Source organism: Dietzia sp. IBK-p2-15D (assembly GCF_057773105.1).
Genome location: NZ_JBYMTK010000001.1, coordinates 449,757 through 507,427, shown reverse-complemented (window position 1 = coordinate 507,427; position 57,671 = coordinate 449,757). Strand labels below are relative to the sequence as shown.

Here is a 57,671-nt window from a genome sequence, read left to right as displayed (position 1 = left end):
TACGGACCCGGTCCGTGCCCTCCTGCGCCAGGCGGAGCGAATCGAGCCGCAGCACCACGTCGGGAGCCGCGTAGCGGGCCCCGGCCACGCCGTCGAGGAGCTGGTCGGTGACGGTCCCCACGGTGACCGACCCGAAGGCGGACGGATGGCGCGTGACGACCGCGCACCCGTCGTCGGCGATCTCTGCGATGGGGTACCCGCCGGTGACCGGATCGGTGGTGCGGGTGACGTCGGTGGTGGAGTCGACGACCCCCGTCGCGCCGGGGCCACCGGAGAGCACGTGCCCGACCGCGACCGATCCGGCCAGGGCGTCCAGGGCGGACGGGGTCCAGCCGTGGTGGGCCGCCGCGGCGCCGACGACGAGCGCCTCGCGACTGACGCGCCCGGTGACGACGACGACGGCACCGGCAGCCAACGCTCGCGAGATGCCGAACGCGCCGTGACGCACCGTCGCGACGTCGACCTGACCGAGACCCAGATCGACCGCCCTGTCCGTCACGTCCCCGGAGTCGACGCTGGCCACCGCGAGCTCGACCCCCGACTCGCGGGCCAGCTCACGCAGTGCGGATGCGAGCCCCTCCGGGTCCAGAGCGCCGGCGTTGGTGACGATCCGCACTCCCCCGGCTCCGAGCCGCTCGAGGCACTCGCCGATCTGGACCAGCGCCGCCGCCTCGTAACCCGGGCCGCCCGTCGCGCGCTGCCCGGCGAGTTCGAGCATCGCCTCGTCCGAGAGCATGTCGAGCGCGAGGACGTCCAGGGTCGCGGCCGTGAGGAACTCGGCCGTCGCCGTGGCGCGATCGGCCCGCGACGCCGAGACGTTGCCGATGCGCAGGGGACTTCGGGTACTCGTCATCGATCCTCGGACTCCTTGTCGATCAGCGGTGGGCGCCTACCCCAGCATGCTCCCCGTGGCGGCGAGGCGGGCGTGGAACGAGAAGGCGTCCTCGAGGATATGCGGCGTGTTGCCCGCGTCGGGACGGGCCTCGGCCCGATCGAGGTACTCGTGCAGGAGGGGCCGGAAGGCCGGGTCGGCGCACCGGTCCACGACGAGGCGCGACCGCTTGCGCGGGCTCAGCGCCCGCAGGTCGGCGAGACCGTGCTCGGTGACGATCACCTGGACGTCATGCTCCGTGTGGTCGACGTGCGGGACCATCGGGACGATCGCCGACACGGCCCCGTTCTTGGCCGTGGACGGGCTCAGGAACATCGACACGTACCCGTTGCGGGTGAAGTCGCCGGACCCGCCGATTCCGTTCATGATCCGGGTCCCGCCCACATGGGTGGAGTTGACGTTGCCGTAGACGTCGGCCTCGAGCATGCCGTTCATCCCGACGATCCCCAGTCGCCGGACGATCTCCGGGTGATTGCTGATCTCCTGCGGACGCAGCGTGATGTGGTCGCGGTACAGCTCGAAGTTGTCCACCAACTCGGTCAGCCCGTCCTCGGACAGGGCCAACGCGGTCGCCGAGGCGTGGGCGACCGTGCCCTGCCGGATGAGCTGGAGCATCGAGTCCTGGATGACCTCCGAGTAGCAGGTCAGATCGGAGAACGACCCCGCCGCCAGCCCGGCGAGGACGGCGTTGGCCACGTTGCCGATCCCCGCCTGCAGCGGGAGGAGACTGCCCGCCGGCATCCGGCCGCCGGCGACCTCGTGGTGGAAGAACTCCAGGACGTGGCCCGCGATGGCGTCGCTCACCGCGTCCGGCTTGGTCAGGGCGCTCGCGGAGTCCCGCTGGTCGGTGGGCACCACGGCGACGACCTTGGCCGGGTCCACCTCGAGCAGGGGCTGGCCGATCCGGTCGTCGGCCCGCGACAGCATGATCGGCCTGCGCTGCGGCGGGAGCGCGGTGCCGTAGTAGATGTCGTGCATGCCCTCGACGCCGTCCGGGATCCACGAGTTCACCTCGAGGATCACCTTGTCCGCCACGTCGAGCCAAGTCTTGTTGTTGCCCACCGACATCGCGGGGACGAGCTTGCCGTCCTCGGTGATCGCGGCGACCTCCACCACCGCGACGTCCACGTCGCCGTAGTAGCCCTGCCACACCTGCTGCGCCACGTGCGAGAGGTGGACGTCCACGTAGTCCATCTCGCCGGAGTTGATCTTGCCGCGGGCCGTCGGTTCGCTCTGATACGGCATCCGCAGTGCGATTCCGTCGACCTCGGCGAGCAGCGCCTCGGCCTCGTTCGCCACGGACGCACCGGTGAGCAGGTTGACGCTGAAGTCGCCACCAGCCGCCCGCACCGAACGGATGCGCTCGGCGAGGGCCGGCGCGAAGGCCTTGGGCGTGCCCGCGCTGGCGAACCCACTGATCGCCACCGTGTCACCATCGGCGATCCGCTCCACAGCGGAGGCCGCGTCGGTGACCAGCCCACGGAAGTGGGGATGGCGGATGCGTGAGGGGTCGTACGCGGTGCCCCGCTGCTGGACGGAGGTGCTCATACGCGGAGCCTATCGCCGGTGTCGGAAATTCCATTTTCGACGAAGACGTGATCACCCCCACTCGGTGCCGCTCCGATCTCCGCAGGTCTCCGGTCGGACGGGGTCCGGGCGGATAGACTCGGCCGTTCAACCCCGCCGCGTCCGCCAGGAGTGAACCCTTGTCCCCCAGGACCGCACCGATCCCCGACCGCATCGACCAGGCGCGCGCCAACTGGGAGCGCGAGGGGTGGGCGGACGCTGCCCAGGGGATGACGGTCGTGACCTCGGTGATGCGGGCCCACCAGATCCTGTTGGCCCGGGTCGAGGAGACCCTGCGACCGTGGAACCTGTCGTTCCCCCGCTACGAGCTCCTCCGACTGCTCGCCTTCTCCCGTTCGGGAGCGCTGCCCATCACCAAGGCCTCCGAGCGCCTCCAGGTCCACGTCACCAGCGTCACCAGCGCGATGAAGCGTCTTCTCGACGCCGGGCTGGTGGAGCGACGACCGCACCCCACGGACGGGCGGACGACCCTGGTGGAGATCACGGACGCGGGCAGGCAGGTGGTGGCCGAGGCGACCGCGGCGCTCAACTCCGGCGTGTTCGCCGACCCGGGGATGGACGAGGGCGAGCAGGTGGCGCTCATCGAGGCCATCGCCGCGCTGCGCCGGTCCGCCGGCGACTTCTGACATACGACACCGCGCCCGGCCCCCTCTCGGGTGGGGCCGGGCGCGGCTGTTCGGGGGAGGGAATCTCCCGGGGCCGTGAGCTCCGGGGTTCCGTCAGGTGTGGATCAGGGCACCTCGGTGGCGAGGGTGCGGTCCTCGGTCATCTCGGCATCCGCGTTCATCACGTTCTTGCTCGACTCCGTCATGGCCACCACGCACAGCATGGACATGGCGGACAGCAACGACAGCATGATCCCGACACCGAGCGTGTTGCCCGCGGCGACCATCGCGGCGGCGGCCAGCGGCGGCAGTGCGCCACCGAGGATGCCGGCGAGGTTGTAGCCGAGGCCGGCGCCGGTGTAGCGGTACCGGGCCTGGAACAGCTCCGGCAGGAGTGCGCCGGCCGGGCCGTAGGCGATGCCGAAGATGATGAGCGTGACGAAGAGGACGATGGCGAACGCGATCGGCGACCCGGTGTCGAGGATCGGGAAGACGAACAGTGACCAGACCACGGCCAGCGCCACCGAGGTGCCGATGACCTTCTTGCGGCCGATCCGGTCGGAGTACATGGCCGAGATCGCGATCGCGGCGCCGAAGATCAGGGCGGCGATCATGCCCATACCCAGGACGAACGGGCGGGTGTGCTCGAGGTTCTTGGTGGCGTAGTTCGTGAGGAACGAGGTGCCCATGTAGAAGAGGGAGAACAGCGAGGTGAGCGCGCCACCGGCGATGAGGATCTCCTTCCACTGGTAGCGGAGCGCATCAGCGAACGGCAGGGTCTTGGGTGCCGCGTCCTCGGAGGCCAGGGCCCGGTCCTGCTTAAAGACCGGGGTCTCCTCGATGGAGATGCGGATCCACAGGCCGATGAGCACGAGCACGGCGGACAGCAGGAACGGGATACGCCAGCCGTACTGCATGAACGGGCTGTTGACGTCAGAACTGTCGCCGGCGACCAGCGAGAAGATGAGGAACGTGCCCGAGGAGAGGAAGAACGCGAAGGCGACGCCCAGCTGCGGCCACATCCCCATCATCCCGCGCTTACCCTGCGGCGCGTACTCGGCCGTGAGCAGGGTCGCCCCGGCCCACTCGCCGCCGACCGCGAAGCCCTGGAAGAAGCGGCAGACGACGAGGAGCGTCGGGGCCCAGATGCCGATGCCGCCTTCGAACATTCCGAAGGCCCCGGTGCCGTACCCGGGGAGTAGGCCGATGAACACGGTGGCGATGCCCATGATGAACAGGGTCCACACCAGGGTGCGCTTACGACCGATGCGGTCGCCGAAGTGGCCGAAGAGCGCGGCGCCGACCGGGCGCGCGAAGAACGCGACGGCGAAGGTCGCGAACGACGAGAGTGTCGCGGCCGCCGCATCCTGGCCGGGGAAGAACAGAGTGGGGAAGACCAGCGCCGCGGCGGTGCCGTAGATGAAGAAGTCGTACCACTCGATCGTCGTGCCGATCGAGGAGGCCGCCGCCACCTTCGCGAGCGAGGTCTTCCTGGGCTCCGCTGACGGGTTCGGCGACTGTGGCGCCGCACCCCCGGCGGGAAGGTTCGTGGTTGTCAAGACAACTCCAAGTCTCGTGGGGCGCCGGGCGGGGCCCTGGCGCGGGACGTGTTCCCCGACGAGTGAACGTCGATTGAGCAAAAGGTATGTGACTGGGGCCACACTGGATACACCCGAAAGTGGATGGTCGGTGATCCGGATCACGTCGCGGCCGGGCGAACCCGGCACCGCCGGACCGGAAGCGCACCGCCGCGGGCGTCCCTAGGGTGACGGGCGAGACGCCGACCACGAGCCCGAAGGAGCGCGCCCGATGCCTCGACCCACCTCACGAGTGATCAGCGACCAGTCCCTCGACTTCCTCCGGTCCGGATACCTCTTCGCCTCGCGGGTGCGGCAACGCGCGGGGGTCTCCCCCGATTCGCAGGCCCCTGTCCGACTGCGGCTCATGGGACGCAGCGCCGTTCTGTTGCGGGGCGTGGAGGGTGTGCGGAACTTCTACGACGCGGACAAGGTGGAGCGCAACGGCGCCATGCCCGGGTTCATCCGGTTTCCACTCTTCGGCCCGGGCGCCGTCCACGGACTCGACGGCCGCGCGCACGAGGTACGCAAGAACGCACTGGCCGACATGGCCTATGACGACGAGCGCGCCGCACGGTTCTCCGAACTGGTCGCCGATGAACTCGAGGGGATGCTCGGCGACTGGGCGCGCAGCGGTACCGGCACGGTCTACGGCGACACCACCACGGCGTTCGGTCGGGCGGCGTTCCGCTGGGCGGGCCTACCGCTCACCCCGGCGGAGGCCGATCGCCGGGCCCGCCAGATGAGCAGGCTGCTCGACTCGTTCGGCCGCATCGCGACCAATCCGGTCGCCGAGGTCGAACGCGTCCGGCTGGACCGCTGGGCCACCGGCCTGATCCGCGCGGTGCGGGCCGGCGGACTGCGCGCGGAGCCCGACTCGGTCCTGGCGGCCATGGCCGACCTTCGGGACCCCGACGGCGCTGCAGTCGACGACCGGACCGCCGCCGTGGAGCTGCAGAACCTCACCCGCCCGACGGTGGCGGTGGCGCGGTTCGCCGCGTTCGCGGCAGTCGCGCTCACGGAGAATCCCGGGTGGGCCGCACGGATCCGGGAGGCCTCGTCGGCCGCCGGCCGGCTCTCCGATATCCCGGAGGCCGTCGCGTTCGCCCAGGAGGTCCGGCGGGTCTACCCGTTCGTGCCGATGCTGCCGGCGATGGCGACCTCGGACTTCGAGGTGCACGGATGCCCGGTGCACCGAGGCGAACGGGTGCTGTTGGATCTCCTCGGCACCGATACGGACCCCGATCACTGGGACGACGCCTCGACGTTCGACCCCGGGAGGTTCATGGGGGTCGAAGACGCCGAGCAGCTCGAGGCGTTCGTCCCGCAGGGCGGTGCGGGTGTCCGCACAGGCCACCGGTGCCCCGGCGAGAAGCTCGCGGTGGCCGCCCTGTCCGCCGCGGTGGCCGCGCTGAGCCGTCCGGAGGTGCGCATCAGCCGGGATCCCGACGATCTCACCTTCCCGTGGACGCGGATGCTCACCCGTCCCGCGACAGGGGTCCGGGTGACGTGGCAGGACCGGGAGACTGCGGCGCCGTAGACCCGCCCTCGCCGGCGCGTCGCCGCGCGACGAGAAGAGCGTTCCGCACACTGCCCTCGGGCGATGTGTGCGGAACGCTCTTCGCGACGCGGGCCGGTCGGGTCGATTCAGGGCAGGACGCCGAGGAGCCGGGCGCGCGCCACGGACTCCATCCGCGACCGCGTGCCGAGCTTGGTGCCGATGTTGCGAAGGTACGCCTTGATGGTCTCCGGCGACAGCGACAACCGCGCCCCCACCTCGGCGTTCGAGCAGCCGAGCGCGACCTGGGCCAGCACGTCGATCTCGCGCGGCGAGAGCACCGACTTCGCGGGTACCGGGATGTCCCCGGCGTCGGGCGCCCGTCCCACGCCGGCGAGAGCGGACCCGGCGGCCAGGAGGCGATCGCGCAGGGCCGGGTCGCCCAGCTCCGCAGCGATCGCCCGCAGCTCTCCGTGGAGGACCCGCAGCTGCTCGCGGTCCGCGGCCTCGAAGCCGACGGAGTGTTCCGCGGCGGCGAGGTCCGCCATCCGCAGCCGGCGGTCGACCTCGTCCCTGACCTGGAACTCGGCGGCCAGGTCCGAGGCGACCGAGTTGAACGTCTTGACGACGTGGTCGCCGAGCTGCGTGGCCACCCGGGCCGACCCGTAGAGGATCGTCCGCGCGACGCCGGAGACCATCACCGGCACCGAGATGATGGCCCGCAGACCCTCCTTCTCCACCGCATCGGCGTAGTCGCGGGTGATGGCCGAGCACTCCTCGTAGTCGCGGACCGTGGCGGGACGCCCCGACGCCATGACGTGCCCACCGAGCCCGCGCCCCTTGGCCACGGCCAGACCCTGCATGGAGTTCGTGCGGGCGCCGATGAAGCGGGTGAGCTTCGCCGTCTCGCCGTCGGCCTGCCCCGCGAACACGATCGGCAGCGCGGACTCCTGCCGGGCGCGTCGCAGGGCTCCGACGACGGCGTCCGAATCACTGGGTCGAAGGGTGGTCATGGTCAGCTCCCGAGAGTGGAGGCGGTCAGCTCCGCGCGGAATCGCGGATGCTGGTGATGATGGCGCTGAAGTCCTTGCCACCGTTGTCCTGTGCGAACTCGTCGTACAGGGCCGCGGCCGCCGCACCGAGTGGCGCGACAGTACCGGTGCTCTCCAGCGCGGCCAGCGCCAGTCCCAGGTCCTTGTTCATCAGGGCCGTGGCGAAGCCGGGCGTGAAGTCGTTGTTCGCCGGGGAGGTGGGCACCGGGCCGGGCACGGGGCAGTTGGTGTGCAGCGCCCAGCTGTTGCCGGTGGCCCCGGTGACGACGTCGTACAGGGCCTGGTGTTCGAGCCCCAGCCGCTCCGCGAGCACGAACGCCTCGCCGATCGCGATCTGGTGGACGGCCAGGACCATGTTGTTGCAGACCTTGGCGGCCTGACCGGCCCCCGCGGCGCCGCAGTGGATGACCTTGCCCGCCATGGGCTCGAGGACCGGCTGCGCCGCGGCGAACGCCTCGTCCTCCCCGCCCACCATGAACGCCAGCGTCCCCGCGGTCGCGCCCTTGACACCGCCGGAGACGGGGGCGTCCACCTGGAGCATCCCCGCCTCGACGGCCTTGGCGTGCACCGCCCGGGCGTCGTCGACCGAGATGGTGGACGAGTCGATGAACAGCGTGCCGGCCTCCGCCTCCCCCAGGACGTCGTCGTAGGTGGAGGTGACCAGCGCGCCGTTGGGGAGCATCGTGATGACGACGCCGGCCCCGCGGACCGCCTCGGCCGGCGTCTCGCACACGGTGACGCCGGCCGAACTCGCGGCCTCCTGCGCGGCGGAGACCGGGTCGAAACCGCGGACCTCGTGGCCGGCACCGACAAGGTTGGCCGCCATGGGACCGCCCATGTTGCCCAGGCCGAGGAAAGCGACGGTCGGCAGTTCGTTGGTCATTCCTACCCTCCCAGTCCGCGCGCGGCGACGGCCCGGCCGACGACGACGCGCATGATCTCGTTCGTGCCCTCAAGGATGCGGTGCACCCGCAGATCCCGCACGATCTTCTCGATTCCGTATTCGGATAGATACCCGTAGCCGCCGAACAGCTGCAGCGACCGGTCGGCGATGTCGAAGCACCGGTCGGTGACGAACAGCTTCGCCATGGCACACAGCTCGACGTGGTCCGGCTCCTTGGCGTCCAGCGCGGCGGCGGCCCGCCACAGCAGGAGCCGACTGGCCTCCAGTTCGGTGGCCATCTCGGCGAGGGTGAACCGGATGGTCGGCTCGTCGATGAGCGCACCGCCGAACGCCTCGCGGTCCCGCACGTGTGCCACGGCCCGCGAGTACGCCTCCTGGGCCCCGCCCAGCGAGCAGGCGGCGATGTTGATGCGCCCGCCGTTGAGGCCGCGCATCGCGATGGTGAAGCCGAGCCCCTCCCCGCCGGTCTCCGCGCCGCCGATGAGGTTGGCGGCCGGAACCCGGACGCCCTCCATGATCACCTGCGCGGTCGGCTGGGCGTTCCAGCCCATCTTCCGCTCGTCGGGGCCGAAGCTCAGCCCGTCCGAGTCGGCCGGGACCAGGAACGCCGAGATGCCCTTGGGGCCGGCCTCCCCGGTCCGGGCCATCACCAGGTAGACGTCCGACTGGCCGCCCCCGGAGATGAACTGCTTGGTGCCGCTGAGCACGTAGTGGTCACCGTCGCGGACCGCCTTGGTGCGCAGCGCCGCCGCGTCCGACCCGGCGCCCGGCTCGGTGAGGCAGTAGCTGGCGAACTTCTCGAGCGAGGCCAGCTCGGGGATCCACTGCCGGCGCTGCTCGTCGGTGCCGAACTCGTCGACCATCCACACGCACATGTTGTGGATGGACAGGTACGCCGCCACCGACGGGCACCCGCGCGCGAGCTGCTCGAAGATCCGCACGCCGTCCAGTCGACGCATCCCGCTGCCGCCGACCTCCTCGGAGACATAGATCGCGCCCATGCCCATCCCGGCGGCCTCGCGGAGGACGTCCTTGGGGAAGTGGTGGGTCTCGTCCCACTCCTGCGCCTTGGGACCGATCCGCTTGTCCGAGAAGTCGCGTGCGGCGTCGACGATGACCTTGTCGTCGTCATCAAGGGTGAACATGGGTGTTCCTCTCCTGGGGCGAGCCGGTCAGTCCATCGTGGGGATGTTGAAGTCGGCCCCGTCCTTGATGCCCGACGGCCAGCGCTGCGTGACGGTCTTGACCTTGGAGTAGAACTTGATCGACTCCGGGCCGTGCTGGTTGAGGTCGCCGAATCCGGACTTCTTCCAGCCACCGAAGGTGTGGTACGCGATCGGGACCGGGATCGGCACGTTGACGCCGACCATGCCGACCTCGACCCGGGAGACGAACTCGCGGGCGGCGTCGCCGTCGCGGGTGAAGATCGCCACGCCGTTGCCGTACTCGTGGTCGTTGGGCAGGCTCAGCGCCTCCTCGAAGTCCTTGGCGTGGACCACCACGAGGACGGGGCCGAAGATCTCGTCGGTGTAGACGCTCATGTCCGGCGTCACCTTGTCCATGAGCGTCGGGCCCACGTAGTAGCCCTCGGAGATGTCCTCACCGTTGAACTCGCCGGTGTAGGCACCCACACCGCGACCGTCGACGAGGAGCTCGGCGCCGGCCTTCTCACCCTGGTCGATGTAGTCCAGGACCCGGGCCTTGGACTCGGGGGTCACCAGCGGGCCGTAGTCGGACTGCGGATCGTGGCTGTGGCCGACCTTGAGGTCCTTGACCTTGGGCAGCAGCTTCTCGAGGAGCGCCTCGGCCGTGCCCTCGCCGACGGGGACGGCCACGGAGATGGCCATGCAGCGCTCGCCGGCCGAACCGAAACCGGCGCCGACCAGGGCGTCCGCGACCTGGTCCATGTCGGCGTCCGGCATGATGATCGCGTGGTTCTTGGCGCCGCCGAAGCACTGGGCGCGCTTGCCGGTGCGGGCAGCGTTCTCGTAGATGTACTGCGCGATCGGGGTGGATCCGACGAAGCCGACCGCCTGGATCGTGTCGTTGTCGAGGATCGCGTCCACGGCCTCCTTGTCGCCGTGCACGACCTGGAAGATGCCGTCCGGCAGGCCCGCCTCGGTGAACAGCTCGGCCAGGCGCACCGGCACGGAGGGGTCCCGCTCGGAGGGCTTGAGGACGAACGCGTTGCCACAGGCGATGGCCGGGCCGGCCTTCCACAGCGGGATCATGGCCGGGAAGTTGAACGGGGTGATGCCGGCGACGACACCCAGCGGCTGGCGCATGGAGTAGACGTCCACGCCGGTGCCCGCGTTCTCGGTGAACTCACCCTTGAGCAGGTGCGGGATGCCGATCGCGAACTCGACGACCTCGAGGCCGCGCTGGATGTCGCCCTTGGCGTCCGGCGTGGTCTTGCCGTGCTCGATCGCGAGCAGCTCGGCGAGCTCGTCCATGTTCTGGTTGACCAGGTCCACGAACCGCATGAGCACGCGGGCGCGCTTCTGCGGGTTCTGCGCGGCCCACGCCTTCTGCGCGGCGGCTGCCTTGGCGATGACGTCGTCGACCTCGGCCGTGGTGGCCAGCGGTACGACCGCCTGCGCCTTGCCCGTGCTGGGGTTGAGCACTTCCTGGCTCCGCCCCCCGGTGGCCGCGACCCGCGCGCCGTTGATGTAGTGCTCGACCTGCCTGAGATCCGACATGGACGTCCCTTCCTCAGTGGGGCGGCGCGCTGTTCTCGCCCGCTCACCCCTGTCCCGTGATGCCCATCACCATATACTTGCAACTCCTAGTAATCCATAGCCGGGCCCCGATCGGCCCCGGACCCTCCCCTTTCGGGTGTACCGCCGCCCCTTGTGGCAGACCTACTGTGAGCTGACTCACTCACACGTTCCGTTGACAGGAGCATCCATGCCCCCGCTGCCCACCGAGGCCACCGTCCGGTTCCGCGCCGCCCGCGACTTCCTCCAGGCACACGCGCTGGACTACGACGCCGCGCGGGACGGCTTCGCCTGGCCCGAACTCGACGAGTGGAACTGGGCACTGAACTGGTTCGACGTCCAGGCCGAGGGGAACGACGACCCCGCCCTGTGGATCGTCGAGGAGAACGACGGCGGCGGCGCCCCGACCGAGGCCAAGTACTCGTTCGACGAGATGCGGGTCCGGTCCGACCGGACGGCCAACTGGCTGCGTGAGCGGGGCGTCGAGCCCGGCGACCGCATCCTGCTCATGCTGGCCAACCAGGTGGAGCTGTGGGACGTCATGCTGGCGGTGATCAAGCTCGGTGCCGTGGTCATCCCCGCCACCACGCTGCTCGCCGAGGGCGACCTGCGGGACCGCATCGCACGCGGCGGGATCAAGCACGTCATCGCGCGGGCCGAGCTGGCCGAGCGCTTCGCCGACATCTCCGGTGACTACCAGCGCATCTCCGTCGGCGGGGACGAGCGGGGCGGCGCGCCGGCGGGCTGGACCGACCTGGCCGGAGCGATGGACGCCTCCCCCGACTTCGAACCGACCCATACCACCCACGCCGACGACACCCTGCTGCTGTACTTCACCTCCGGCACCACCAGCAAGCCCAAGCTCGTCGAGCACACGCACGCCTCCTACCCGGCCGGTCACCTGTCGACCATGTACTGGATCGGCCTCCAGCCCGGCGACGTCCACCTCAACGTCTCCTCGCCCGGATGGGCCAAGCACGCCTGGTCGAACGTCTTCACCCCGTGGATCGCCGGGTCGTGCGTGTTCATCTACAACTACTCGCGCTTCGACGCCGCGGCGATGATGCGCGAGATGGACCGTTGCGGCGTGACGAGCCTGTGCTGCCCGCCGACCGTGTGGCGGATGCTCATCCAGGCCGACCTGACCCAGCTGCAGGTCCCGCCCCGCCTGGCGGTGGGCGCGGGCGAGCCGCTCAACCCCGAGGTCATCGGCCGGGTCCGGGACGCGTGGGGGGTGACGATCCGCGACGGGTTCGGCCAGACCGAGACCACCGTGCAGATCGCCAACACCCCCGGGCAGCCCATCAAGGACGGCTCGATGGGCCGCCCGTGCCCCGGCTTCGACGTGGTGCTGGTCGACCCGGCCACCGGGCAGGAGGTCGCCGCCGACGGCGCGGAGGGCGAGATCTGCCTGCGCCTCGATCCCCGCCCGCTGGGACTGATGGTCGGTTACCACGGTGATGCCGAGCGCACCGACGCCGCCTACGCGGACGGCTTCTACCACACCGGTGACGTGGGGTCCCGGGACGCGGAGGGTTACATCACCTACGTCGGGCGCACCGACGACGTGTTCAAGTCCTCCGACTACCGGATCTCGCCGTTCGAGCTGGAATCGGTGCTGCTCGAGCACCCGGCCGTCGCCGAGGCCGCCGTCGTCCCCTCCCCCGACCCGGTGCGGCTGAGCGTGCCCAAGGCCTTCGTCGTCCTGGCCGGCGGCTGGGAGCCCACCGAGGCCACGGCGCGCGAGATCTTCGAGTACTCGCGCACGCACCTGGCCGGTTACAAGCGGGTCCGGCGCCTGCAGTTCACCGACCTGCCCAAGACCATCTCGGGCAAGATCAGGCGGGTGGAGCTACGCCGCGGCGAGGTCGACAACGGCCCGTCGGTGGACTTCCCCGGTGAGTTCCGCGAGGACGCACTGCGCTGACGGTGGACGCCGTCCGGGGCGTGCGAGGACGGGCGACGACGACGACGAGGTGGTCGTCCCCGTCCGGTGCGCGGTCCGCGGGCGGCCGCCGCGCGACGCGGGTCCCGAGGCGGCTCACGTCCGGAGGAGGCCGTCGATCTCCTCGGGCGTCCACGGCGGATGCGAGTGGAAATCGCGGTACGCCAGGATCTGGGCCTCCGGCGTGGGGAATCGTCCGACGAAGCCGCCCGATCCGGCGAAGACGCCCCCGGTGATCCCCGCGGAGAGGTCGGAGACGAGATAGGTGTAGAGGGGTGCGACGTACTCCGGGCCCGCCGGGTCCAGTGCCCCGGCCACACTCAGCTCGTCGAGCATTCCCCGGCGCCCCAGGTCCCGGATCTGCTCCTCGTAGGCCCCCCCACTGGACAGACGGGTGCGCGCGCCGGGGCACACGACGTTCGCCCGGATCCCGTGCTCGGCCAGCTCCGCCGCGATCGCCATGGTGAGTGAGGTGACGGCGCCCTTGCCCGCCGGGTAGCCGGTCCCGCCGTAGTCGCCCTTCCAGGCGAACGACGACGTGGTGACGATCGCACCAGTTCCCGCCTCCACCAGGTGTGGCGCGAAGACGCGACAGGGGGCGAACACCGTGCCCAGGTGGGCGTCGATGAGGTCGGCGAAGTCGGCGTGGGACACCGTGAGGATCGACGACCCCGCCGGTTCGGGCACCCCGGCGCACGTGATGAGGCCGCCCACGACCGAGTCCCCCTCCCTCGCCCGGGCGAGCAGCTCCTCGGCGACGGCGGGCTCGTGCGCCGACCCGGCGACGCCGCGGATCCGGCCGGTCGACCGTGCCGCCAGGTCGTCGACCTGCTCGGCCAGCGCCCGTGGATCCCGGCCGTTGAGCACGACGTCCGCACCCCGGGCCGCCAGGTCCTCGGCCACCGCGGCCCCGATCCCGCGAGAGGATCCGGTGACGGCGTACGCCCGCCCGCCCAGGTGGAGCGCGGTCACTGCCGGCGGTCGTGGTCGGGTCCACGGGCGGCGAGGGTCCGCTTGGCCCACCCGTAGTCCGTCTTGCTGCTGGGGTGCCGCTCCACCTTGTCGACGACCCAGAACGCGACCGGGATCTTGAACCCCGCCAGGGTCGCGCGCAGCGCCTCCTCCAGGGCTGCGAAGTCCCCGGTGTGGCCGTCATCCCACTGGAGCACCGCCCCGACCCGGTGGCCGAACCGCTCGTCGGGCACGCCCAGCGCCACGGCGTCCTGCACGCCCTCGGCGGCCTTGAGCGCCGACTCGACCTCCTCGGCGAAGATCTTCTCGCCACCGGAGTTGATCACCTGGCTGCCCCGGCCGAGCATGATGATCGTGTCCGGGCCGTCGTACCTGCCGCGGTCGCCGGTGAACACCCGCCGGGTCCCTGCGATCTCGCGGAACGTCTCGGCCGACTTGGCGGCGTCCTTGTAGTAGCCACTGGGCTGGTAACCCGCCTTGACGATCCAGCCGATCTCGGTGGAGTCGTCGGGCAGCGGCTCGTCGAAGTCGTCGACCAGTTGCAGGCCGCTACCGCGTGGGATGCGGGGGCCGTGGTCGGTGAACAGCGATCCGTCGTCGACGTTCGCCTTCGTCACGACCCCCAGTCCGCCGAAGCCGCTCTCGGAGGACCCGAACGCGTCCATGATCATGAGATCGGGGCGCAGCTCGAAGAGCTCGGCCTTGACCGCCGGCGAGAACAGAGCGGCGCCGGAGCTGACCATGAACACGCTCGAGGTGTCGGCACCGGTGCCGCGCATCCGTTCGAGCATCGGCCGCACCATGGCGTCGCCGGCGAGGACGACGATCTGGATCTTCTCGCTCTCGATCTCCTCGAGCACGTCGTCCGCCCGGAAGTGCGGCAGGTAGTGGCACGTACCCCCGGAGAACAGCGCGGTGAACGAGGGCATGAGCCCGGAGGTGTGGATGAGCGGGAGCAGCACGAGGTAGCGCGCGGGGTCCCCGCCCAGGCCGGCACGGGACTGGTGGTACTCGTCGGGCACCGGCTCCCCGGTGTAGTAGTCGCTGCCCCCGCCGAGGCTGCGCCACAGGTCCTCCTGGCGCCACATCACGCCCTTCGGCTTGCCGGTGGTCCCGCCCGTGAAGACGAGGAAGAGGTCGTCCGCGCTGCGTTCCACCGGCGCCCGGTCCGGCGAGGCCGCGGCGAGGAGCTCCCGGGCGTCGAGCGTGCCGGCCGGCAGCTCCCCCGCCCCGGACCCGTCCTCGACCACGATGAGGTGACGCAGCCGCTCCGCGTCCCCGACCGCACCCGCCACCGCCGGGGTGAACTCGCGGTGGAAGACCAGGGCGCAGGAGTCGGAGTAGTCGTACAGGTACCCCAGCTCGGATCCCGCGTAGCGGTAGTTGATGCTGACGGGCACGGCGCGGAGTTTGAGGACGCCGAGGAACAGCGCGATGCAGTCCACCCCGTTGCGCAGGTGGATCGCCACGTGATCGCCGGGACCCACCCCCCGGGAGGCCAGCCCGTCCGCCCACCGGTTGGCCTCGGCCTCCAGGTCAGCGTAGGTGAGCCGGCGGTCGTCCTCCACCACCGCGAGCCGGTCGCGTCCGTACGCGTCGACCGCGTGCTCGAAGAGATCTGCCAGGGTGTGTGCCATTACGGGGTCCTCCGGGGCGGGCTACTCGGGTGGAGCGGACTCGACGGGTGGGGTCGGTTCAGACGGGCGTGATGGGGATCGGGGTGCGGGTGGGTCCGAAGGTGAACGCCGCGCCGGTGCTGATGCGGGTGACGGCGACCTCCTCGCCCTCCGTGGCCGGCTCGTCGCCCAACCGCAGGACCGCCTCCACGTGCGAGCCGTCCGTCGGGACTCGCTCCACGGTCCAGTGCGGGTCGACCGCCTGCGCGGCGGCGGCGAGGGGCCGGAGTCCGTCGCGGGCGAGCAGCGGGAGCCAGGTGTCGTCGGCGAACCCGTCGGCGGCGGTGTCCCAGCGCACCGTCAGCTCGGTACCGTCCGCGGACACCTCCGATGAGTAGCCGGTGTAGGCGGTCGGCCCCGCCATCGGGTGCAGATCGAGCACCGCGGCGAGGCCGAGCGCGTCGGGGCCCACGCCCAGGACCTCGCGGATCCGTCCCGCCGCGACACCGGCGATGCCGGTGGACTGGTAGGCGAGGAGCCGGTCCGCCGTCTCGGTGTCCGACCGACGCCGCACCGACTGGTGGAAACCGACGGCGAGCAGGTGCATCTGGAGATAGACCTCGCGGGTGATCCGGATGAGTGCGGCGGAGGTGAACTCGGTGAAGACCAGGTCGGTCAGCAGTGGTCCCGCGTAGTCGTCGCGCGGGCCCTCGCCGGTCGTGTCCCGGGGTGCCGGGGGGTCGAACCGGAAGTCGATGATCCGGCTGGACGCGGACTCAAGCGCGGGTCCGGGCACCGGGAACGGCTCGCCGTCCGGGTCGATCCGCACCCGCCAGTGGCAGTGCGGGGCGCGGCCCTCCGGGGCGCGGGGCGGGCGGTGGATGGGTTCGACGACCGCGAGCGGGTTGGTGGCCAGCGCGGTGGCGGGAAAGGTGGGGTCCTCGATGTCGTGGCACATGGTGGTGACCAGCCGGTCCCCCATCGGTTCGACGTCCATGAGGGCTCCACAGTGGTCCAGCCAGAACTCACCGTTGTCGTGGTCGGTCACCGAGTACCGGAAGTCCATGAACTCCGGCGGGGCGCCCACGTCCAGTTGGAAGCCCTTGAAGATCTCGGCGACGCCGTCGCCGGTGATCGACAGCGCGTCCTTCATCCGGCGGGCGTAGTGGGGACTGGCGGCCTGCCATTCCTCGATCGCCACGTCCCTCATGCCGTCGACGCCGAACTCGCCGAGCAGCGCCGGCATGCCGGCCCGGTCGATGAGCTGGCCGATGAGCAGCAGGTCGGGCAGGAGCCGGGCGAGCGTGGCGTGGTCGAGGGCGTCCAGGGGATCGGGCGGCGGGGAGATGCTCACGGGACTCAGACCTCCTCCGGGGAGGAGACGGGCCACAGCGGGGCCGGGCTGTCCTCGATGCGGTACCAGCCCGCCGGCTTGTCGCCGGCCGCCTCGAACCGCTGCTTCATGGAATCGGTGAGTGCGTCGGCCTCGTACATGCGCATGAACAGGTCGACGACGTTGCCGAAGTCGAAGAAGTCGCGGTGCCACGCCCACTGCTGGTTCCCGTTGTAGAGGAACCACGATCCGCCCAGACCGTGGACCTCGTACGGCTCGCCCGTCTTGGGGTCGACCGTGTCGCGCGCGATCTGCTTCCACAGGCACAACACGTCCCCGGTCTCCGGGTCGATGATCGTGCGGATGTACGGGTACTCCCAGCCGTCGAGTCCGGCCATCTCCTGCCCGAGCGCGATGTCGCGGATCTCGTCCCGGCCGACCGCCATGAAGTCGTCCTTGGTGCCGTAGTTCCACCCGTAGGTGGCGTCCTCGGCGTAGAAGTCGGCCAGAGGCGTCCAGTCCTTCTTCCGCTCGCACTCCGCGTTGGCCTCGATCCAGCGCTCCACGAACTCGGCGATCTCGGCGCGGTCGTATCGGGTCACGTCACTCACTCCTGGGGCTCTCTTGCGTGGGGTCTGGGGTGTCGACCAGGCGCAGTGCCTGTGTCGGGCAGTACTTGACGGCGGCCTTGACGGCCTCGAGTTGGCTGTCGGGTATCCGGCCCCGCTTGGCCCGTACCTTCGCCTCGGGCCCCTTGGGCACCGTGAACCATTCGGGCGCCTCGGCCTGACACTCGGCGTGGGCCTGGCACAGGTCGAAGTCGACCTCGACCCGCATCGGCGACTCCCCGCCCATCAGCGACGCCTCCTCCGGTAGCGGACGGTGCACGGCTGGGCCAGCTGGACGACCATCTTCGAGTGGTCGTTGTGGTAGCTCTCCGCCGGCTGGGCGAGCTCGAACTCGAACTCCCGCAACAGGACCGAGAAGATGGCCTTGATCTGCAGCTGGGCGAACGCCGCGCCCACGCAGCGGTGCCGGCCGGCGCCGAAGGGGATCCAGGTCCAGCGGTTGACGATGTCCTCCTGCCGCGGTTCCGCGTACCGGTCCGGGTCGAACGCGTCCGCGTCGGGAAAGTCCTCCGGCAGCCGGTTGGACACCGCCGGCGAGGCGGCGACGGTCTGGCCGGCGTGGACGACGTAGTCCCCGATCCGCACGTCCTCCTGGGCGACGCGCATGAGGATGATGAGCGGCGGGTGCAGTCGCAGCGTCTCCTTGAGGGCGTTCTCCACCTTGGGCATCTGCCGCAGCGCGCCGAAGCTGTACTCGGCACCGTCCGCGTAGACCTCGTCGAGTTCCGCCACGACCTGCGAGAGGTACTCGGGATGCTTGAGCAGTTCGATGAGCATCCAGGCGCTCGTCCCCGAGGTCGTGTGGTGCCCGGCGAACATCATCGAGATGAAGATGCCGGTGACCTCGTCCGGGGTGAACCGGTGCGTGCCGTCGTCGTTCTTCACCGAGACCAGCACGTCGAGCAGGTCCCGGTCCTCCTTGTCGGCGGGCGGGTTGGCGACGCGGTCGTCCATGATCGCGGAGACGAGCTCGACCAGCCCGGCGCGGGCCTCGTCACGCTTGCGGAACGCGGGGATGTCGGCGTAGGCGTCGATGTAGGCGTGGGGGTCGGTCCCCTGTTCCAGGTCGTGGTACAGGTGGGCGAACCGGGAATCGAGCTGCTCGCGGAACTTGGGGCCGATGAGGCACGCCGACGAGGTGTAGATGGTGAGTTCGGAGAACCACTCGAGCAGGTCGATCTCGCCCTCGTCGCCCCACTCGGCCACCATGCGCTGGACCTCGTGCGGGATGGTGACGGCGTGCTGGCGCATGTGGTCACCGCGCAGGGCGGTGTTGTGGAGCATCTCCGAGCGGCGCTCGGGGCTGGCGTCGAAGACGACGCCCTCACCGAACACCGGGGTCATGAAGGGGTAGGCGGCCGCCTGGTCCAGCGCCTCGTCGGGCGCCCGGAAGAACGCCTCGTTCGCGGCGGCACCCGAGGCCAGGCAGATGTCGCGGTCGGCGATCCGGAACACGCCCAGGTCGCCGCACTCCTGTCGGACCCGCCAGAACAGGCTGATCGGGTCGGTGCGTAGCTCGTCCATGTGGCCGAGTTCGCCCTCTCCGCCGGACACGCGCTGCGGCTCGTCCAGGCCCGAGAAGTCGGTGGGCTCGTCTGTGGAACTGTCGATGCTGGTCACGAGTAGTCCTCCTCGATGGGGGCCTCCGGCTGGATCTCCAGCTCGGTGATCTGGGCGCCGCGGGGCATGGACACCATGGCGGTGACCCCGCGCGCGAGGTCGGCGGGTTTGCACATCCGGGGATGACGACCGAATCCGTGCCTCACCCATTCGTTGATGACGGCCTCGGCCGTGTCCTGGTCGAAGTCCGTGCCCATCTCGGTCATCACCGGACCGGGCCGGACCACGCCGAGCCGCACCCCGGTGCCCTCGAGCTCCCGGCGGGCCTGCTTGGCCATGGTCTCCAGTCCGGCCTTGGCCGCCACGTACGCGCCGGAGCGAGGCCGGGCCGTGTAGGCCACGTCGGAGCCGATGAGCACGACGTCCCCGCGGCGGCGGTCGATCATGCCGGGCAGTACCGCGTGCAGCAGGCGGTGGACGGCGAGCAGGTGGATGTCGAGCTGGGCGGCGAAGTCGTCCGGGTCCATCTCCCAGACCCGTGCCATCTTCAGGCTCCCCGCGCTGGAGACCAGCACCTCTGCGGGGCCGTACGCATCGGCAGCCGCGGCGACGAACCCGGTGACGGAGTCGGCGTCGGTGACGTCGACCTCCCGGGCCGTGGCCTCGCCCCCGGCCTCGCGGATGGTGCGCACCAGGTCGTCGAGCCGATCCGCGCGGCGCGCGCCCACGACGACCGGGTGCCCGAGTGCCGCGAGGGACTCGGCACTCGCGCGGCCGATGCCCGAGGAGGCGCCGGTGACCAGGGCGGGACGTTCGGAGGCGTCCGGGTGGGACGGGAACCGCAGGCTCATCAGCGCGCCACCTCGACCCGCATGGGCAGATGGGCGAAGCCGCGGACGTTGGAGGAGTGGACGCGCTCGGCCCCGGGGAGCAGTTCGTAGCCGGTGATCGTGCGGGCGATCATGTCCAGCGCGATGCGGCCCTCGAGCCGGGCGAGGTGCGCCCCCAGGCAGAAGTGGGGTCCCTGACCGAAACTCAGGCTCGCCGTGGTGTCCCGCGCGAGATCGAAGGCGTCGCCGCGGTCGAAGACCTCCTCGTCGCGGTTCGCGGACCCGATGAGCAACAGGACCTTCTGGTCGGCGGGGATGGTGACACCCCGGACCGTGGCGGGCTCGGTGGTGGTGCGCAGGACCATCTGACTCGAGGTGTCGAAGCGCAGCGTCTCCTCCACCCAGGCCGGTGCCAGGGCGGGATCGTCGAGCACGGCCCGCGACTGGCCGGGGTACTCGTGGCCCCAGAACAGGGCGTTGGCCAGAAGTTTGGTCGTGGTCTCGTTGCCGGCCACCACCATGAGGAACAGGAAGGACAGGATCTCGTCGTCGTCCAGCTTCTCGCCGTCGATCTCGGCGTCGAGCAGTGCGGAGGTGAGGTCCTCGGTCCGGGCGGTACGACGCTCGGCGACCATCCCCTGGTAGTAGGTGATGAGGTCGAGCGCGGCCACCATGGAGTCCTCCGGCACGTCCTGCACGCCCTCCTCGCGGTGCATGACGAGGTCGGCCAGCCGACGCAGTTCGGCCCGGTCGACCTCCGGTACGCCCATGAGATCCGAGATGACGTCCATGGGCAGCTTGCCCGCGTAGTCGTCGACGAAGTCGATGGTCTCCCCGTCGCGGGACCGGGCCAGGCACTCGTCCCAGTACTGCCGCGAGATCCTCGAGATCCCCTCGGACAGGGCGTCCACGCGCCTGGAGGTGAACCCCTTGCTCACCAGTTTGCGCAGGCGGGCGTGGCGGGGATCGTCCATCGCGAGGAAGGACATCGTCTTGTAGGCGTGCGGCCCGTACGCGGCGGGGTCCAGCGAGACCCCCATGGCGTTGGAGAACACGTCCGGCGCGCGGAACGCCTCGCGGACGTCCGCGTGCCTGCTCAGCGCCCAGAAGTCGAGGTCCGGGTTGTGGTAGACGGGCGCCTCCGCGCGGAGACGGGCGTAGAACGGGTAGGGATCCTCGTGCACCGCGTAGTCGTACGGGCTGAACACGAGCGGAGCGGGCGTCGCGGTGGTCATCTCAGGGGTCACCTCAGGATCAGTCGTGCTGCGGATTCGATCGCGTCTGCCATGTCCGAGTAGGAGCCGTAGCCCATGCCCGCCCGGACGAGTGCCCCGGCGTAGACCATCTCCAGTGCCTGGACCACCTCGTCGTCGTTCCGGTCCCCCAACGCCGCCACGAGGCGACGCCGGATGTCGGCGCCGATCCGGACCCGCAGGTGGGAGACCTCGGGGTCGTCGCCCAACAGAGCGGCGGTGACGGCCGACGACAGTTCCGGCTCGTCGGCGAGGAGGAGCGCGACGTCGCGCAACACGGCGACCACCCGGTCGGCGGTGGAGCCACCGTCGGCGGCCTCGGTCACGTGGTCGTCCAGACGGCGCCAGAACACCTCCGCGATGAGGTGGCCCTTGGAGGAGAAGTACGTGTAGGCGGTCGCCGGTGCGACGCCGGCCCTGGCGGCCACGGCACGGACGGCCAGGCCTCCCGGACCCTTCTCCCGCAGCACCTCGACAGCCGCGCTGGTCAGGCGGTCGACGGTCTCGGCCTGCTGGCCGTTGAGCCTGCGCCGCGTCGATTCGAACCGAAGATCACTGGACATGTGTCTGGACAGTACACCACCGTCCGGACTATCGTCTAGACAGCTGTCCACCCATTCTGGATCGATCCACCGCGACGGAAGGCTCCTAAGTGACGACGAGCATCACCGACACCGCCCCCCTGCTGATCGGCGGTGAGCTGCGACCCGCCACCGGGGGCGCCACGTTCGACGTCCTCAACCCGGCCACCGAAGAGGTCATCGGCCGGGCCGCCGACGCCGGGCGCGAGGACATGGACGCGGCCATCGCCGCCGCGCGCACCGCGTTCGACACCACCGACTGGTCCTCCGACCACGCGTTCCGTGCGCGGTGCCTGCGCCAGCTCCGCGATGCACTTCAGGGACACATCGAGGAGCTGCGGGCACTGACCATCGCCGAGGTCGGCGCGCCCCACATGTTCACGACCGGCCCCCAGCTGGAGGGGCCCGTCGCGGACCTGGGCTGGCTCGCCGACCTGGTGGAGGCCTACGAGTGGGTCACCGAGCTCGGGGAGTCCGAGATCATGGGCGTGCGCTCCAACCGCTCGACCCGGCGCGAGGCGGTCGGCGTGGTCGGCGCCATCACCCCGTGGAACTTCCCCAACCAGATCAACTTCGCCAAGATCGGCCCCGCGCTGGCCGCCGGCTGCACCGTGGTGCTCAAGCCCGCCCCCGACACCCCGCTCATCGCCGCGGCCGTTGCCCGGATCGCCGCCGAGGAGACGGACATCCCCGCCGGCGTACTCAACGTGGTCTCGTCGTCCGACCACGGCCTCGGCGAACAGCTGACCACCGACCCGCGCGTCGACCTGGTCTCCTTCACCGGATCCACCGCGACCGGCAAGAAGATCATGGCCGCCGCCGCCGAGACGCTGAAGAAGGTCTTCCTCGAGCTCGGCGGCAAGTCCGCCGCCGTTGTGCTGGACGACGCCGACCTGAACTCGGCGTGCTTCATGACGGCCCTCAACGCGTGTACGCACGCCGGACAGGGCTGCGCACTGACCACCCGCCTCGTCGTGCCCCGCGAGAGGTACGACGAGGCGGTCGAGGCGGCCAAGGGCGCCATGGCGGCGTTCGCCCCGAAGGACCCCAACGACCCGGGTGCCTTCTGCGGCCCGGTGATCTCCGCCGTCCAGCGCGAGCGCATCGAGGGTTACATCGCCCTGGCCGTGGAGGAGGGCGGCACCATCGAGATCGGTGGCGGCCGCCCCACCGGCGAGGGCATGGAGCGCGGGTTCTGGGTGGAGCCGACCCTCATCTCCGGTCTCGACAACTCGGCGCGGGTGGCACAGGAGGAGATCTTCGGCCCCGTCCTGGTGGTCATCCCCCACGATGGCGATTCCGATGCGATCCGGATCGCCAACGACTCCCCCTATGGACTGTCCGGAGCCGTGTGGGGCACCGACCCCGAGCGGATCGAGAAGGTCGTGGCCGGCATCCGCACCGGCACCCTCGGCGTCAACGGCGGCCAGTGGTACGGCGCCGACGTGCCGTTCGGCGGGTACAAGCAGTCGGGCATCGGCCGCGAGATGGGCCGCGAGGGCTTCGAGGAATACCTCGAGATCAAGTCCGTCGCCACCCCGGCCTGAGGCCCCGGACAGCACCGGAGAGCCCGGGCACCCGGCACCACTGGCCCGGCACCACTGGCCCGGCACCTGGCCCCACACCACTCACCAGCACCACTCACCAGCACCACCCCATCCAGCATCACCACGCCGACAGGAAGAGACACACGACATGGGACGTTTCGACGGTAGGACCGCCATCGTGACCGGAGCCGCCGGCGGCATCGGCGAGGAGTACGCCAAGGCCCTCGCGGCCGAGGGCGCGAACGTGGTGGTCGCCGACGTGTCGACCGAGAACGGGGAGCGCGTCGCCGCGGACATCGTCGCCGCGGGCGGCCGGGCGGTCTTCCGGCACACGGACGTCTCCGACCCCGACTCGGCCAACGCCTGCGCCGAGGCCGCGGTCGAGGAGTTCGGCCGCCTGGACATCCTGGTCAACAACGCCGCGATCTTCGGCGGCATGAAGCTCGACTTCCTCATCACCGTGCCGTGGGACTACTACGAGAAGTTCATGTCGGTGAACCTCAACGGTCAGCTGCTCATGGTCCGCGCCTGCTGGGAGAAGATGGCCGCCGCCGGCGGTGGCGCGATCGTCAACCAGTCCTCCACCGCGGCGTGGCTGTACTCGGGCTTCTACGGCCTGGCCAAGGTCGGCGTCAACGGCCTCACCCAGCAGCTCGCCACCGAGCTGGGCGGCTCGAACATCCGCATCAACGCCATCGCTCCCGGGCCGATCGACACCGAGGCCAACCGCTCCTCGACCCCGCAGTCGATCGTCAAGGAGATGGTCGACAAGCTGCCCATCAAGCGCATGGGTCAGCCGGAGGACCTGGTGGGGATGCTGCTGTTCCTGCTGTCGGACGAGGCGTCGTGGATCACCGGGCAGATCTTCAACGTCGACGGCGGACAGATCATCCGGTCATGAGCGGGCATCCGATCACGAGCGACCCGGCCCCGACCCCCGAACAGAAGCCCGCCCTGCGGATCGGCACGGGGTCGGCCGGCGACTCCCCCGCCCCGGTCGGGTTCATCGGCCTGGGCAACATGGGTGCGCCGATCGCGAAGCGCCTCCTGGCCTGGCCGGGCGGACTCGTGGTGTGCGACGTGCGCCCGGAGACGACCGAGCCGTTCGTCGCCGAGGGGGCCACCGCCGCCGCCACCGGTGCCGAGGTCGCCCGCACGGCGCGCCTGGTGTCGGTGACGGTGCTGGACGACGCCCAGGTGCGTGACGTCGTCGACGGACCCGAGGGGATCCTGCGCACCGCCGCACCGGGGACCGTGATCGCGGTCCACTCCACCATCGCCGACTCGACGGCTGTTGAGCTGGCCGAGGTGTGTGCGGCCGCCGGGGTCCACCTGGTGGACGCGCCGGTGTCGGGTGGCGCGCAGGGGGCGGAATCGGGTCAGCTCGCCGTGATGGTCGGTGCGCCGCGCGAGGTCTACGAGGCGTGCAAGCCGGTGTTCGCGCTGTGGGCGGGCATGCCCGTGCACGCCGGGGAAGTGGGTGCGGGCACGCGGATGAAACTGGCCCGCAACCTCCTGCACTTCATCTCGTTCACCGCCACCGCCGAGGCCTCCCGGCTGGCCGAGGCCGCGGGCATCGACATCACCAAGCTGGGCCGGGTGGTCCGCCACACCGACGCCATCACCGGCGGCGCCGGGGCCGTGATGCTGCGGGACTCCACCGCGCCGATCGCGGCCGACGACTTCTGGCACGGCGTGTTCACCCACGTCCGCGGCCTGGGCGAGAAGGACCTGTCCCTCGCCCTGGGCCTGGCCGACCGGCTGGGCGTGGACCTGCCCCTGGGCACCATCGCGCTGCGCGACCTGGGCACCGGGTTCGGTGTCGGGCCGGGTGAGCTCGCCCGCCGCGCGGACGTCCGCGCGTCCGACGGCGTGTCCGGCGAAGCGGGCGGGACCGGACGAGACCACGACGACGACCACGACGACGACGAGGAGAACCGATGAGCGACGCCGCGGACGCCGGGATGAGCCCGGAGCGCGAGCACGGTCTGGCCATGATGACCGAGGTGTACGGCTTCGAGATGTCCGACGGGCCGGGTGATTACTTCGCCGAGACCGCGGACCACCTGTTCGGCAGGATCTGGTCCCGCCCGGGCCTGAGTCACCGCGATCGCCGGTTGCTGCTCCTGGGGGCGCTGACGGCCCAGGGCAACACCGACATCGCGGACATCCAGGTGGGGGCGGCGCTCGGCAACGACGAGCTGACGCCCGAGGAACTGGAGGAGATCGTGGTGTTCCTCTGCTACTACGCGGGCTGGCCCAACGGGACCAAACTCGGCAACGTCGTGGGCCCGCACGTGGCGCGTGCCCGCAAGGCCGCCCGCCGCGCCGAGGGCTGAGGGGCGGGCGCTAGGTTGAAACCCATGACCGCACCCGAGATCGAACCCGCGCTGCTCGCCGTAGCGCTCGCCGCCCCCGGCTTCATGCCGCTGGAGGAGGGCATCACCTTGTACGACATCGCCTGCGAGTTCCTGGGCGACGGTGTGGGCGTGGAGATCGGCACCTACTGCGGCCGCTCCACCGTGTTCCTCGGCGCGGCCGCCCGCGTGACCGGCGGCAGCATCGTCACCGTGGACCACCACCGCGGTTCCGAGGAGCACCAGCCCGGCTGGGAGTACCACGACACCTCGCTGGTGGACCCCCACACCGGCCGCCTGGAGACCCTGGGCTCGTTCCGCCACACCATGTGGGACGCCCGGCTCGACGACGTGGTGACCGCGGCGGTGGGGACGTCGACCCAGGTGGCCCGCGTCTGGGGCAGGCCCGCGTCGTTCGTCTTCATCGACGGAGGCCACTCCTCCGAGGCGGCGCAGGCCGACTACGAGGGCTGGGCCCCGTGGGTGGAGATCGGCGGGGCGCTGCTCATCCACGACGTGTTCCCGAACCCGGAGGACGGCGGCCGTCCCCCGTACGAGATCTACTGCCGCGCGCTCGAGTCGGGCCAGTTCACCGAGGTCCGGGCCGTGGACTCGCTGCGCGTGCTGCGCCGCGACTCCGGCGAGGTCGGCGCGCCGATGCCCTGAGCCCCCAACCGCCCCGGATCCGCTATTCCGAATCCGGATCCGCTATTCGAATCTGGGTAGCGGATCCGGATTCGGGGTAGCGGATTTCGTGGTCTGCGGGGCGGGCCGGGCTGGTCTGCGGGCCGGGCGGGCCGCAAGGGCGGGTCACACCGCCCAGCGACCGCCGGCGCTCCACGGGTCGCCGGGTGAGGGCCGGCCGCGCCGTGAGTGCAGGAACCGCCCCACCACGGCTGCGCCCAGGTCGTCGACGTCCGGCGCCACCACCGTGCCGTCGACCCTCCGGGCCAGCGCGTCGAGGAACCGGGACAGACCCGGGTCGTCGCCCAGCCGGAAGAAGGTCGTCTGCGCCCCGGTGCGGGCGACCCGGTCCAACTCGTCGACGGTGATCCGGATGGTGTCGGGGTCCGGCGGGTAGGCGAACCACGGCTCCCCGCCGCTGAGCAGGTGGGCGGTGGGTTCGCCGTCGGTGACGATGAGCAACACCGGCTGCATCGTCGGGTGCTCACGGAAGTACCGCCCGGCGAGCAGGAGCGCATGATGCAGGTTCGTGCCGGCCTCGTACTGCGCGTCCAGGGAGAGCAGGTCCTCCACTGTCCGGGTCTGGGCGAAGCGGCCGAACGAGATGAGCTGCAGCCGGTCCTGCCGGAAACGGGTGCTCACCAGGTGGTGGAGGGCCAGGGCCGTACGCTTCATCGGGACCCACCGCCCCTCCATGGCCATGGAGAACGACGTGTCCACCAGCAACGCCACGGCGGCCTGGGTCCGCGCTTCGGTCTCCCTGACCTCGATGTCCTCGGGCAGGAGCCGGATCCCCGCACCCGTCTCGCCCCCCTCCGCGGCGATCCGGGAGATCGCATTGCCCACGGTCCTGGGCACGTCCCAGGACTCGACGTCACCGAACTCCCAGGCCCGGCTCGACCCCGTCTGCTCCCCCGCGGCCCCCGACAGCCTGGTCTCGCGCGCACCGGTCCGGCCGGACAACCGCTGCGCGGCGTCGCGGAGCAGTGACCTCCCGAGTTTGCGCAGCGCGGCCGGGGAGAGTCGGAGGTCCCCGTCCGGTCGGCGACTGAGGTAGCCGGACTCACGCATCTGCTGTTCGAGCCGCGACAGCGTCTGCACGGACACCGCCGCCTCGCGACCGAGATGGCGGGCCACCGCCTCCAGGTCGAGTTCGGACAGCGGGGACCTGTCGCTCCGCGAGAGCTGTTCGGCCAGCCGGTCGAGGTCTCCGAGTTCGGCCATGGCCGCGGTCCCCTCGGACATCCCCAGCCCCTCGGAGCCCTCGAAGTCCTCCGAGCCGTCCCAGTCCTCGCCCGGACGCAGGGACTGCAGCAGCCCGTCCAACCGGCCCAGCTGCTCCATCAACTCGGGCGAACCGAACGCCTGCTGCGACAGGGCCATGAGCTCCTCCCGCTGCTCCGGGGTCATCGAGCGCATCATCCGCTGGGCCGCGGCCGCACGCTCGGCGAGGGTGTCGATCAACTCCTCGACGTCCTTCGGCTGCTCCGGGAACGCGTCGGAGTGCTTGTCCATGAACTCACGGAAGTCCTCGGGGGTGTCCTCTCCGCGGGCGTGCTTGTCGAGCAGCTCGGTCAGGTCCGACAGCATCTCCGACACCGCCGCCCGGTCGGCGTCGGTCGCGTTCTCCAGCGCCTGTTTCATCCCGGCGAATCGGGCGTCGAGCACCTCGGCGCCCATGAGGTCCTGGATGCGGCGGTACGCCTCGCGGGCGTCGGACGAGGCCCAGTCGTAGTCCTTGAGTTCCCCGACCGCGGCGGCCGGCGAGTCGGGCAGGTTCTCGATGGTCATCTCCCGCAGGGTGCGGTCCATCGGATCCATGGCGGTGTCGCGGGCGAGCTGTCCCCGCTCGGCGAGCAGCGCCTCGTCGAGCAGCCGGGAGACCTCCTCGAGGGTGCCGCCCAGGTGGTTCCGCTGCAGCAGATCGCGACGTCGACGCTGGATGCGTCCGGCCAGCTCGTCGAGGCCCGTCTGGTCGCGGCCGCCGGTGCGGAGGAACTCCCGCATGGACTGCTCCGGGGAGTACCCGGCCATGACGCCCTCGGAGACCGCGTCGAGCGCCTCGGACAGGTCGAGCGGGGGCGCGAGCGGGTCCGGCCCGCCGATGTAGCGCCCGTAGCGGGCGCGGGGCTCTGGTCGCGACATCGCGCACCTCCTGCTCCGGCGGCGCTCGGTAGCCGCCGATGGTGTCAGCCGTAGACGGCGGCGCCGTCCCCGGTCTCCTTGGACAGACGCCGTGAGAGGTAGAGCCCCTCCAGCGCCAGTTCGATCCCGCCGGCCCGCTGGCCGACGTTGGACGCCCCGACCCTGTCGGCGATCTCGTCGTAGAGCCCAGGTTCGGACAGCTCGGGCAGGGCGGCGAGGAATTCGGCGGCGGTGACGCTCGCGCCGGTCGTGAGGGTCACCGACCCGTCGAACGCGTCGACCAGCGGGGTCATGTCGATCCCCCGGAACAGTCCGCGGACGACGTCCACCGTGGCGATGCGCAGCAGGTACCGCAGGATCTCGGTCTCGCGCCCCTCCTCGCCGGGCTCGAACTCGATCTTGCCGCGCAGGACCTCGACGGCGGCGTCCACGTCGACGAGCCGTGCCACGGACTCACCCGGGTCGTCGGCACCCCGCACGGCCGCCCGCCGTCGGGCCGCCGCCGCGACGGTCTCCGCGCCGGCGATGGCGAAGCGGGCGGAGACGCCGGAGGCCTGGTTGATCGAGTCGGAGGTGCGCAACTCGCGCGTGAACCGGGCGAGCAGTTCCATCAGCGGATCCGGCACCTCGGCGGTCAGCTCGGCTTCCTGCCGCACGACCTCGATCTCGTCGGCCAGGTCTAGCGGGTAGTGGGTGCGGATCTCGGCGCCGAACCGGTCCTTCAGCGGGGTGATGATCCGTCCGCGGTTGGTGTAGTCCTCCGGGTTGGCCGAGGCCACCACCAGCACGTCCAGGGGCAGGCGCAGGACGTAGCCGCGGATCTGGACGTCCCGCTCCTCCATGACGTTGAGCAACGCCACCTGGATCCTCTCGGCCAGGTCGGGCAGTTCGTTGAGCGCCACGATCCCGCGGTTCGCGCGCGGCACCAACCCGTAGTGGATGGTCTCCGGGTCACCCAGTCGGCGGCCCTCGGCCACCCTCATGGGATCGACGTCGCCGATCATGTCGGCGACGGAGGTGTCCGGGGTGGACAGCTTCTCCACATAGCGCTCGTCACGGTGGCGCCACTGTACGGGCAGCGCATCCCCCTCACGGGCGATCCGCTCGCGCGTGGGTTCGGTGATCGGCGCGAGCGGGTCCTCGCCCAGCTCGGACCCGGCCACGACGGGCGACCACTCGTCCAGCAACCCGACGAGCGTGCGCAGCAGACGGGTCTTGCCCTGGCCGCGTTCTCCGAGCAGGACGATGTCGTGGCCGGCGATGATCGCCCGCTCGACCTGTGGGATCACCGTCGTGTCGAAGCCGTGCATGCCGGGCCACGGATCGCGTCCGGCGGCCAGGGCCGCGAGCAGGTTCTCGCGCAGCTCCTCCCGGAGGGTGCGGCTGGTGTATCCGGCGGCGCGCAGCTCGCCGAGGGTCTGCACGTTCGGCTTATCGCTCACACCGCCCACCGTAGCCCTGCGATGCCACTTCCGCTTCCGGCATAGGGTGGCACCATGCGTGCAGTGTTGACCCTCGTCCTCAACATCATCTGGCTGCTGACCGCGGGCATCTGGCTGTTCCTCGGCTATGTGCTGGCCGGGATCCTCGCCTGCATCCTCATCATCACGATCCCGTTCGGGGTCGCGAGTTTCCGGATCGCCGCCTACGTGCTGTGGCCGTTCGGCCGGGAGGTCGTCGACCGGGGCCGTCCCGGCGGGGTGAGCACGATCGCCAACGTCATCTGGTTCCTGGTGGCCGGACTGTGGCTGGCGATCGGCCACGTCGCCACCGCCGTCGCGCAGGCGGTGACGATCATCGGCCTGCCCCTGGCGTGGGCCAATCTCAAGCTCATCCCGGTCACGTGCTTCCCGTTCGGCAAGGAGATCGTCCGCTCCGACCGGGCGGCGATGGTGCCGGTCGCCACCCGCTGACCGCCCGGGCGCCACCCGCTGACCGCGCATCTCCGCACCGCATCCGGGCCCGGTCAGTCCTCGAGCGTCGGCTGGTGGTGGCTGGCGATCGACACCCGGTTGAAGGCGTTGATCAGCACGATCGTCCACTCGAGCGCCGAGAGCTGCTCGTCGGAGAAGTGGTCGGCGGCGGCTGCGGTCGCGGCGGCTCGTTCCTCGGCGTCGTCCAGCCGGGTCAGCGTCTCGGCCAGTCGTAGTGCCGCCCTTTCCGGGTCACCGAACGCATCGATCTCCCGCCACGCGGGCAGCAGGTCGAGCCGGTCCTGGGAGACCCCGGCCTTGCGGGCCGCCGGCACGTGGGTGGCAAGGCAGGCCGCGCAGCCGTTGAGCTGCGAGACGCGCACGTTGACCAGTTCGAGCAGCGACTCCTCCAGCCCGGCCTCGCCGGAGGCCTCCCGCGAGGCGACCGCCGCACGGACGAGCTGCTTGTAGACCTCGCGCTGGGCGCGATCCAACTGCGGGACCCCCATGTCAGCCGCCCTCCCCGCCGAATCGCGCCCGGTCGGCGTCCGTGGCCTCCCGGTACGCGCCGGCGAACTCGTCCGCGTTCTTGCCGAGGAAACCCTCCACCATCGAACACACCGGCACGATGGTGATCCCCTCCTCGCGCGTGGCCTCCACCGCGCCGCGCACGAGTGCGGTGCCGATGCCCCGGCCACCGAACTGCTCGTCGACCACGGTGTGGTGGAAGACGCGCTCGCCGGCGTGGTCGCGGAAGTCGGCGTGGCCGGCGACCTCGCCGGAGGCGTCCCGGACCTCGAACGCCTCGGTGGAGTCGGCTCGGTCCACGGTCACGGTCGCGCCGGTCTTGTCGGTGTACTCGGTCATCTGCGGTGTCCTCTCACATCGGGGTCGACTGCGCGCGCGAGTCCGGGTTGACCCGCGGTTTGAGGGTGGTGGTGGGCAGGGTGGGCGCGGGGAGCCGGGTCAGCCCCCGCGGGTCGTGGCCGATGTACCCGTCCACGCGTCCGAAGCGCTCCGATCCGACCTCCCACTGCTCGCGGTAGCCCGCGATCTCGTCGTGGGTCCGGCCGATGAAGTTCCACCACATGATGATGTCCTCCTCGAACGGGGTGCCACCGATGAGGACCGCCCGCCCGGCCGTGGTGCCGGTGTTGCGGATCGTCAGGGTGGTCTCGCCGACGCCGGTGTACGCGAGGTGGCTGACCTCGACGTCGACGCCCTCGAGGGTCAGATCACCGGAGTCGACGAGCAGCCCGTGCTCGAAGGCCGGGTCGACGTCCAGTCGCAGTTCGGCGCCGGGGTCGAGCCGGAGCTCCGCGGCGACGAGGGGGGTGTAGGTGGTGACCGACGACGACGAGCCCAGCAGGGACCCCATGAAGACCCGCGCCGATCCCCCGGCGAATCCGACGGGGTCGGGCACGTGGTGGTCGAACCTGCGGCCGCTGCTCTCGCGGTGTTCCTCGGGTAGCACGGTCCACAGCTGCACGCCGTGCAGGACGGTGGTGTCCTGGGTCGAGACCTCGGTGTGGCAGATGCCGGCGCCGGAGGTCATGAGGTTGACCTCCCCCGGGCGCACCACCGCATGGTTGTCCCCGGAGTCGTGATGGGTGACGCTGCCCTCGAAGAGCCAGCTCACGGTCTGCAGGCCGGTGTGCGGGTGCGAGGGCACGTCCATGCCGCCGGTGGCCGAGACGTCATCGGGTCCGTAGTGGTCGACAAAGCAGAAGGCGCCGATGAGCGAGCGCTGGCGCTGCGGCAGCGTCCGGCGGACCGTCATCGCCCGCGGCCCGCCCAGGGGCACCTCGCGGGAGGTGATGATCTCCACGACGGCCCCGCCGGGCTGCGCCTCTGCCGAACGGGGCCCGCCCGGCGCACCGCCGGCCTCGCACTCGATCTCGGGCGGGTCGGGGTCGAGGTTGCTCATTCGACGACCTCGCTCATCTCGGCCCGGGCGTCGACGGCCTCGCGGCGCAGCTCCAGCTTCTTGGCGTTGATCTTCCCGCCCAGCGCCAGGACTAGCGCCTTGTCCACGACCGCCACCGGCAGGTGGTCCAGGAGACGCCGGCCGAGGTCCCATCGCACGGCGTAGCGGCGACGGGGGCGCGCTGTGGTACCGGCGGTCCACACGGCCTCCGCGAGCACGGACGGGTCGGTGGCCTTGTCGTCCTCACCGGCGGCCATCTCCCCCATCACCGCGGCCATCGCGGCGAACGGCGAACCGGGGGCGGTCGATTCCTGGAAGCGCCGCCGGATCGAGGCGGTCATCCCGGTGCGGAACGGACCCGGTTGGACGAGCACGACGTCCAGGCCGAGGAACATCAGCTCGCGCCGCAGCGCGTCACCGTAGGCCTCGATCGCGTGCTTGCTCATGGCGTAGGCGCCGTTCATCGGCATGCCGTGCTGGGGGCCGGTCTCGGAGCTGATGAGGACCACCCTCCCGCGGGTCTCTCGGAGCAGGTCCCACAGGGCGTGGACGGTGCGCACGGTGCCCATGACGTTGACATCCAGGACCTGCTGCACCCGGTCCGGATCGGTCTCGGCCAGCGGCCCGATCCCGAGGACGCCCGCGAACGTGACGAGCGCGTCGAGGCGGCCGTGCTCGCGTCGGACCCGGTCGGCCAGGGCGGTGAGCGAGGCGGAGTCGGTGACGTCCGCGGCGAGGGGCGTGACGCGGTCACCGCCGGGCGGTGCCTGGAGGTCGACGGCCACGACGTGCCAGCCCCGCGAGGCGTAGAGCGCGGTGGTGGCCGCCCCGAGGCCGCCCCCGGCTCCGGTGACGACGACGACGGGGGCGGCGGGCGCGCTGGTGTCCATACCCTGACGGTACCGGCGTGCGGAGTCCCGGTGGGGCGCTCCCGGGAGCCCCGCCCGCCTCAGACCAGGGCGTCGAGGCCGAGTTTGCCGGCGAGGCGGTCGATGTAGGCCAGGACCTCGTCCTCGGTCCGGTCCGGGGTGCCGTAGACGAGTTCGTGGACGCCGAGCTCGCGGTAGGCGTCGATCTTCTCGTGATCCGGTTTCCCGTCGAGGACGACGATGTAGGGCTCGCCCTCCCGGCCGGCCTCGGCCCAGAGTTCCCGCAGCGTCCGTACGCTGCCGGCGATGTCCTGGGAGATCGGGGTGGTCATCCAGCCGTCGGCGCTGCGGCAGATCCACTTGAGGTTCTTCTCCGTGCCGGCCGCTCCCACGAGGGTGAGCGGGCCGGGCGTGCGGGCGGTCTTGGGCCAGGCCCAGCTGGGACCGAAGTCGACGAACTCGCCGTGGTACTCGGCCTCGTCGTGCGTCCACAGCTCCCGCATGGCCTCGAGGTACTCGCGGAGCATGGTGCGCCGACGCTGCGGCGGCACGTTGTGGTCGGCCATCTCGTCCAGATTCCAGCCGTACCCCACGCCGAGCACGGTGCGCCCGTCGGAGAGGTGGTCGACCGAGGCGATGGTCTTGGCCAGCGTGAGGGGGTCGCTCTCCACCGGGATGGACACGGCGGTCCCGAGACGGATGGTCGACGTGACCGCCGCGGCGGCGCCGAGGGCGACCCACGGGTCCAGGGTGCGGCTGTACCGCTCGTCGGGGAGCTCGGCGCCGCCGGTACCCGGGTGCGCGGCCTCGCGCCGCACCGGGATGTGCGTGTGCTCGGGAACGTAGAACGCGGAGAACCCGGCGCGCTCGGCGGCCACGGCGGCCGTGGTCGGCCGGATGCCCCGGTCACTGGTGAACAGGGTCAGTCCGAATTCCATGCGTTCTCCCTCGTGCGCTGCGTCGACCCGCCGCCCGACACCTGATCAGACAGGTGTCCAGCGGCGGTGTCGCCACAGACTAGCGCACGACGGCGGCGGGTGGGCAGACCTCGCCCGCCGCGCAATCGGCCGGATCGCCCGGCTGGGACTGCAGACGCTGCATGGTGTGGTGCGAGACATAGCGGAAGATCTCGTTGCCCGGGGTGGTGCGCGAGAGGGCGTCCGCCGCCAGCAGCATGACGGCCGCTGTCCATGTGCTCAGCTCGACCGGCCACCGCTTGCCGTCGGCGAAGACGAGTCCGGTCCAGTAGGAACCGTCGGTGTCCCGCAGGTGCTGCATGTTGGTGAACTGCGCGAGCGCCTCATCGTGTCGCCCGGCCGCCTCCAGGGCGAGCACCAGCTCGCACGTCTCGGCCCCGGTGACCCACGGCCGGTGGTCGACGCAGCGGATGCCCAGTCCGTCCACCACGAAGTCGTCCCACCGGGAGTCGAGCCGCGCCTGCGCCTGCTCCCCCACCATCACGCCGGCCAGGACCGGGTAGTACCAGTCCATGGAGAACTCGTCCTTGGGCGTGAAGAGCTCGGGGTGGGCGCGCAGCGCATGGCCCAACCGGTCGGCGGCGGCGTCCCAGTCCGGCGCGCTCCCGCCGAGCTCCTCGGCGATCGCGACGCCGCAGCGCAGCGCGTGGTGGATGCTGGACGAGCCGGTGACCAGCGCCTCCTCGCAGAAGCCCTCGGGACCGGCGCCCCACCACATCTGCCCCTCGGGCCCCTGGAACGTCAACACCAGGTCGAGTGCCCGGCGCACCGTCGGCCACATCGACTCGAGGAAGCCGGGCCTGCCGCTCACCAGGTGGTGGTGCCACACGCCCACCGCGACGTACGCGCAGAAGTTGGAGTCGACGTCGCCGTCGGCGACGTGGTCGTCCTGCCACTTCATCGGCCACGACCCGTCGCCCCGCTGGGTGTCCCGGAGGAACCCGTACGCCCTCTCGGCGGCCTCCCACTGGCCGGCGACGGACAGGCCCATCGCCGACTCCACATGATCCCAGGGGTCGGTGTGACCGCCGGTGAACCACGGGATCTCACCGCTGGGCTTCTGGACGGAGGCGAGCCACTCGCCGGTGGCGCGGACCGCGTCGGCGTCGAGGACCCCGGGCACGGTGGGGACCGGACGATGGCTGGTGACTCCGGTGTTGGGCGTCTGCACGGACGATCAGGCCTCCACGGGCTTACGCAGGTAGAACACGATGGACTTGCCCATCACCGGGTTGAGCACCTTCTCGGCGGTCCGGGTGACCCAGGGCCCCTTCATCAGGTCCCAGACGAGCAGCTTGTGGTACGCCTTCGGCAACGGGTGGTCGTCGTTCTCCGTACCCACCGCGCACTTGAGCCACCAGTACGGGGCGTGCAGCGCGTGGGCGAACCCGGTGCCGGTGACCTCCAGCCCCGCCGCGCGGAGCTTGAACCCCAACTCCTCGGCGGTGTAGATCCGGCAGTGCCCACCCGGGTTGGAGTGGTAGGCGTCGGACAGCTTCCAGCAGAGCTTCTCCGGCCACTCACGCGGCACGGTCACCGCGGCGACGCCGCCCGGCTTGAGGATCCGCACCAGTTCGGCGATGGCCTTGGTGTCCTCCGGGACGTGCTCGAGCACCTCGGAGATGAGCACCAGATCGAAGGTCGCGTCCTCGTACGGCATGTTGAGCGCGTCCCCGGTGACGGCCTCCCCCTTCGAGGTGGGCAGCCCCTCGCCCTCGGCCTCCATGGCGGCGAGCATGTCGGAGACCTGCTGCATCTCGTCGGCGTTCTGGTCGAACGCCGTGACGTCCGCGCCGCGCCGGTAGAGCTCGAAGGTGTGGCGGCCGAGGCCGGCCCCCACGTCGATGGCTCGCATACCGGGGGTGACCCCGAGACGGTCGAAATCAGCGGTCAGCATGCGGCGTCCTCCTGCTCACGGATGGTGTACTCACCGGACTCCGGGAGCACCTCGGGCACGTCGTCGGTGACGTGCTCGTCGATCTCTGTCTGATCCGGCCCGAGGACCGGCCCGGCCGTCAGGTCCGGCAGCGCGTCGCCGCGGACCCGGGCGATCGCCGCCTCGTAGACCTCGACGGTCCTGCGGGCGACGGCGGCCCAGCTGTAACGCTCCATGACCCGGGCACGGCCGCCCTGCGAGAGGCGTTGCCGCTCGGCCGGGTCGGACAGCAGCGCACTGATCTCACGGGCCAACGCGTCGACGTCTCCCGGCTCGACCAGGCGGGCCGCCGAGTCATCCGTGCCGACGACCTCCGGCAGCGCGCCGGCACGCGTCGCGACGAGCGCGCAGCCGCTGGACATGGCCTCCACCGCCGGCAGGGAGAATCCCTCGTACATACTCGGCACGACCGCGATCTCGGCGGACCCGACGAGATCGGCGAGCTCGTCGTCGTCGACCCCGGACACCAGGTCCACCGCGTCCCGCAGGCCCAGCTTGTCGAGCAGCCTGGCGGCCTCGCCCTTGCGCTTGAGCTTGGACACCAGCGTCAGACGCACGCCCGGGTGCTCCTCGCGGACCCTGGCCAGCGCGCGCAACAGGACCGGCACACCCTTGAGCGGCTGATCGGCACTGGCCACGCAGACCAGGCGGCCGGGCTCGCGCACGCGACGATGGTGGAACCGGTCGGTGTCCACGCCCAGCGGGATGGTGACGATGCGGTCCGGATCGACACCGAAGTCGGTGGCGATGTCATCGGCGGAGTTGCTGGAGACCGTGATGATCTCCTGCAGCTTGCGGGAGACCCGCATCTGCATGCCCAGGAACCCGAACCAGCGCCACGTGGTGATCTTCTTGCGCAGCGGGGCCTCCTTCATGGCCAGCGCGCGATCCCGCGTGATGGGGTGGTGCACCGTGGCCACGACGGGGAAACCCGCCTTCTCCAGGTCCAGCAGGCCGGATCCCAGGCACTGGTTGTCGTGCACCACGTCGAAGTCGTCCAGACGTTCCCGGAGTGTGCGCGCGGCCCGCATGCTGAACGTCCGCGGCTCCGGGAACCCGGCGGTCCACATGGTGACCACCTCGAGAACGTCGATGAGGTCGCGGATCTCCCGCGGGTGCGGCGTGCGGAACGGGTTCGCGTCGTTGTACAGGTCCAGACTCGGGACCTCGGTGAGCGTGGGGCCCGGGTCGAGTTCCGGGTAGGGCTGACCGGAGAACACCTCGACCGTGTGTCCGAGTGCCGCCAACTCGCGGCTGAGGTGACGGACGTAGACGCCCTGGCCCCCGCCGTGTGGCTTGCTCCGGTACGAGAGCAGCGCGATCCGCACTTCTCGATCGCCTCCTTCATGGTCGTCGGCCCGCCGTCGGCGGGTGTCGCGGGCGGCGACGGGCACATCGGGAAAGTCTAGAACACGTTCGCCCCGGTCCCACACACGGCCGGACGAACGCGCCGGACCCCCGGCGCGAGAGGCGCTCGGGGGTCCGGTGTCGGTGTTACTCCACGGTCGGTTCGTCGCCGTGGGGCCTGCTCAGTAGCCCAGGTCGTCCAGGCGGACGGAGGCGCCGGTGGCGTCCCCGAACCCGTCCTCGGGACCGTAGAAACCATCGCCGTAGTCCGGGATGGAGTACGCGGCGGCGCGGGCCTCCTCGGTGGGCTCGACCGTCGAGTTCCGGTAGCGGTTGATACCGGTACCCGCCGGGATGAGCTTACCGATGATGACGTTCTCCTTGAGGCCCACGAGCTTGTCCGACCGCTTGTTGATGGCGGCGTCGGTGAGCACGCGGGTGGTCTCCTGGAAGGAGGCTGCCGAGAGCCACGAGTCCGTGGCCAGCGAGGCCTTGGTGATGCCCATGAGGACCGGACGCGCCGAGGCCGGCGAGCCGCCCTCGGTGAGCACGCGGCGGTTCTCCGCCGTGAGCTCGGCACGCTCCACGAGCGCACCGGGCAGGAACTCGGTGCTGTTCGAGTCGTTGATCGCGACTCGACGCATCATCTGACGGACGATGACCTCGAGGTGCTTGTCGTGGATCGACACACCCTGCGCACGGTAGACCTTCTGCACCTCGTCGACGAGGAACTTCTGGACACCGTTGGGGCCGAGGATGGCCAGCACCTCGTGCGGATCGGCCGGGCCCTCGAGGAGGGCCTGCCCGCGCTCGAGGTGATCGCCGTCCGCGATCGGGCGGGAGGAGCCGTCCTCCAGCTCGATGTGGGCCAGGCCCTGGCGCTTCGACAGCTTCTCGTAGACGATCTCGTCCGCACCGTTGTCCGGCACGATCGTGATCGTGTAGAAGCGCTCCTCCTCCTCGAGACGGATCCGGCCCGCCTCCTCGGCGATCGGCGCCTTGCCCTTGGGCACGCGGGCCTCGAAGAGCTCCTGCACGCGCGGGAGACCGCCGGTGATGTCGTCACCGACGCCACCCTGGTGGAAGGTACGCATCGTCAGCTGGGTGCCCGGCTCACCGATCGACTGGGCGGCGACGATGCCGACGGCCTCGCCGATGTCCACCAGGAGACCGGTGGCCATCGAGCGGCCGTAGCAGGTCGCACAGACGCCGGTACCGGTGGTGCAGGTGAGGACCGACCGGACCTTGACCTTCTCGATGCCGGCGACGATCAGCGCCTCGATGTTCGGGTCACCGAGGTCGGTGCCCGCGGCGACGATCACGTTGCCGTCGGCGTCGAGCGCATCCTCCGCGAGCGTCCGGGCGAACGTCGAGGTCTCGACGTGCTCGTCGCGCTCGAGGGTCCCGGTCGGGCTGCCGTGGACGTCCATCACCGGGCGGGCGATGGTCGTCTCGACACCCTTCGACGTCCCACAGTCGGTCTCGCGCACGATGACGTCCTGCGAGACGTCGACGAGACGACGGGTGAGGTAACCCGAGTCGGCGGTACGCAGGGCGGTGTCGGCCAGACCCTTACGGGCGCCGTGCGTGTTCATGAAGTACTCGAGCACGGTCAGGCCCTCGCGGAACGAGGACTTGATCGGCTGCGGGATGAACTCGCCGTTCGGACGCGTCACCAGACCCTTCATGCCCGCGAGCGAGCGGATCTGGGTCATGTTGCCCGCCGCGCCCGACTTCACGATCGTCGGGATCGGGTTGGAGTCCGGGTAGTTCTCCTCCATGGCCTGACCGATCTCGTCGGTGGCCTCCTGCCAGAGCTTGACCAGGTCCGACTTGCGCTCCTCGTCGGTGATCTTGCCGAGGTCGTACTGCGACTCCAGGCGCGCGGCCTTGGCGTCGTACGAGGCGAGGATCTCCTTCTTGGCCGGCGGGACGAGCACGTCGGACATGGCGATGGTGACACCCGAGCGGGTGGCCCAGTAGAAGCCGGTGTCCTTGAGCTTGTCCACCGTCTGCGCCACGACGATCATCGGGTAGCGCTCGGCCAGGTCGTTGATGATGACGGCCTGACGCTTCTTGGGCATCTGCTCGTTGACGAACGGGTAGTCCGCCGGGAGCAGTTCGTTGAACATCACGCGACCGAGGGTGGTCACGGTCAGCCACTCCTGGCCCGGGGTCCAGCCCTCGGGGAACTGCTCCGCCTCGACGTCGGCACTGGGGCGCTGCTGCGTCAACCGCACCTGGATCGGGGCGTGGATGTCCAGCACGCCGAGGTCGACGGCCATGATGGCCTCCGACGGCGTCGAGTACACGCCCACGGCGGGGGTGTCCTCGGAGGCCGGGACGTACGAGCCGGTCGCACCCTCGTCCAGACGGGTGAGGTAGTACAGGCCGGTCACCATGTCCAGACGCGGCATGGCGAGCGGACGACCCGACGCCGGCGACAGGATGTTGTTCGAGGCGAGCATGAGGATGCGCGCCTCGGCCTGCGCCTCCGCGGATAGCGGGAGGTGCACGGCCATCTGGTCACCGTCGAAGTCGGCGTTGAAGGCCTCACACACGAGCGGGTGCAGCTGGATGGCCTTGCCCTCGACGAGCTGCGGCTCGAACGCCTGGATGCCGAGGCGGTGCAGCGTGGGCGCACGGTTGAGCATCACCGGGTGTTCGGCGATGACCTCTTCGAGCACGTCCCACACCTGGTCGCGCTGACGCTCGACCATGCGCTTGGCGGACTTGATGTTCTGCGCGTGGTTGAGGTCCACCAGACGCTTCATGACGAAGGGCTTGAACAGCTCAAGCGCCATCAGCTTGGGCAGACCACACTGGTGCAGCTGCAGCTGTGGGCCCACGACGATCACGGAACGACCGGAGTAGTCGACGCGCTTGCCGAGCAGGTTCTGACGGAACCGGCCCTGCTTGCCCTTGAGCAGATCCGAGAGCGACTTGAGCGGGCGGTTGCCCGGGCCCGTGACGGGCCGGCCACGCCGGCCGTTGTCGAACAGCGCGTCGACGGACTCCTGCAGCATCCGCTTCTCGTTGTTGACGATGATCTCGGGGGCGCCGAGATCCATCAGCCGCTTGAGGCGGTTGTTGCGGTTGATCACACGACGGTAGAGGTCGTTGAGGTCCGAGGTGGCGAAGCGGCCACCGTCGAGCTGGACCATCGGACGCAGCTCCGGTGGGATCACCGGGACGGCCCCGAGGACCATCGCGGCCGGGTGGTTGCCCGACTGCAGGAACGCGGAGACGACCTTGAGGCGCTTCAGGGCGCGGATCTTCTTCTGACCCTTGCCGTTGCGGATGATCTCCCGCAGCGACTCGGCCTCGGCGGCCAGGTCGAAGTTCAGCAGCAGCGCCTGGATCGCCTCGGCGCCCATGCCGCCCTCGAAGTACTCGCCGAAGCGGTCCTCGAGCTCGCGGTAGATGCCCTCGTCGACGATGATCTGGTTGACGTCGAGCTTGGTGAAGGTGGTCCAGATCTCGTCGAGACGGTCCAGCTCGCGCTGGGCCGACTCGCGGATCTTCTTCATCTCCTTCTCGCCGCCGTCCTTCACCTTGCGGCGCTGGTCGGCCTTGGCACCCTCGGCCTCGAGCTCGGCGAGATCGGCTTCGAGCTTCCGCGCGCGGGCCTCGATGTCGGAGTCCCGCTCGTCCTCGATGATCTTGCGCTCCTCGAGGACCTGGGCCTCGAGGGTGCTGAGCTCGTTGTGACGCAGCTCGGTGTCGACGCCGGTGATGACGTAGGCGGCGAAGTAGATGATCTTGTCGAGGTCCTTGGGCGCCAGGTCCAGCAGGTAACCCAGGCGCGACGGGACGCCCTTGAAGTACCAGATGTGGGTGACGGGCGCGGCCAGCTCGATGTGGCCCATGCGCTCGCGGCGGACCTTGGCACGGGTCACCTCGACGCCGCAGCGCTCACAGATGATCCCCTTGAAGCGCACGCGCTTGTATTTGCCGCAGTAGCACTCCCAGTCCCGGGTGGGGCCGAAGATCTTCTCGCAGAACAGGCCCTCCTTCTCCGGCTTGAGGGTGCGGTAGTTGATGGTCTCCGGCTTCTTGACCTCGCCGTAGGACCAGTTACGGATGTCCTCGGCCGTCGCGAGGCTGATGACCAGCTCGTCGAAGTAGTTGACGTCCTGCACGTAGGCGTCCTTTCCCGGGTGGGATGATGGCGGGCCCTCGCGGGGTGGGGCCGGGGGCCCGCCGTGGTGGAACTGAATTCTTCGGGTGCGGGGCGGGCGACAGGGCTGCCGCCCGCCCGCCTACTTACTGCGCCAGCTCGTCGGCCGCCGAGGACTCGTCGCGCGAGAGGTTGATCCCCAGGTTCGCGGCGGTGCGGTCGAGATCGTCGTCGTCGCCCTCACCCAGGGAGACGGCCTGGCCGTCGCTGGAGAGCACCTCCACGTTGAGGCACAGCGACTGCAGCTCCTTGAGCAGCACCTTGAAGGACTCCGGGATACCCGGCTCCGGGATGTTCTCGCCCTTGACGATCGCCTCGTAGACCTTCACGCGGCCCACGACGTCGTCGGACTTGATCGTCAGCAGCTCCTGCAGCGTGTACGCCGCGCCGTAGGCCTGCATCGCCCAGCACTCCATCTCACCGAATCGCTGGCCACCGAACTGGGCCTTACCGCCGAGCGGCTGCTGGGTGATCATCGAGTACGGACCGGTCGAACGCGCGTGGATCTTGTCATCCACGAGGTGGTGCAACTTGAGGATGTACATGTAGCCCACGGACACCGGGTACGGGAAGGGCTCGCCGGAGCGACCGTCGAAGAGGGTCGCCTTGCCGTCGGCCTGCACCATGCGCTCGCCGTCACGGTTCGGCAGGGTGCAGCCGAGCAGACCGGTGATCTCCGTGTCCGCCGCGCCGTCGAAGACGGGCGTGGCCGTGTTGGTGCCGGCCTCGACGCTGTGGATCTCCTCCGGCAGCTTGGTCGCCCAGTCGGGCAGGGAGCCGTCCGCCTCACGCGGGACCTCCCAGCCGGCCTTGGCCAACCAGCCGAGGTGGGTCTCCATGATCTGACCGATGTTCATACGACGCGGGACGCCGTGCGTGTTGAGGATGATGTCCACCGGCGTGCCGTCGGGCATGAACGGCATGTCCTCGGCGGGGAGGATCTTGCCGATGACGCCCTTGTTGCCGTGGCGACCGGCGAGCTTGTCGCCGTCCTGGATCTTGCGCTTCTGCGCGACGTAGACGCGCACCAGCTCGTTGACGCCGGGGGGCAGATCGTCGTCGTCGTCCCGCGAGAAGACGCGGACGCCGATGACCTTGCCGGACTCACCGTGGGGCACCTTGAGCGAGGTGTCGCGCACCTCGCGCGCCTTCTCACCGAAGATGGCGCGCAGCAGGCGCTCCTCCGGGGTCAGCTCGGTCTCGCCCTTCGGCGTGACCTTGCCGACGAGGACGTCACCGTCACGGACCTCGGCGCCGATGCGCACGATGCCGCGGTCGTCGAGGTCCGCCAGGACCTCGTCGGAGACGTTCGGGATGTCCCGCGTGATCTCCTCGGCGCCCAGTTTGGTGTCGCGGGCGTCGATCTCGTGCTCCTCGATGTGGATGGACGTGAGCACGTCCTCCTCCACCAGGCGCTGCGAGAGGATGATCGCGTCCTCGTAGTTGTGGCCCTCCCACGGCATGATCGCGACGAGCAGGTTCTTGCCCAGCGCCATCTCGCCGTTCTCGGTGCAGGGGCCGTCGGCCAGGACCTGGCCGACCTCGACGCGGTCACCCTCGTCGACGATCGGACGCTGGTTGGAGCAGGTGCCCTGGTTCGAGCGCGCGAACTTCGACAAGCGGTAGGTCTGACGCCCGCCGTCGTCGTCCATCACGGTGATGAAGTCGGCCGAGACCTCCTCCACCATTCCCGGGGCGGTGTTGACGACCACGTCGCCGGCGTCCACGGCCGCGCGCAGCTCCATACCGGTGCCGACGAGCGGCGCCTCGGAACGCACGAGCGGCACGGACTGCCGCTGCATGTTCGCGCCCATCAGGGCACGGTTGGCGTCATCGTGCTCGAGGAACGGGATCATCGCGGTGGCCACGGAGACCATCTGCCGCGGCGAGACGTCCATGTAGTCGACATCGCCCGGCTCGACCATCTCGACGTCACCGTGCTTCTTGCGCACGAGGATGCGGTCCTCGACGAAGCGGCCGTCGGCGTCGATCTCCGAGTTGGCCTGCGCCACGACGTAGCGGTCCTCCTCGTCGGCCGTGAGGTAGTCCACCTGATCGGTGACGACGCCCTCGAAGACGCGGCGGTACGGGGTCTCGATGAAGCCGAACGGGTTGACCCGCGCGTACACCGAGAGCGAACCGATCAGACCGATGTTCGGACCCTCGGGTGTCTCGATCGGACACATGCGGCCGTAGTGCGAGGCGTGCACGTCGCGGACCTCGAGCCCGGCGCGCTCACGCGACAGACCACCGGGGCCCAGCGCGGACAGACGACGCTTGTGGGTCAGACCCGACAACGGGTTGTTCTGGTCCATGAACTGCGACATCTGGGAGGTTCCGAAGAACTCCTTGAGCGCCGCCGTGATGGGCCGGATGTTGATGAGCGACTGCGGGGTGATCGCCTCGGAGTCCTGCGTGGTCATGCGCTCGCGGACGACACGCTCCATGCGGGACAAGCCGACGCGGACCTGGTTCTGGATGAGCTCGCCGACGGTACGCAGACGACGGTTGCCGAAGTGGTCGATGTCGTCGACCTCGACCGGCACCTCGCGGCCACCCTCCACCTGCATCGCGTCGTCGCCCGCGTGGAGGCGCACGAGGTACTCGATGGTGGCGGCGATGTCCTCGCGGGTGAGCGTCGTGGTGGCGTCACCCTCGGGGTCGGGCAGACCGAGCTTGCGGTTGACCTTGTAACGCCCGACGCGGGCCAGGTCGTAGCGCTTCTCCTTGAAGAACAGGTTCTCCAGGAGCGCCTCCGCGGACTCGCGGGTCGGCGGCTCGCCCGGGCGCAGCTTGCGGTAGATCTCGAGCAGGGCCTGGTCGGTGTCCTCGACCGTGTCCTTCTCGAGCGTGGACATCATGATCTCCGAGAAGCCGTAACGCTCCTTGATCTCGGTGGTCGTCCACCCGAGGGCCTTGAGCAGGACGGTGACCGACTGGCGACGCTTGCGGTCGATGCGGACGCCGACGGTGTCGCGCTTGTCGACGTCGAACTCGAGCCACGCGCCACGCGACGGGATGACCTTGACGGAGTGGACGTCCCTCTCCGTGGACTTGTCACGCGAGCGATCGAAGTACACGCCCGGCGACCGGACGAGCTGGGAGACGACGACCCGCTCGGTGCCGTTGATGATGAACGTGCCCTTGTCGGTCATCATGGGGAAATCACCCATGAAGACCGTCTGGGACTTGATCTCACCGGTCTCGGTGTTCTCGAACTCGGCCGTGACGAACAGGGGCGCCTCGTAGGTGCGATCCTTTTCGCGGCAGTCCTCGAGGGACGCCTTGACCTCTTCGAAGTAGGGCTCCGAGAACGAGAGCGACATCGATCCGGAGAAGTCCTCGATCGGGGAGATCTCCTTGAGGATGGACTCCAGGCCTCCCTCGAGGTTCGTGGTACCGCGCGAGGCGGCCCTCTCTTGCCACTCCTCCGAGCCGATGAACCACTCGAACGACTCCGTCTGGAGGTCGAGCAGCCCCGGCACCGGCAACGGCTCGGTGAGCTTCGCGAACGAAACCCTCCGGGGCGCACCGGGAACGGTGGAGACTGACGTGGTCTGGCGGGAGACTGCCAAGATGGGTCCTTCCAGCACCTCACGTGATCACCACGGGCGGTGACCACAGATGTATCTGCGAGCGGTCCGCCGACGGGTATCCGCCCGGATCCGCCGCGATACCGAGGGCTCGGAGAACACCCGGTGAAACCGGGAGTGAGCCGTCACGGACGGACGGGAGGGCAAATAGCAGCCAGCGCAACGACCTAATCTATCGGAAGGCGGCGACAAAGTCCAGCCTTCAACGGAGAAGACCCCGGAGGCTGGTCGCGTGCGTGGCGCGGCGTCCGTCTCTGCGCTGGTTGCCCTCGTGGCTCTCGCCTCATCGGCCCCCGGTCGGGACGTCGCACCCGGACCGTGACGCCCTCACTTGAGCGGGTCTCGTCCGATGCACCTAAAGGGTGACGGGTGAAAGCGCGTTCGTCAAGGATCCGACCCGGTCCGTTGCCGGATCGGCCTCCCCGCGGTCCCCGTCAGGAGGGCAGATCCGGGATCCGCGACAGTTTCCACACGCCATCGACCTTGTCCAGGCCGACCAGGTACGTGCCGCTGGTGCTCCCCGCGGCCGCGCCGTCCCGGGTCATCGACACGTCCTGGACCAAGAGGACCTCGGCCTTGTCGTCCTTCAGGTAGGACAGGCCGGCCTCGCGCACCTGCGCGTCGACCGTCGTGGCGGTCTGCTCGTAACTGTCGCGCAGCGCGGGCCAGTTCTGGTCGAGCTCCTCGACGAGCGGCGGGGTGAGGAACTCACCGAGGGAGTCGTGGTACTGGTCCAGCGTCTCGTGGTCGATCGCGACGAGCCTCTGGACGTTGGTCGTGGCGGCGGTGAGGACCTCGTCGGTGGCCTGCTGGTCGACGAACGCCCGGTTCTCAACCGAGATGCCCGGCTCGGTCGCGAGGAACGCCCCTGCGGCCCCGGCGACGAGGCCGACCGAGAGAGCGGTGATGGTCAGCGTCCGCGCCGTGGGACGACGACGAGCGGCACCTGCCCCCGATCGGTCGTCGTCTCCGTGATCGCGCACCTCGTCGTCGTCACGATCCCGGCCCACCCGGGACGTGGAGTCCACACGAGTGGGTCCGCCGTGGCCGGCCAGGCGTCGCCTGGCGGGCGCGGGGACAGGTTTCTGGGTCCTCTTGATGGGTGGCATCAGTTGCTCCCGATCTTCCTCATCGCCCGGCGGAGGTGGTCGGCGCCGGCGTCGGCGTCGATGTCTCCGCCTCCTCGGCCTCGGCCGTCTCGTCCTGCGCGTCCCCTGCCTCGGGCATCCGGAGTTCCTGCACCGACCGGCTGGACTGCCCGACCGGGACCGTCACTCCCACCTGGTTGACCGCGTCGGCCTTCCACTGCCCGTCCACACGGGTGAGGTCGACGCGCATGGCCTGCCGACCGGTGATGTCCTCCTGGCCCTCGCGCTCGGAGTGCGCGGTGAACACGACGAGGACCGCCGCGTCCCCGGCGTCCCGGTCCAGCGTCTCCACCGCGGCGTGGGACACCGTCGCCGTGGTGACCGCCTTCTGCTCGGTCACCCGCGTGCGCACGTCCTCGGCCCACTGTTCCTGCTCGGCGAGGAAGTCGCCCGTCGACGCCGCGGCCAGCTGGCCCAGGGAGTCGTCCACGCTGCGGTGGTCGAAGCTGAACGCGTTGATGATGACCTGGGAGGCGACGTCCGCGACGGACTCCCGCTCCTGCGCCACCTCCTGTGCCGACCGCGCCTGGAGGTACTTCGCCCCGAACACCCCCAGCGTCGCCAGGCCGGCGACGAGGATCACGACGGCCACGACCGCCAGCCACCGCGGGACCCTCCCCCCGGTGCGGGCCGCGCGCCCGGCGTCGACTCCCCCGTCCGTCTCCTGAGAACTCATGGCGGCGACGGTACCGGAACCCCCGTGTGCCGGGTCATCGCCCGGTGCCGTCGTCACCGCGGGATCAACCCCTGGAGGACGGCGAGCTGCTCGGCGGCCACGGACAGGTTGAGCTTGTCCGGGTCGATCTTGGGCTTGGTGTCCCACGGCTGCGGGACGTCGGGGTGTGCGTACTCGACCCGGTCGGCGCCGCGGACGGCCGTGGGGCTGCCGAACGGCACGGTGCACCGCGCGTCGTAGTTCGGCGGGAAGTTCTGCTCCTGCGGGTCGAAGGACGGGTCCTGCGCCTTCATCTGCTCGATGATCTCGTAGGTGCCTTCGTAACCCTGGGTACACGTGGTCGGGTTGTCCATCTCCAGGACCAGCCCGAAGTGGATCGTGCCGTCTCCCGGCGCGACGGACAGGCCACCGGCGGACAGGGCTGGCAGCAGCTGCAGCAACACCACGAACGACGGGGCGAGCGGGTCGATCGTCTTCATGGTGGTGGACAGGTTGCCCACCGCGCGGGTGAGCGGCTCGCCCGAGTTCTCCACGAGGTAGCGGGTCTCGTCGGCGAACTCCGGCGCGGTGGTGATGAGTCGTTCGAGATCCGAGTCGGAATCGCGCAGCGCCTCCGTCACGGTCCGGAGGTCCCGGGAGAAGCTGATGATCTCCCCCGACTGGTCGGCCTGGGTGTCGAGCACGGTCGCCCCGTCGCGGATCAGTGCCTGGAGCTGCGGCATCGTGCGGATGCCCTCGTCGGAGAGGCGGATCAGCGAATCCGACAGGCGCTGGAGTTGTGGGCCGCGGCCCTCGACCGCCTTGCCGAGTTCGTCGACCATCACCTCGAGGTCGTCCAACGGCACCGAGCGCGACAGCTCGTCGACGGAGGCCAGCAGGTCCTCCACCCGTACCGGGAGGGCCTCACGGCCGGCCGAGACCACGTCCCCGTCCTTCAGGTGCGGCTCGGAGTAGCTGTTGGGACGCAGGTCGACGTACTGCTCACCGATCGCCGAGCGGTTGGCGACCACGGCCACCGTGTCCGCCGGGATGTCGGGGGTGCTGGAGTCCAGGTCCAGCTCGACCCGCACGCCGTCGTCGGTGAGCGTCAACTCCCCCACTCGTCCGACGGGTGTGCCGCGATAGTTGACCGCCGCGTTGGTGAACACACCGCCGGTGTCGGGCAGGTCCAGATAGACCTTGTACTGCCCGATGCCGAACAACGACGGCAGGCGCACGTAGTTGGCGCCGACGTAGGCCACGCCGACCGCCGCGATCACGCAGAACGCGATGAGCTGGGCTCTCAGTGTCTTGCTCATCGGTATCCGGGCTCCCCTGGTTCGGGCAGGTACTTGTCGGAGAACTCCGAGGTACCCGGCGCGGGCCTGGGCTCCACGGCCCGGTCCATGATCGGTGGGATCGGTAGCAGTGGCAGGACGATGGTGGTTCTCCGGTCAGGGCCGTTGTCACCCTCCCACGGGTTCCCGGGGTCGACGTTGTACGGCCCGCGGGTGGTGATCGGCCGCAGCGGCACCGGATCACCCTGGTTCGCCCCGAGGTTGCGGAGCGTCTCGGAGATGGTCGCGTCAACCGAGAGGAACACGTTGGCCGAGCCACCGATGGTCGACCGGATCGACGAGTCGGGGAACGGGAAGGTGGGGACGAAGCCGGTGAGCTCGATGAGATCGGGCGTCGACTCTCCGAGGTACTGGAGCACCGGCCGCAGTGCGCGCAGGTCGGCGATGAGGTCCTCTCGGCTGGTCAGCAGGATGTCCGATCCCACCTCACCCAACGCGTCGATCCGGCGCAGCATCTCCACCAGCTGGGGCCGCTGCTCCTCGAGGACGGCCACGCCGGCCGGGAGCTCGTCGAGTGCGGCCTGGATCTGTTGACGTTGGTCGTTGGCCCGCGTCGTCATGAGGTTCACCCCGTCGAGCGCGGCGGTGATGCTGTCCCGCTGTCGGTTGAGCCCGGAGATGAGCTCGTCCGCGGACCGCAGGGTCTCGGTGAGCCCCTCCTCCCGGCCGTCCGTGACCTTGCGTAGCTCGGACACGATCGGCTGCAGCTGGTCGACCCCGCCTCCGTTGAGCAGGAGCGACAGGGCCCCGAGGACCTGTTCGATATCCGTCGCGGTGCGGGAGTTGGAGGTGGCGATCACGTCGCCGTCCGACAGCTGCCCGGTGGCCGGCTCGTCCTCCGGCGGGGTGAGCTGGACGAACTTCTCGCCGAGCAGGTTGGTCTGCTGGATCGAGGCCTCGGCGTTCGCCGGGAGGTCGAGATCATCGCGCAGGACGATGTCCACCTGGGCGGTCCACCCGTCCTCGGCGAGCGAGATCCCGGTGACGCGCCCGGCGTCGAGGCCGTTGACCTTGACGGTCGACTGCAGCACCAGGTCGAGCACGTCGTCGAACCGGATGGACACCTCCATGGGGGCGTCCCCCACTTCTGCGCCGCCCGGCAGGGTGTAGTCCTCCAGGTTCATGGAACACCCGGCGGCCAGCGCCGCGACGAGGGCGGCCGAACCCAGCGCACGGCCCGCGCGTCCTGCCGTGGTGAAGTGGCGGATCATCCCCGTCCCCCTTCCGAGGCGGGCGTCATGGGCCACCCGCGGTTGCCCTCGACGGTGCCGGGCACCGGGATGGACTGCTTCATCTCGCCCGCCAGGATGCCCAGGGGCAGGTCCGGGTTGGCGTCCCTCAGCTCCTGGTTCCGCTGCGGGGCCAGCGCCTCGCACGCCTGGATGTCGGCGCGCCGCAGGTTGTCGAGCTCCTGGAAGAGCTCGCTGCCCGGGTTGAGGCGACCGAGCTTCATGATCTGACAGAGGATTCCGGCCGGGTTCTGCTTCTCCGGGATGTTCGGTCGCATCGACAGGGTCCCCGACTCCGCGTCGTACGCGCTGATGAGGTTGGATAGCGCCAACGGCGCGACCTTGAGGATCTCCTCCAGGTCGTCGCGTTGGTCGGCCGTGATCTGGCTGATGGTGACCAGGCGGTCGGCGTTGCTGCGGATGACGTCCTGGTTGTCCCGTACCAGTCGCGCGACGTCGGCCAGCGCGTAGCTCAACTCGCCGAGCGCTCCCTGCAGGTCTTCGCGTTGCCCGGCGACGGTCTGGTTGAACGTCGCCATCTGGGAGTTGAACTGGCGTACCTGGGCGTCGTTCTGCGCGAGCATCGTGACGAAGGACTGCAGGTTGACCACGGTCTCGCTGATGTCCTGGCTCGAGTCCGCGAGCGTGGTGGCGGCGCCGGACAGCTCGTCGATCGACCGTCCGAGCGCGGCCCCGTTGTCCGCGAGGGTGTCGGCCGACGCGGCCACGAACCGGTCGAGTGCACCGTCCCGGTTGGCGCCGTCCGGGCCGAGGGCCTCGGTGAGGTCCTTGATCGACGCGTAGAGCTTGTCGACCTCGACGGGCGTGGCGGTGCGTTCGAGCGGGATGTGCGCTCCGGATTCCATCGTCGGTCCACCGGAGTACGCGGGCACCAGCTGGATGTTGCGATCCGGGATGACCGAGGGGGTCACCTGAACGGCCTTCGCGTCGACGGGGACCTCGACCCCGCGGGAGACGTGGAGTGTGACCTCCACCGTGTCACCCATCGGCGTCACCTCGTCCACCGAGCCCACGGTCACGCCGAGGATCCGGACGTCGGTCCCCTTGGAGATGCCCACCGCGCTCGGGAAGGTGGCGGTGATGGTGGTCCGTCCCAGCCGGGTGACGGCGAGGTAGGTGACGGCCACGATCGCGACGACGACGACGAGGAGCAGCGCGACCAGCCAGTACGGCAGCTTCTTGTGCATCATTTGATCCCACTCTGTCGAGCCGGCGTGCGGGCACCCGGGTAGAAGGGCGGTTCCGGCACGCCCGGCGGGATGAGGTTGGTGACCACGGAGTCGAACCACCGTCCGGTGCCCAGCATGTTGGCGTACAGCCGGTAGAAGGGTGCCAGGTTGTGGATGGACTTCTTCAGGTCCTCCTCGTGATCGGTGAGGATCTCGAGGGCGGAGTCGAGGCTGTCCAGGGTCGGGCCGAACTTCGCCTCGTTCTCCCCCACGAACCGCCGCAGTTCGCCGGACAGTCCGCGCGTCGAGGCCAGGACCAGCTTGAGAGTCTCGGACCGCTGGTTGAGTTCACCGAGCAGCTGACCGGTTCCGATGATGAGCCGCCGGAAGTCGTCGTTGCGCTCCGCGAGGATCGCCGAGCTGGTCCGGGTGGCCTCGAGGAGCTGGCGTAGCTCCTCGTCCCGGCTGGAGATGGTCTGGGAGAGTCGGGACACCCCGTCCACTGCGCTGCGGAACTCCTCGGGTGAGGCCTGCATGGCGTCGGTGAGGGTGTCCAGGCTCTCGGCCAGTTTTGCGTCGTCGATCGCGTCGAGGGTCTCAGCAGCGGAGGAGAACGCGGTCACGACGTCGTACGGGGCCACGGTGCGCTCGAGCGGGATCGGCTCGGACCGGTCCAGCTCGCCCGTCCCGGCCGGGCTCAGCGCGAGGTACTTCTGCCCCAGCACCGTCTTGACCTGGATGCTCGCCCGCGTGTCGTCCCCGAGCCACGCGTCCTTCGCGCGGAAGCCCACGAGCACCTTGTCGCCCTCGAGCTCCACGCCGGTCACGACGCCCACCTTCACTCCGGCGACACGTACCTCGTTGCCGTCGGCGAGGCCCGCGGCCTCGGAGAAGTACGCCTCGTACTTGGGGCCCGCGCCCACCACGGGCAGCGACTCCAGCTGGAACGACCCGAGGGTGAGCACGAGGATCACGACCACCCCGATCGCGCCGATCGTGGCGTTTCCGAACCGGGGCTCGCCCGGCCTGCGCTTGCTCACGGGATGCCCCCTTCATGGCACCGCGGTGCGACGTTGGTGTACACGGTGTGGTTGACGGTCGGCCCTCCGGACGGGAGGAGGTTGGGCACTCCGTTGCCCGGTCCGTGGACGACGTCGAGGCCGCAGAGATAGAACTGGAACCAGGAACCGAACGACCCCATCCGGATGAGGTTGTCGGTCTTGCGCGGCATGTTCTCCAGGACCTGGCTCAACTTGTCCTCGTTGTCGACGAGGTTGTCGGTGACGAGCTTGAGGTGGTCGAGGGACTCGGTGACCGCCGGGCGCGTCGCGGTGACGACGTTCTCCGCCGAGGACGTCAGGTCCGCCATCGAGTCGAGCGAACTCCCGATCGCGTCCCGTTCGCCGGCCAGCCCCTCGACGAGCTGCCGGGTGGTCACGACGAGCTGCTGGAACTGCACGTCTCTCTCGTTGATCGTCTCCAGGACCCGGGTGAGGTTGTCGATCACCTCGCCGATCACCCGGTCGCGATCGGCCAGGTGGTTGGTGAGCTGCCCCGTCTGCTGCACCAGGCTGGTCACGGTGCCGCCCTCGCCCTGCAGGACCCGCACGAGGGAGTCCGCGAGCGCGTTGACGTCCTCGGGCTGCAGGGTCGTGAACAACGGTCGGAACCCGTTGAACAGTGCCGTGAGATCGACCGCGGGGGACGTCTTCTCGATCGGGATGGTGGTGCCCTCGGGCAGGGCCGGCTGGACCGGGCCCGGCTCTCTCGAGATGTTCATGTACCGCTGGCCGATCATGTTGCGGAACCGGAGGGACAGGTGGACGTTGGCGGGCAGCGTCCGGTCGCCGGACATCGTGAAGTACACCTTGGCCTTGTCCCGGTCGTGGACCTCGAAGTCGGTCACGTGCCCCACCACCACGCCGGCGATGCGTACGTCGTCGCCCTTCTCGACCATGGTGGCGTCGGAGAAGACGGCCGAGTACTCGACGCCGTCCTCGCGGGTGCCGCCGCGGATCGTGGTGGCGAGGATCATGCTCAGGAGGCCGGTCACCACGATGAAGACGACGAGCTTGATGAACGAGGACAGCAGCCCACCTCGGAAGAGCGCCTTGAGTTTGGTGGTCATCGGAAGGCCACCTCCGTCCCGCGCAGCGCCGGGGCGCCGATCGCGCCGATCCAGCCCGGGATCTCGGCGGCGTCACGTGAGGTGGCGACGCCGTACACCGTGCGGACGGTGTCGGTCTCGACCGGCGATCCCGCGTAGGCCATGGCCATGACGTCGCGGTCCTGCCCGGCCGTCACGGTGGACGGGAACGGGAGGTTCGGCTGCTCCGGAACGGCGCGGCCCGGCGCGGCGGGAACCGATCCGCGGGTCCGTAGGGACGGCACCGGGCCGTCCAGGTCGAGGGGGTTGGGCAGGGTGGGGATGAACTGCGGGCCCGGGTTGCGCGTCGGCGGTTGGAACGACCCGTCCGCGATCGCCCCGCCCGGGGCCATGGGGAAGATGGCCGGCTCCTGGGCCGGCTCGTAGCAGCGCGGTCCGCGGGTGTCGAAGAAGCGGGGCTCATCCTGGTTCGGCACGTACCGGCCCTTCGGGTTGACCACCTCGATCGTCACCCGGATGCCCGGGTGCGGATCCCCCACACCGAGGATCGCGTCGGAGCGGTCCAGCGCGAGCATGAAGTTCTCGACCGTGCAGGGCAGGGCCGGGGAATACTCCGCCAGGTACTCCAGGGAGGTCCGCGAGTCCGCGGCCAGGGCGATGAGATCGGATCGGTTGTCCGAGAGGAAACCGGTGAGGGTCTCCGCCGACCGGGTGATGCGCTCCAGTCCGTCCGCGATGTCGGGGCGTCGCTGCACCACCGTGTCGCCGGTGGTGCGCAGCGCGTCGAGGGCGTTGATGAGATCCGGGAGTGCCTCGGAGTAGGTCTGGGAGAAGGTCGCGAGGTCGGCGAGACCGGACTCCAGGGCCGGCATCTCCTCGGTGATGCCCTCGAAGACCTGACCGATCTCCACCAGACTCGCCCCGATCTCGTCCCCGCGACCCGCCAACGCCTGGTTGAGGGCCCCGAGGGTCCCGGCCAGCTTCTGCGGCGGGACGGCTTCGAGCACGGGGAGCAGACCGTCCAGGACGCGGCCGAGTTCGGTGGCGTTGCCGCGGGTGTCCTGTTCGATCGTGCTGCCTGCCTCGAGGGTGCCTGCGGGCTGGTCGGGGAATCCGAGGTCCACGTACCGCTCGCCGAACAGTGTCTTGGGCAGCAACCGGCCACTGACGTTGGCCGGCAACTGGTCGATGAGGTCGGGATCGAATTCCAGGTTCACGCGCACCCGTTCACCGTCGGGCTCGAGGCCGGCGACCCGTCCGACGAGAACGCCGCGAGCCTTGACGTCGGCGTCGACGGGCAGCGAGTAGGCCATGTCGTCGGTGATCATGGCGACGCTGTCGGAGGAGGTGAACGCGCGGTTGTAGATCGCGATGGTGGTGCCGACGAACGCCACGACGATGACGATGAACAGCGCGGCCAGGAGTCGCGTCTTAAACGGGGACAACTCGTTCATCCGGCCACCCGCACAGTCGTGGTCGTGCCCCAGAGGGCGAGGCCGACGAAGAAGTTGAGGATGGCGACGACGACGATGGTCGTCCGCACCGCCCGGCCGACCGCGACGCCGACGCCGGCAGGCCCTCCGGTGGCGGTGAATCCGTAGTAGCAGTGGATCATCACCAGCACGAACGCGAAGATGATGACCTTGACGAACGAATAGATGACGTCTTCCGGCGGCAGGAACAGATGGAAGTAGTGGTCGAACGAGCCGGTGGACTGGCCCTGGATCATCGTGTTCACACCTCGGGTGGCGAGGTACGACGAGAGCAGACCCACCACGTAGAGCGGGATGACCGCGACGAAACCGGCGATGATGCGAGTGGTGACCAGGTAGGGCACGCTCGGGATCGCCATCACCTCGAGGGCGTCGATCTCCTCTGAGATCCGCATCGCGCCGAGCTGGGCGGTGAAGCCACACCCGACGGTGGCGGACAACGCGAGCGACGCCACGAGGGGCGCGACCTCGCGGGTGTTGACGTACGCCGACAGGAACCCGGTCAGGACCGAGCTACCGATCTGATCAAGCGCCGCGTACCCCTGTAGTCCGACGACGACGCCGGTGAACCCGCTCATCATGACGATGACGCCGATCGTGCCGCCGAGAACGGCGAGCACGCCCACCCCGAAGGTCACCTCGGCGATGAGCCGCAGGACCTCCTTGCGGTAGTGCACGACGGTCTGTGGGATCCACCGGATGGCCCGGAGGTGGAAGGCGAGCTGGTCGCCGAGTGAATCGAACGAGGCGATGGGGCCACGGACCATCGCCCTCAGCCGGGCCCGCGTGGGTCCGACGTCGGTATGGATCGCCATCTACGACCCCTTCGGCGGGACGATCTGCAGATACATCGCCGTGAGGATGAGATTGGCGAAGAACAGCAGGAGGAATGTGAGGACCACGCCCAGGTTGACGGCATCGCCGACTCCCTTGGGACCGCCCTTGGGGTTCATGCCGCAGTACGAGGACACGACTCCGGCGATGAGGCCGAATACGAGGGCCTTGATCGAGGACATGATGAAGTCCGGCAGCTGGGCGAGCGCCCCGAAGGACATGAGGTAGGCGCCCGGGGTGCCACCTTGCAGGAGGATGTTGAACACGTAGCCCCCGGCGATGCCGACGATCGACACCAGACCGTTGAGCAGGACCGCGATGAGCATCATGCCCAGCACGCGGGGTACCACGAGTCGCTGGACCGGGTCGATTCCCAGCACCCGCATGGCGTCGAGCTCCTCGCGGATGGTGCGGGCGCCGAGATCGGCCGCCACCGCGGATCCGGCGGCCCCGGCGATGAGCAGGGAGGTCACGAGCGGCGCGCCCTGCTGGACGACGGCGAGGACGCCGGTCGCGCCGGTGTAGGCCTCCGCCCCGAGCTGCTGCACCAGCGAGCCCGTCTGCATCGCGACGACCGCGCCGAAGGGGATCGCCACCAGCGCCGACGGCAGGATCGTCACCGACGCGATGAACCATGACTGGCCTATGAACTCGCGGAACTGGAACGGCCGCCTGAATATGCCCCGCAACACCTCGATGAACAGACGGAACACCTTGCCGGCTTCGCCGACGGCCTTCTGGACGCCGTTGCCGACGTCCGCCGGTGCCACTCCGGATGTTCGCCTGGGCTGCTGAGTCGCACCCTCCGCCATCTGTCTCCCCCGGACTCGTCGCCGCCTCAGTTCGCCGCAGAACCGTAGTGGTCGTCGACCCCTGCCCCCGATGCCGCGGCGGCGGGCTCGGTGGACTGCGACGGGGTGGAGGTTCCGGCGGCGGGAGCGGACGCCCCTGAGGACTCCGCAGCCGGGACCTTACCGTTGCCGTGCCCGCGCGCCGCCCACTCGACCCGAATGGCCTCCTGGGCCTCGGAGGGCAGGGTGTCCAGCATCTCGGCGACGCGCTTCTCGCGCCGGATCTCCCCCTTGCGTTCGGGTCCTCCCGGGGTGGGCTGCATCTGTGGCGGCACACCCGTGACCTCGTCCTCGCCCGGGGAGCCGTCGTTGTGACCCGCGTCGGCCTGTGCCTGCTCCTCGCGCATCTGCGCGTCGTCCTTCTCCTCGGACATGCCGATGGGGCCGAGCTTGGACCCGCGGAGGAACTGGCGCACGGACGGCTCCTCGCTCGTGAGCAGGACCTCTCGAGGACCGAACATGACGAGGTTCTTGCGGTAGAGCATGCCCAGGTTGTCGGGGACGGTACGGGCGAGGTTGATGTTGTGCGTCACGATGAGGATCGTCGCGTCGATCTGCGCGTTGATGTCAATGAGCAGCTGAGCCAGGTAGGTGGTGCGGACCGGGTCGAGACCCGAGTCGGGCTCGTCGACGAGGATGATCTCCGGGTCCAGCACGAGCGCCCGGGCGAGACCGGCGCGCTTGCGCATACCGCCCGAGATCTCGCCCGGCAGCTTGCCCTCTGCGCCGGTCAGACCGGTCAACTCGAGCTTCTCCATGACGATGTCGCGGATCTCGGACTCGGACTTGCGGGTGTGCTCCCGCAGCGGGAACGCGACGTTGTCGTAGAGGTCCATGGACCCGAACAACGCGCCGTCCTGGAACAGGACCCCGAACAGCTTGCGGATCTCGTAGAGCTCCTTGGCGGTGCACTGGAGGATGTCCGTGCCGTCGATGATGATCTTGCCGCGCTCGGGGCGCAGGAGGCCGATGAGCGACTTGAGGAATACCGACTTACCGGTACCCGACGGACCGAGCAGGGCACTGACCTCACCCTCGGGAAGGGTGAACGTGACGTCCTCCCAGATCTTCTGCGAACCGAAGGACTTGGTCAGACCCTCTACGGAAACCTCGACACCCACGTCAACCACTCCTCACTGCAGCCCCTGATCTGTGGCCACGGTCACTGTAAACTACCGCTCCGGCGGTGTGCTTTGTTACATGCCGTGGAAAAGTGTTCCGTTATCGAAGTCAGACGGCGTGCGGGCCGGGAGATCTGCGGGAAATGCCGCAGGGGCGGCCCGGCGATGTCGCCGGGCCGCCCCTGGTGAAGCGGTGGTGCGTCAGATCACTTGAGGGTGACCTTCGCGCCAGCCTCCTCGAGCTTGGTCTTGGCGGCCTCGGCGGCCTCCTTGTCGACCTTCTCGATGATCGCCTTGGGGGCGGACTCGACGAGGTCCTTGGCCTCCTTGAGGCCCAGGCCCGACACGAGCTCGCGCACGACCTTGATCACGCCGATCTTCTTGTCGCCGGCCGACTCGAGGACGACGTCGAACTCGTCCTGCTCGGCGGCGGCCTCGCCACCGGCAGCCGGGGCACCGGCAGCGGCGACGGCGACCGGAGCGGCCGCGGTGACCTCGAAGGTGTCCTCGAACAGCTTCACGAACTCGGAGAGCTCGAGAAGAGTCATCTCCTTGAAGGCCTCGAGCAGCTCGTCGTTGCTGAGCTTCGCCATGGTGGCGTCCTTTCTGTTGGTCCCGGTGCCGTCAGACGGCCCGGAAGCATGTGGGGTGTGTCAGTT

50 protein-coding genes (2 of these 50 cut by a window edge) are annotated in these 57,671 nt (G+C 69.9%); 9 read left to right on the top strand and 41 right to left on the bottom strand.

Features of this window, described 5'->3' with window-relative positions; all coding sequences use genetic code 11:
• Positions 1–853, bottom strand: partial view of an acyclic terpene utilization AtuA family protein gene (locus tag AC3DEV_RS02420; protein WP_488371188.1) — the 5' portion only. It extends 557 nt beyond the left edge of the window; only the first 853 of its 1,410 coding nucleotides appear in the window; its start codon is at positions 851–853; its stop codon lies off the left edge, out of view.
• Positions 854–889: 36 nt separating this feature from the next.
• Positions 890–2,440, bottom strand: a complete 1,551-nt coding sequence (scpC, locus tag AC3DEV_RS02415; RefSeq protein ID WP_341254758.1) for a succinyl-CoA:acetate CoA-transferase ScpC — start codon at positions 2,438–2,440, stop codon at positions 890–892.
• Positions 2,441–2,598: 158 nt separating this feature from the next.
• Here scpC and AC3DEV_RS02410 point away from each other — a divergent pair, with 158 nt between their 5' ends.
• On the top strand, positions 2,599–3,105 hold the full coding sequence (locus AC3DEV_RS02410) for a MarR family winged helix-turn-helix transcriptional regulator (RefSeq protein WP_488371187.1): 507 nt from the start codon (positions 2,599–2,601) through the stop codon (positions 3,103–3,105).
• A gap of 104 nt (positions 3,106–3,209) precedes the next feature.
• On the opposite strand, the gene AC3DEV_RS02405 is transcribed toward AC3DEV_RS02410, so the two are convergent.
• On the bottom strand, positions 3,210–4,643 hold the full coding sequence (locus AC3DEV_RS02405; RefSeq protein WP_132061506.1) for an MFS transporter: 1,434 nt from the start codon (positions 4,641–4,643) through the stop codon (positions 3,210–3,212).
• Between the two features lie 250 nt (positions 4,644–4,893).
• Between AC3DEV_RS02405 and AC3DEV_RS02400 the strand changes: the two genes are divergently transcribed.
• Positions 4,894–6,201 carry a cytochrome P450 gene (locus tag AC3DEV_RS02400; protein ID WP_488371186.1) on the top strand — a complete coding sequence of 436 codons (1,308 nt, stop codon included), beginning with the start codon at positions 4,894–4,896 and terminating at the stop codon, positions 6,199–6,201.
• Positions 6,202–6,308: 107 nt separating this feature from the next.
• Here AC3DEV_RS02400 and AC3DEV_RS02395 read toward each other — a convergent pair whose 3' ends face one another.
• The 4 genes from AC3DEV_RS02395 to AC3DEV_RS02380 are packed head-to-tail and all read right to left on the bottom strand — an operon-like array spanning position 6,309 to position 10,814.
• Positions 6,309–7,172 (bottom strand): LuxR C-terminal-related transcriptional regulator, encoded by an 864-nt coding sequence (locus AC3DEV_RS02395; protein WP_488371185.1) that lies wholly within the window; start codon positions 7,170–7,172, stop codon positions 6,309–6,311.
• Positions 7,173–7,197: 25 nt separating this feature from the next.
• Positions 7,198–8,094 (bottom strand): 3-hydroxyisobutyrate dehydrogenase, encoded by an 897-nt coding sequence (gene mmsB, locus AC3DEV_RS02390; protein ID WP_227022213.1) that lies wholly within the window; start codon positions 8,092–8,094, stop codon positions 7,198–7,200.
• Between the two features lie 2 nt (positions 8,095–8,096).
• The gene (locus tag AC3DEV_RS02385) at positions 8,097–9,260 is read right to left on the bottom strand and encodes an acyl-CoA dehydrogenase family protein (protein ID WP_488371184.1); all 1,164 of its coding nucleotides are present in this window, start codon (positions 9,258–9,260) and stop codon (positions 8,097–8,099) included.
• A 27-nt stretch (positions 9,261–9,287) separates the two neighbouring features.
• On the bottom strand, positions 9,288–10,814 hold the full coding sequence (locus AC3DEV_RS02380) for a CoA-acylating methylmalonate-semialdehyde dehydrogenase (RefSeq protein ID WP_159148488.1): 1,527 nt from the start codon (positions 10,812–10,814) through the stop codon (positions 9,288–9,290).
• Between the two features lie 208 nt (positions 10,815–11,022).
• Here AC3DEV_RS02380 and AC3DEV_RS02375 point away from each other — a divergent pair, with 208 nt between their 5' ends.
• Positions 11,023–12,759 (top strand): AMP-binding protein, encoded by a 1,737-nt coding sequence (locus AC3DEV_RS02375; RefSeq protein WP_488371183.1) that lies wholly within the window; start codon positions 11,023–11,025, stop codon positions 12,757–12,759.
• Positions 12,760–12,873: 114 nt separating this feature from the next.
• Here the strand turns inward: AC3DEV_RS02375 and AC3DEV_RS02370 are convergent, their stop codons facing one another.
• From AC3DEV_RS02370 to AC3DEV_RS02330, 9 genes are all read right to left on the bottom strand, one after another.
• Positions 12,874–13,749 carry an SDR family NAD(P)-dependent oxidoreductase gene (locus AC3DEV_RS02370; RefSeq protein ID WP_271799482.1) on the bottom strand — a complete coding sequence of 292 codons (876 nt, stop codon included), beginning with the start codon at positions 13,747–13,749 and terminating at the stop codon, positions 12,874–12,876.
• The gene (locus AC3DEV_RS02365) at positions 13,746–15,386 is read right to left on the bottom strand and encodes an AMP-binding protein (RefSeq protein ID WP_488371182.1); all 1,641 of its coding nucleotides are present in this window, start codon (positions 15,384–15,386) and stop codon (positions 13,746–13,748) included. The genes AC3DEV_RS02370 and AC3DEV_RS02365 overlap by 4 nt, the downstream gene beginning before the upstream one ends.
• Before the next feature lie 58 nt (positions 15,387–15,444).
• Complete coding sequence (locus AC3DEV_RS02360; RefSeq protein WP_269529498.1) at positions 15,445–16,719, bottom strand: hypothetical protein; 1,275 nt, start codon at positions 16,717–16,719, stop codon at positions 15,445–15,447.
• Positions 16,720–16,724: 5 nt separating this feature from the next.
• Complete coding sequence (locus tag AC3DEV_RS02355) at positions 16,725–17,300, bottom strand: nuclear transport factor 2-like protein (RefSeq protein ID WP_269529497.1); 576 nt, start codon at positions 17,298–17,300, stop codon at positions 16,725–16,727.
• Between the two features lies 1 nt (position 17,301).
• Positions 17,302–17,553, bottom strand: coding sequence for a ferredoxin (locus tag AC3DEV_RS02350; RefSeq protein ID WP_371606999.1), 252 nt, complete (start codon positions 17,551–17,553; stop codon positions 17,302–17,304).
• Positions 17,553–18,851, bottom strand: coding sequence for a cytochrome P450 (locus tag AC3DEV_RS02345; RefSeq protein ID WP_096907521.1), 1,299 nt, complete (start codon positions 18,849–18,851; stop codon positions 17,553–17,555). The genes AC3DEV_RS02350 and AC3DEV_RS02345 overlap by 1 nt, the downstream gene beginning before the upstream one ends.
• Positions 18,852–18,943: 92 nt before the next feature.
• The gene (locus AC3DEV_RS02340) at positions 18,944–19,738 is read right to left on the bottom strand and encodes an SDR family oxidoreductase (protein WP_488371181.1); all 795 of its coding nucleotides are present in this window, start codon (positions 19,736–19,738) and stop codon (positions 18,944–18,946) included.
• A complete protein-coding gene (locus AC3DEV_RS02335) occupies positions 19,738–20,952 on the bottom strand; it encodes a cytochrome P450 (protein WP_488371180.1) in 1,215 nt (404 codons plus the stop codon). Before AC3DEV_RS02335 ends, AC3DEV_RS02340 begins: the two co-directional genes overlap by 1 nt.
• An 8-nt stretch (positions 20,953–20,960) precedes the next feature.
• A complete protein-coding gene (locus AC3DEV_RS02330) occupies positions 20,961–21,533 on the bottom strand; it encodes a TetR/AcrR family transcriptional regulator (protein ID WP_096907048.1) in 573 nt (190 codons plus the stop codon).
• Between the two features lie 89 nt (positions 21,534–21,622).
• Here AC3DEV_RS02330 and AC3DEV_RS02325 point away from each other — a divergent pair, with 89 nt between their 5' ends.
• The 5 genes from AC3DEV_RS02325 to AC3DEV_RS02305 all read left to right on the top strand — a co-directional run bounded on the left by AC3DEV_RS02325 (position 21,623) and on the right by AC3DEV_RS02305 (position 26,121).
• Positions 21,623–23,098, top strand: a complete 1,476-nt coding sequence (locus AC3DEV_RS02325) for an aldehyde dehydrogenase (RefSeq protein WP_488371179.1) — start codon at positions 21,623–21,625, stop codon at positions 23,096–23,098.
• A 148-nt stretch (positions 23,099–23,246) separates the two neighbouring features.
• Positions 23,247–23,999 (top strand): SDR family oxidoreductase, encoded by a 753-nt coding sequence (locus tag AC3DEV_RS02320; protein WP_096907046.1) that lies wholly within the window; start codon positions 23,247–23,249, stop codon positions 23,997–23,999.
• On the top strand, positions 23,996–25,042 hold the full coding sequence (locus AC3DEV_RS02315) for an NAD(P)-dependent oxidoreductase (RefSeq protein ID WP_488371178.1): 1,047 nt from the start codon (positions 23,996–23,998) through the stop codon (positions 25,040–25,042). The genes AC3DEV_RS02320 and AC3DEV_RS02315 overlap by 4 nt, the downstream gene beginning before the upstream one ends.
• Entirely contained in the window at positions 25,039–25,437 is a 399-nt protein-coding gene (locus tag AC3DEV_RS02310) for a carboxymuconolactone decarboxylase family protein (protein WP_253702067.1), read from the top strand. The genes AC3DEV_RS02315 and AC3DEV_RS02310 overlap by 4 nt, the downstream gene beginning before the upstream one ends.
• 24 nt (positions 25,438–25,461) lie before the next feature.
• Positions 25,462–26,121 (top strand): class I SAM-dependent methyltransferase, encoded by a 660-nt coding sequence (locus AC3DEV_RS02305; RefSeq protein ID WP_067716767.1) that lies wholly within the window; start codon positions 25,462–25,464, stop codon positions 26,119–26,121.
• Between the two features lie 144 nt (positions 26,122–26,265).
• Here the strand turns inward: AC3DEV_RS02305 and AC3DEV_RS02300 are convergent, their stop codons facing one another.
• Both AC3DEV_RS02300 and AC3DEV_RS02295 read right to left on the bottom strand, forming a co-directional pair.
• Positions 26,266–28,284, bottom strand: a complete 2,019-nt coding sequence (locus AC3DEV_RS02300; RefSeq protein WP_488371177.1) for a vWA domain-containing protein — start codon at positions 28,282–28,284, stop codon at positions 26,266–26,268.
• Positions 28,285–28,328: 44 nt separating this feature from the next.
• A complete protein-coding gene (locus AC3DEV_RS02295) occupies positions 28,329–29,735 on the bottom strand; it encodes a sigma 54-interacting transcriptional regulator (RefSeq protein WP_216824146.1) in 1,407 nt (468 codons plus the stop codon).
• Positions 29,736–29,780: 45 nt separating this feature from the next.
• On the opposite strand from AC3DEV_RS02295, the gene AC3DEV_RS02290 reads away from it, so the two are divergent.
• The gene (locus tag AC3DEV_RS02290; RefSeq protein ID WP_396444290.1) at positions 29,781–30,197 is read left to right on the top strand and encodes a YccF domain-containing protein; all 417 of its coding nucleotides are present in this window, start codon (positions 29,781–29,783) and stop codon (positions 30,195–30,197) included.
• A gap of 53 nt (positions 30,198–30,250) precedes the next feature.
• Here AC3DEV_RS02290 and AC3DEV_RS02285 read toward each other — a convergent pair whose 3' ends face one another.
• The 23 genes from AC3DEV_RS02285 to rplJ form a co-directional block, all read right to left on the bottom strand.
• A complete protein-coding gene (locus AC3DEV_RS02285; protein ID WP_488371176.1) occupies positions 30,251–30,706 on the bottom strand; it encodes a carboxymuconolactone decarboxylase family protein in 456 nt (151 codons plus the stop codon).
• A 1-nt stretch (position 30,707) separates the two neighbouring features.
• Entirely contained in the window at positions 30,708–31,064 is a 357-nt protein-coding gene (locus AC3DEV_RS02280) for a GNAT family N-acetyltransferase (RefSeq protein ID WP_472982291.1), read from the bottom strand.
• Positions 31,065–31,077: 13 nt separating this feature from the next.
• Positions 31,078–32,124, bottom strand: a complete 1,047-nt coding sequence (locus tag AC3DEV_RS02275; RefSeq protein ID WP_488371175.1) for a pirin family protein — start codon at positions 32,122–32,124, stop codon at positions 31,078–31,080.
• Positions 32,121–33,014, bottom strand: a complete 894-nt coding sequence (locus tag AC3DEV_RS02270) for an SDR family NAD(P)-dependent oxidoreductase (RefSeq protein ID WP_488371174.1) — start codon at positions 33,012–33,014, stop codon at positions 32,121–32,123. Before AC3DEV_RS02270 ends, AC3DEV_RS02275 begins: the two co-directional genes overlap by 4 nt.
• A gap of 59 nt (positions 33,015–33,073) precedes the next feature.
• The gene (locus AC3DEV_RS02265) at positions 33,074–33,931 is read right to left on the bottom strand and encodes an LLM class F420-dependent oxidoreductase (RefSeq protein ID WP_067716785.1); all 858 of its coding nucleotides are present in this window, start codon (positions 33,929–33,931) and stop codon (positions 33,074–33,076) included.
• Positions 33,932–34,010: 79 nt separating this feature from the next.
• Positions 34,011–35,141, bottom strand: coding sequence for a glucosidase family protein (locus AC3DEV_RS02260; protein ID WP_488371173.1), 1,131 nt, complete (start codon positions 35,139–35,141; stop codon positions 34,011–34,013).
• Between the two features lie 6 nt (positions 35,142–35,147).
• Entirely contained in the window at positions 35,148–35,867 is a 720-nt protein-coding gene (locus AC3DEV_RS02255) for a class I SAM-dependent methyltransferase (protein ID WP_259820891.1), read from the bottom strand.
• The gene (locus tag AC3DEV_RS02250; RefSeq protein WP_067716793.1) at positions 35,861–37,234 is read right to left on the bottom strand and encodes a glycosyltransferase family 4 protein; all 1,374 of its coding nucleotides are present in this window, start codon (positions 37,232–37,234) and stop codon (positions 35,861–35,863) included. Before AC3DEV_RS02250 ends, AC3DEV_RS02255 begins: the two co-directional genes overlap by 7 nt.
• A 201-nt stretch (positions 37,235–37,435) precedes the next feature.
• Positions 37,436–41,395, bottom strand: coding sequence for a DNA-directed RNA polymerase subunit beta' (locus AC3DEV_RS02245; RefSeq protein WP_488371172.1), 3,960 nt, complete (start codon positions 41,393–41,395; stop codon positions 37,436–37,438).
• Positions 41,396–41,519: 124 nt separating this feature from the next.
• Positions 41,520–45,026, bottom strand: a complete 3,507-nt coding sequence (rpoB, locus tag AC3DEV_RS02240; RefSeq protein ID WP_488371171.1) for a DNA-directed RNA polymerase subunit beta — start codon at positions 45,024–45,026, stop codon at positions 41,520–41,522.
• A 434-nt stretch (positions 45,027–45,460) separates the two neighbouring features.
• Positions 45,461–46,054, bottom strand: a complete 594-nt coding sequence (locus AC3DEV_RS02235) for a hypothetical protein (protein ID WP_488371170.1) — start codon at positions 46,052–46,054, stop codon at positions 45,461–45,463.
• A gap of 100 nt (positions 46,055–46,154) precedes the next feature.
• Positions 46,155–46,850, bottom strand: coding sequence for a hypothetical protein (locus tag AC3DEV_RS02230; RefSeq protein ID WP_488371169.1), 696 nt, complete (start codon positions 46,848–46,850; stop codon positions 46,155–46,157).
• Between the two features lie 53 nt (positions 46,851–46,903).
• The gene (locus AC3DEV_RS02225; protein ID WP_488371168.1) at positions 46,904–48,148 is read right to left on the bottom strand and encodes an MCE family protein; all 1,245 of its coding nucleotides are present in this window, start codon (positions 48,146–48,148) and stop codon (positions 46,904–46,906) included.
• Positions 48,145–49,398 carry an MCE family protein gene (locus tag AC3DEV_RS02220; protein WP_488371167.1) on the bottom strand — a complete coding sequence of 418 codons (1,254 nt, stop codon included), beginning with the start codon at positions 49,396–49,398 and terminating at the stop codon, positions 48,145–48,147. The genes AC3DEV_RS02225 and AC3DEV_RS02220 overlap by 4 nt, the downstream gene beginning before the upstream one ends.
• On the bottom strand, positions 49,395–50,624 hold the full coding sequence (locus AC3DEV_RS02215) for an MCE family protein (RefSeq protein ID WP_396119751.1): 1,230 nt from the start codon (positions 50,622–50,624) through the stop codon (positions 49,395–49,397). Before AC3DEV_RS02215 ends, AC3DEV_RS02220 begins: the two co-directional genes overlap by 4 nt.
• Positions 50,624–51,646, bottom strand: a complete 1,023-nt coding sequence (locus tag AC3DEV_RS02210; protein ID WP_488371166.1) for an MCE family protein — start codon at positions 51,644–51,646, stop codon at positions 50,624–50,626. Before AC3DEV_RS02210 ends, AC3DEV_RS02215 begins: the two co-directional genes overlap by 1 nt.
• Positions 51,643–52,734, bottom strand: a complete 1,092-nt coding sequence (locus AC3DEV_RS02205; RefSeq protein WP_488371165.1) for an MCE family protein — start codon at positions 52,732–52,734, stop codon at positions 51,643–51,645. Before AC3DEV_RS02205 ends, AC3DEV_RS02210 begins: the two co-directional genes overlap by 4 nt.
• On the bottom strand, positions 52,731–54,167 hold the full coding sequence (locus AC3DEV_RS02200; protein ID WP_260488498.1) for an MCE family protein: 1,437 nt from the start codon (positions 54,165–54,167) through the stop codon (positions 52,731–52,733). Before AC3DEV_RS02200 ends, AC3DEV_RS02205 begins: the two co-directional genes overlap by 4 nt.
• Positions 54,164–54,973, bottom strand: a complete 810-nt coding sequence (locus AC3DEV_RS02195; RefSeq protein WP_260489172.1) for an MlaE family ABC transporter permease — start codon at positions 54,971–54,973, stop codon at positions 54,164–54,166. Before AC3DEV_RS02195 ends, AC3DEV_RS02200 begins: the two co-directional genes overlap by 4 nt.
• A gap of 48 nt (positions 54,974–55,021) precedes the next feature.
• A complete protein-coding gene (locus AC3DEV_RS02190) occupies positions 55,022–55,852 on the bottom strand; it encodes an MlaE family ABC transporter permease (protein WP_488371164.1) in 831 nt (276 codons plus the stop codon).
• A 26-nt stretch (positions 55,853–55,878) separates the two neighbouring features.
• Positions 55,879–57,012, bottom strand: a complete 1,134-nt coding sequence (locus tag AC3DEV_RS02185) for an ABC transporter ATP-binding protein (RefSeq protein WP_488371163.1) — start codon at positions 57,010–57,012, stop codon at positions 55,879–55,881.
• A gap of 206 nt (positions 57,013–57,218) precedes the next feature.
• Positions 57,219–57,605 (bottom strand): 50S ribosomal protein L7/L12, encoded by a 387-nt coding sequence (gene rplL, locus AC3DEV_RS02180; RefSeq protein ID WP_260488501.1) that lies wholly within the window; start codon positions 57,603–57,605, stop codon positions 57,219–57,221.
• 60 nt (positions 57,606–57,665) lie between these two features.
• Positions 57,666–57,671 carry the 3' portion of a 50S ribosomal protein L10 gene (gene rplJ / locus AC3DEV_RS02175; protein ID WP_260488502.1) on the bottom strand. Its footprint extends 507 nt past the window's final position, so only the last 6 of its 513 coding nucleotides appear in the window; its start codon lies off the right edge, out of view; it ends in the stop codon at positions 57,666–57,668.

Bases quoted from the DNA above. Each gene is read 5' to 3' on its own strand.
- AC3DEV_RS02290 (WP_396444290.1), top strand. From the start codon at position 29,781: ATGCGTGCAGTGTTGACCCTCGTCCTCAACATCATCTGGCTGCTGACC.
- AC3DEV_RS02395 (WP_488371185.1), bottom strand. From the start codon at position 7,172: ATGACCACCCTTCGACCCAGTGATTCGGACGCCGTCGTCGGAGCCCTG.
- AC3DEV_RS02315 (WP_488371178.1), top strand. From the start codon at position 23,996: ATGAGCGGGCATCCGATCACGAGCGACCCGGCCCCGACCCCCGAACAG.
- AC3DEV_RS02385 (WP_488371184.1), bottom strand. From the start codon at position 9,260: ATGTTCACCCTTGATGACGACGACAAGGTCATCGTCGACGCCGCACGC.
- AC3DEV_RS02205 (WP_488371165.1), bottom strand. From the start codon at position 52,734: ATGACCACCAAACTCAAGGCGCTCTTCCGAGGTGGGCTGCTGTCCTCG.
- AC3DEV_RS02255 (WP_259820891.1), bottom strand. From the start codon at position 35,867: ATGCTGACCGCTGATTTCGACCGTCTCGGGGTCACCCCCGGTATGCGA.
- AC3DEV_RS02400 (WP_488371186.1), top strand. From the start codon at position 4,894: ATGCCTCGACCCACCTCACGAGTGATCAGCGACCAGTCCCTCGACTTC.
- AC3DEV_RS02365 (WP_488371182.1), bottom strand. From the start codon at position 15,386: ATGGCACACACCCTGGCAGATCTCTTCGAGCACGCGGTCGACGCGTAC.
- AC3DEV_RS02270 (WP_488371174.1), bottom strand. From the start codon at position 33,014: ATGGACACCAGCGCGCCCGCCGCCCCCGTCGTCGTCGTCACCGGAGCC.
- AC3DEV_RS02350 (WP_371606999.1), bottom strand. From the start codon at position 17,553: ATGGGCGGGGAGTCGCCGATGCGGGTCGAGGTCGACTTCGACCTGTGC.
- AC3DEV_RS02230 (WP_488371169.1), bottom strand. From the start codon at position 46,850: ATGAGTTCTCAGGAGACGGACGGGGGAGTCGACGCCGGGCGCGCGGCC.
- AC3DEV_RS02265 (WP_067716785.1), bottom strand. From the start codon at position 33,931: ATGGAATTCGGACTGACCCTGTTCACCAGTGACCGGGGCATCCGGCCG.
- AC3DEV_RS02200 (WP_260488498.1), bottom strand. From the start codon at position 54,167: ATGAACGAGTTGTCCCCGTTTAAGACGCGACTCCTGGCCGCGCTGTTC.
- AC3DEV_RS02330 (WP_096907048.1), bottom strand. From the start codon at position 21,533: ATGTCCAGTGATCTTCGGTTCGAATCGACGCGGCGCAGGCTCAACGGC.
- AC3DEV_RS02195 (WP_260489172.1), bottom strand. From the start codon at position 54,973: ATGGTCCGTGGCCCCATCGCCTCGTTCGATTCACTCGGCGACCAGCTC.
- scpC (WP_341254758.1), bottom strand. From the start codon at position 2,440: ATGAGCACCTCCGTCCAGCAGCGGGGCACCGCGTACGACCCCTCACGC.
- AC3DEV_RS02310 (WP_253702067.1), top strand. From the start codon at position 25,039: ATGAGCGACGCCGCGGACGCCGGGATGAGCCCGGAGCGCGAGCACGGT.
- rplL (WP_260488501.1), bottom strand. From the start codon at position 57,605: ATGGCGAAGCTCAGCAACGACGAGCTGCTCGAGGCCTTCAAGGAGATG.
- AC3DEV_RS02335 (WP_488371180.1), bottom strand. From the start codon at position 20,952: ATGACCACCGCGACGCCCGCTCCGCTCGTGTTCAGCCCGTACGACTAC.
- AC3DEV_RS02380 (WP_159148488.1), bottom strand. From the start codon at position 10,814: ATGTCGGATCTCAGGCAGGTCGAGCACTACATCAACGGCGCGCGGGTC.
- AC3DEV_RS02340 (WP_488371181.1), bottom strand. From the start codon at position 19,738: ATGAGCCTGCGGTTCCCGTCCCACCCGGACGCCTCCGAACGTCCCGCC.
- AC3DEV_RS02275 (WP_488371175.1), bottom strand. From the start codon at position 32,124: ATGAGCAACCTCGACCCCGACCCGCCCGAGATCGAGTGCGAGGCCGGC.
- AC3DEV_RS02305 (WP_067716767.1), top strand. From the start codon at position 25,462: ATGACCGCACCCGAGATCGAACCCGCGCTGCTCGCCGTAGCGCTCGCC.
- AC3DEV_RS02190 (WP_488371164.1), bottom strand. From the start codon at position 55,852: ATGGCGGAGGGTGCGACTCAGCAGCCCAGGCGAACATCCGGAGTGGCA.
- mmsB (WP_227022213.1), bottom strand. From the start codon at position 8,094: ATGACCAACGAACTGCCGACCGTCGCTTTCCTCGGCCTGGGCAACATG.
- AC3DEV_RS02300 (WP_488371177.1), bottom strand. From the start codon at position 28,284: ATGTCGCGACCAGAGCCCCGCGCCCGCTACGGGCGCTACATCGGCGGG.
- AC3DEV_RS02375 (WP_488371183.1), top strand. From the start codon at position 11,023: ATGCCCCCGCTGCCCACCGAGGCCACCGTCCGGTTCCGCGCCGCCCGC.
- AC3DEV_RS02320 (WP_096907046.1), top strand. From the start codon at position 23,247: ATGGGACGTTTCGACGGTAGGACCGCCATCGTGACCGGAGCCGCCGGC.
- AC3DEV_RS02285 (WP_488371176.1), bottom strand. From the start codon at position 30,706: ATGGGGGTCCCGCAGTTGGATCGCGCCCAGCGCGAGGTCTACAAGCAG.
- AC3DEV_RS02345 (WP_096907521.1), bottom strand. From the start codon at position 18,851: ATGGACGAGCTACGCACCGACCCGATCAGCCTGTTCTGGCGGGTCCGA.
- AC3DEV_RS02220 (WP_488371167.1), bottom strand. From the start codon at position 49,398: ATGATCCGCCACTTCACCACGGCAGGACGCGCGGGCCGTGCGCTGGGT.
- AC3DEV_RS02215 (WP_396119751.1), bottom strand. From the start codon at position 50,624: ATGCACAAGAAGCTGCCGTACTGGCTGGTCGCGCTGCTCCTCGTCGTC.
- AC3DEV_RS02225 (WP_488371168.1), bottom strand. From the start codon at position 48,148: ATGAGCAAGACACTGAGAGCCCAGCTCATCGCGTTCTGCGTGATCGCG.
- AC3DEV_RS02280 (WP_472982291.1), bottom strand. From the start codon at position 31,064: ATGACCGAGTACACCGACAAGACCGGCGCGACCGTGACCGTGGACCGA.